The organism is Aldersonia sp. NBC_00410, from assembly GCF_026342035.1.
Classification (GTDB): domain Bacteria; phylum Actinomycetota; class Actinomycetes; order Mycobacteriales; family Mycobacteriaceae; genus Aldersonia.
In genome coordinates this window covers 1-56,838 of sequence record NZ_JAPENM010000007.1, presented here as the reverse complement: position 1 = coordinate 56,838, position 56,838 = coordinate 1, and the positions used below count along the sequence as shown (strand labels likewise).

Here is a 56,838-nt window from a genome sequence, read left to right as displayed (position 1 = left end):
CCTGCGCCGGGTGAATATGACCAGTGTCGCCGGCTATTCGAATGTGCCCGTCCGCGTGCGGCGTTGAGCCGTCCACGGCAAGTGCGCACCAGCTGATTCGTGTCCGCCCATCGAAAGGATCTCCGAATAGATGCCAGCGCAAACCATCGAACTGGCCACCGCTCGACTCGTCCGTCGTTCCGGCGCGAGCCGCTCGGCTCACCGGCTCGACGTGATCGGCCATGACGTGGCGGAGGTGATCTCGGCGGCCGGCGGGACGCTCTTCGATCGAGCGCTCGGCGGGTGGGATGTCTGCGTGTACGCCACCGACGGCGGCGACTCCCGGGCTCTGCGCATTCTGGGACTGACCGGCTTGCCGCTCGAGGAGGGCATCTCGTCTGCCAAGGCGGGTCCGCGGGCGCTCGCGGTGTCGGCCGCCGCCTTGGCGACAGACGAACGGGTGCGCGACTACCTCTCGGCCGTGCTCGAGTGCGGTGATGTCGAGGTGACGATCTTCGGCGAAGGTCTGCCCTCGATGACGACCGCATCCGGTCCGGCCCGGCGTCGAATGAGTTTGGCGGCGAGGGCATTCAAGGGTTATGCACTCGACGCGGCGGCGATTCCGCACGGCGAGATCGAGCGCGAGGAGTACTTCGGCGCGGAGTGTATCGGCTTCTAGTGGCCGGCGATCTCAGCGGACCGGGACGCCTGACTCGTCCGTGGGCACGGCGAAGTCGACCAGTCGGCGGGCGTTGGACAACGTAGTCACGACACAGCTGCCGAGCGGGCCGCGGCGGTCGTAGATGGTTGCCGTACCAACCGAGATCCCCTCGGCTGCAATGGCATTGTCCGCGCGGAGACCGATTTCATGTCCGATTGGCAACCGCGAAAGGGTGAGTGTCATATCCGTGTTGATGTAACCAGCGCCCTGGGAACCCCAGTGGCATACGTGATTGGTGGTATCGCCGACCATCGCCGCGCGCTGGAACGGAGAGAGGGGTTCGCCCTCAACTAGCGGGGGCATGCTCTGCCAGGAGCTCTTGCGGTCCGCATTCTGGTTTGCCGCGAAGTCATGCGTCCAGTCGCGGTCACCACTCTTGAACAGTGGCGGCGACCCGTCGGGTGACAGCAGACCTTCGGGCGGCATCGGCAGGTCTATGGCCGGGCTCCACAACTGCCCCGGCGGCGCGGAACCGGTCATCAGGAACGCCGCCGACGCACGGACCCGTACTTGCCCGTCCTGCACGATGGCAGCGTCCGCGACAAGGATCCGCTTGCCCTCGCGGACGACCTCGCTTCGGAGCTCGACGGGCGCGTTGAGCACCGGGCGGAACAGTTCCGCGGTCATCCGGGCGGGGACGAACCCGGGCGGGCAGTGCTCCTCGAGCTCCCTGGCCAACAGCCCGCAGACGACCGGACCGCTCAACTGTGTTGGCGCCCAATGGCTCACCGCCAGATCTTCCGCGACGAGCCGATCACCGTGCTTGGTGAGAAAGCTGACCATCTGTGTCCCACTTCCACTGGCTGTCAACGCAATCATGCGATCTACCACGCCACGGCCCTTGCCGCGATGGGCATCGCGCCGCCCCGCACGCCCCCGTGCATGGAAATGGCCGGCAACAACAGCCGATTCAGGTGTTGTTGCCGGCCTTCCCACGTGCGCCGGTGAACTACTTCAGGCAGCTACCGGCGTCGACGGGCATCGTGAGGCCGGTGATGTAGCGCGCCTCGTCCGAGGCCAGGAACAGCACGGCATTGCTGATGTCGACCGCCTCGACCCACGGGATCGGCAGAGTGTGAAACATCTGGGCGATCGGTGCCATGTCCTCGGCGGTGGGGTTCTCCAGGTCCGGGCGGAACATGTCGAAGGTGCCCTGGTTCATCACCATCGGCGTGTTGACATGAGTCGGGTGTACCGAGTTGCAGCGAATCATCTCGTTGCCCAACTCGACTGCGAAGGTGCGCATGAGTCCGACGACGCCGTGCTTCGCGGCGATGTACTGGCCGCAGTGCGGGTAGGCCTTCAGGCCGCCGACCGAGCTGGTGAGAATGATCGATCCGCCGCGTCCGCCCGCGCGGATGTGCGGAACGGCGGCCTTGACCGACTTCCACACCCCGGTCAGGTTGACGTCGATCATGATCTGGAACTCGTCTTCGGCGGTCTTGTCCAGCGGCTCGCCGCCATTGCCGATGCCCGCGTTGGCGACGACGATGTCGAGCCGGCCGAGTTGCTCGACACCCGCGTCGACCGCGGCCTTGACCGCGTCGTAGTCGCGCACGTCCGCCTCGGCGGTGTAGATCCGCCGGTCGAGCGCCTCGACGAGCGCGACGGTCTCGGCCAGATCGGCAGGAGTGGACGGCGGAATCGCGCTGTCGGTCACCGCCTTACAGACATCGATCGCAATGATGTCGGCGCCCTCCTGCGCCAGCCGAACCGCATGGCTGCGGCCCTGGCCACGCGCCGCCCCGGTGACAAAGGCGACTTTGCCTTCTACTCGTCCCGTCATCTGTTTCTCAATTCCCTTCGGAGCGCTCTGGCGAGTTTGGATTTTCGGTGAAGTCGATGTGCAGCTCGGTCAGCCCACGAAGGATGAAGGTGGGCTCGTAGGTGTACCGGCGGTCGTCGATCGGACCGTGCTTGTCCTCGTTGATGCGGATCTCGGACATCCGGTCGAGCATCCGTTCGATCGTGACGCGGCCCTCGACGCGGGCGAGCGGACCACCCGGGCAGGAATGCGCGCCGCGGGCGAATGCCATGTGCTCGCGGACGTTCTTGCGATCGAGCTTGAACGTGTGCGGATCCTCGAACCGGCGCGGATCGCGGTTGATGGCGCCGGCGGCGTACATGACGACCGAGCCGACCGGAATATCGACACCGCCGAGTGTGGTGTCCTTCTTGGCCAACCGGAACCCGCTCTTCACCGGGGCGTCCATCCGCAGCGATTCTTCGACGAAGTTCGGGATGAGGCTCCGGTCGTCGCGCAGCGCCTGCTGCACGTCGGGCCGGTCGCCGAGCACGCGGACCGACGCGGACAACAGCTTCGTCGTGGTTTCCTGCCCGGCCGCGAAGAGGAAGGTGGCGGACCGCACGACGTCGATGACCTCCGGGGTCGAGCCGTCCGGGTACTTGGCGGTGGCAAGGGCGGTCAGGATGTCGTCCTGCGGGTTCGCTCGCCGATCGGAGATGAATTGACTGAACTTCTCGTCGAGCCACTCGAGCGGGTTGAGGCCGACGGCCTCCTTCAGGAGGCTGCCCACGGTCGAACCGGGGCGAGGCGCACCGAGCGCTGCACGGAACTCGTCGTGGTACTCCTCGGGGACGCCGAGCATATCGGCAATCACCAACAGCGAGAACGGCTTGGCGTAGGCCTCGAGGAAGTTGCACTTGCCGTCGGCGATGAACTCGTCAAGCTGCTGGTCGGCGAGGCGCCACATGAACTCCTCGTTCTCCTTGAGCCGCTTCGGCGTAAGGAGCTTGAAGAGGACCGACCGCGCATTCGTGTGCTCGGGCGGATCCATGGTCACCATGTGCTCGTTCATCGGCATCAGGTGGCGGTTCTGTGCGATCAGCTCCGTGATGTCGTCACCGACCACCTCGAACGGGAGCGGCGGAAACGGGCCGGCCACCGCGACGCACGAGGAGAAGGTGTCGCTGTCCCTGAAGACCACGTTGGCCTCTTCGGCGCCGGTCACTGCGTAGACGCCGTAGTGCGGTTCCCGCGAGACCGGGCACTTGTCGCGCATGTAGTCGAACCACGGTTGCGGATCGGGTACCAGGGACGGATCGGTAAAATAATCGACCGTTTCGAAATCGGTCACGCGGGTTCTCCTAACCAGGGCCGACTGGGCGGCGGCATTGCGAGTGTCTCGTTCTTGATTTGGAAGAATAGTACTCTCGGTAGCGAAGAGGAACCCTCGGTGTCAGATCTGCTGGCGGCAGTCCTCTATTTTCGTCAAGAGCTCGGGCATTCGAACGCATCGACTCGGTGCGGGCCGGCAAGGGAAGCGCCGGCCGCACCCACTTGTCCGGGAGTCCCCGCCACTGACTCTGCTGATGTTCCGGCAGACATCGAGTCTCTCCGAGAGGCCGATAGGGATCGGTAGCCGGACACCGGTTGCTTCGGCAACGGCGGCGCATGCTCGCTACCTTGGTTACCGATTGACCGATGCTTCTCGCGCTCGCGCGCACTGTCCATTGGCGTCAGCCGTTCAACCTGGAGGTCGCCTTGCGCAATTCCCTCACTCGCGCCGCCCTATGGTCTGCGGCCGCAACCGAACGCGCCGCACTGGCCGATGACCTCGCTGGTCTTCACGAGGCGCAGTGGGCGCAGCAGTCGCTGTGCGGACGGTGGGTGGTAGAGGAGGTCGTTGCTCACCTTACGGCGGCGGCGAGTATCGGCGCGCTTCGTTGGTTTGGGAGTGTCCTGGGGGCACGGTTCGACTTTGACCTGCACAACGACCGGCGTCTGGCCGAGTACCGAGGCGCGACCCCCGCCGAGACGCTGGAGTGGTTCCAGCGGGTCGTCACCAGCACGACGTCGGCGCCGGGTCCGACCGCGGCGTGGCTTGGTGAGGTGGTGGTGCACGCGCAGGACATCCGGCGGCCGCTCGGGTTCGGGCGCACGCCCGCTGTCGAGACGGTCACCGAGGTTGCCCGCTTCTACGCCCGGCGAGACTTCACCGTGGCCGGCCGCAGCACCATCGAAGGTCTTCGTCTCGAAGCGACCGACGGGCCCTTCACGACGGGAGCCGGCCCGTTGGTCAGCGGCACGACCCTGGCGCTCACGATGGCCATGGCCGGTCGTGGTGCCTACTGTGACGACCTCGCCGGGCCGGGCGTGCCGACACTGCGGGACCGCTGCACAATCTGACTGCCTCGCTGACCAGCGGCATCGATGCGGTCGCGGTGGAGGCACGTCGACGACCGCCTCATACGGCGAGCGCGAAGGCGCCGTGCCCGCTCTGGCGCACAACTGACCGCTGGGTGTTACATGGCGGGACGGCCGCAACACCGGCGTCGGCCTGCTTGCACTGGAGGCTTCGTGGATGTGAGTGGAACCGAACGGGTGCTCGACGAACTCGGCTACTACCTGCTCGCCGGTGCCGGCGGCACGGGCCCGGCGACGTTGATGGACGAGGCGCGGCGCGGCGAGGAGCTCGGCTTCGGCAGCGCGTTCATCTCCGAACGCTGGAACGTGAAGGAGGCGTCCTCGCTGTCCGGCGCCGCCTGCGCGGTGACGAGTCGGATGCAGATTGCCACTGCTGCGACGAATCACAACACACGTCACCCGTTGATCACCGCCTCCTGGGCGACGACGATGCATCGGCTCTCCGGCGGCCGGTTCACGCTCGGGCTGGGCCGTGGCATCGCCGCTATGTACAACGCCTTCGGCGTGCCCGCGGTAACCACCGCCCAGCTCGAGGACTTCGCCGGGGTGATGCGGCGGCTGTGGCACGGCGAGGTGATCTTCAACCACGACGGACCGATCGGCAAGTATCAGGTGCTCTTCCTGGATCCCGACTTCCGCGAGGACATCCGGCTTGGTCTGGTGGCGTTCGGTCCGCAGACCCTGGCGCTGGGTGGGCGGGCATTCGATGACGTCATCCTGCACACCTACTTCACGCCGGAGACGCTGCAGCGCAGTGCGCGGATCGTGAAGGACGCGGCCGAGCAGGCCGGACGCGACCCGGACAGCGTGCGGGTGTGGTCGTGTTTCGCGACTGTCGGCGATCATCTGCCCGAGGAGGTACGGCTGAAGAAGACCGTTGCGCGGCTGGCGACCTACCTACAGGGCTACGGTGACCTGCTGGTCAAGACGAACAGCTGGGATCCGGCTGTGCTGCAACGCTTTCGCGATGACTCGGTGGTCACCTCGATTCCCGGCGGGATCGATGCGAAGGCCACGCCCGAACAGATCGAGCACATCGCGACGCTGCTGCCGGCCGAATGGCTCGAACCCGCGGCTACCGGATCGGCACAGCAGTGCGTCGACCGCATCCGCAAGGAGTTCGAGTACGGCGCCGACGCGCTGATCATGCACGGTGCCACGCCGGACGAGCTCGAGCCCATCGTGCAGGCGTACCGCGAAAGCTAGTGCTGCTAAGCCGATTCGGCCGGTCGGGCCCGGATATGCGCGCGCTCGCCCTGCTTGCCGAACAGGCTGAGGAACTCCACCGCCGCGCCGTCGGCGGCACCGAACCAATGCGGCACGTGGGTGTCGAATTCGGCCGCCTCGCCGGGCCGCATGACGATGTCGTGTTCACCGAGCACGAGACGCAGCCGGCCGTTGAGCACGTAGACCCACTCGTAGCCCTCGTGCGTTCGCAGCGTTGGTTCGCTTCGGCCGCTGTTCGCCGGAATGACGAGCTTGTAGGCCTGGATGCCGCCCGCGCGGCGGGTGAGCGGCAGGACGGTCATGCCGAACCGGGTCTCCGGCCGCAGGTGGATGCGCGGGTCGCCGGTGGGTGGCGCATCCACGAGTTCGTCCAGCGTGACGCCGTGTGCACGGGCCAGCGGGAGGAGCTGCTCGAGCGTCGGGCGACGATCGCCGGATTCGAGCCGCGACAACGTGCTGACCGATATCCCGGTCGTCGCGGACAGCTCCGCGAGCGTGGTGTCACGCTGCTTGCGTAGGGCACGCAGGCGTGGTCCCACCGCGTCCAGCGCCTCGTCGATGTCGTCCGGCATATGGGTCAGTTTGCCACATTGGCAAACAAGTTTGCACAAATCGCGGATCTGCAGACATGGTTGTCATCAGGAGGTGGTCGGAATGACCGATGAGCTGAAGAGTGAATACGACGTAGTGGTGATCGGCGGCGGCGCTGCCGGACTGAGTGGGGCATTGACGCTGGCTCGCGCGCGTCGATCCGTGGTCGTGCTCGATGCCGGCGAGCCGCGCAATGCGCCGGCCGAGGGCGTGCACGCGCTGCTCGGCCGCGAGGGGATCGCGCCCGCCGACCTGCTCGAACTGGGGAGGGTCGAGGTCCGTGGGTACGGCGGACGGGTGGTACGCGCCGAGGTGACCGGTGTGGCGCGCAACGGCGACGGATTCGCCGTGACCGTCGCCGACGGAAGTACGGTGCAGGCCCGCCGGATACTGCTCACCACGGGCTTGGTCGACGAACTACCCGACATTCCCGGGCTGCGTGAACGTTGGGGCCGGGACGTGATCCACTGCCCGTACTGCCATGGCTGGGAGGTGCGGGACAAGGCAATCGGGATCCTCGCCACCGGCGCCGAGGCAGTGCACAAGGCGCTGCTGCTTCGGCAGTGGAGCTCCGACATCACGCTCCTGTGCCACAGCACGGAGGCGCCGAGCGGTGAAGCGGCCGAACAGCTCACGGCTCGCGGAATCCGCGTAGTCACCGGTGTCGTGACCGGAATCGACACGGTCGACGATCGACTGCAGGCGCGTTTGGCGGATGGCACACTCGTTCCCCTCGAAGCGCTGGTCGTGGCGCCGCGGATGGTCGCGCGCAGCGGCCTGCTGAGCGCACTGGGCCTGCATGCGGTGGAGCATCCGTCCGGCATGGGTGAGCAGGTCCCCGCCGATCCGACCGGACGAACCGCCGCGCCCGGTGTGTGGGCGGCCGGAAACGTCACAGATATCATCGCCCAGGTCGGAACGGCCGCGGCGGCAGCCACCTTCGCGGCGGCGCAACTGAACGCCGACCTGGTTCTCGAGGACACCGACCGTGCCGTCGCCGCGCAACGCGAGCGGGTATCGGTATGAACGAAAGGACGAGGCCCGTGGCCGAGGAGTTCGACAAAGAGTTTTGGGAGCAGCGTTATACCGGCGACCAAAGCATGAACCCTGACCGGCAGCCGAACCCCTACCTGTTGAGTGCGGCACGCGATCTTGTCGTCGGCAGCGCACTGGACGCCGGTTGTGGTGAAGGCGCGGAAGCGATCTGGCTTGCCGAACACGGCTGGACGGTCACCGCGCTCGACTTGGCCGAAGGAGCGTTGCAGCGGGCGCGGCAACGAGCCGCAGCGCATGGCAGTGGGATCACGTCCCGGATCGAGTGGCGCCAAGTCGATCTCACCGGCTGGAAGCCGGCCGATGAAAGATTCGACCTGGTGTGCAGCAACTACGTACACCCGACCGGATCGCACGAGGAAATGGTGCGCCGACTCGCGGCAGCGGTTGCGCCGGGCGGCACATTGCTCGTGGTGGACCATCTGCGCACCGACGGCCACGGGCATGGGCATGGCCACGGCCATGGGACGCACACCCGGTCGGATGAGCCGATGGTGACGCGCGCCGTCGATGACCTCAGCGCAGGAATCGATACCGACGAATGGGAAATCGTTGTCGCACAAGAGCACACCCGTATCGTGGCCGCATCCGACGGCGAAGAAAAGATGCTGCACGACGCGGTTCTGGTGGCGCGCAGGCGATCCTGAGGGCCGGTCATGTGCCGGCGAGATACCCGTCCGGGGGAATAATTCCGGCGACCAGCGCATCGACGAACCCGTCGAACCGACTGATCATGTCCGCGAAAGCGGTTTGGGCCAGCACGCTGTAAAGCAGCATGCCGATGAGCGCTTCGGCGATGGCGTTTATGTCCGTGTCGGCCCGGATTTCGCCGTCGTCGGCTGCGGCGGTGAGACGTTGCACCAGCCCCTCTCGCTGCGGGCTGGCAAGCAGTGCGTAGAGCGTCTTGTCGTCGGGGTTCGCGATCGCGGTCGCGACGAGCGCGCGCACCAGCGCCGCACCTGCGGGTTCGGCAAAAAACTCACCGTGCTCGACCAGCCAGGTGCGTAGATCCGCGGCGATGTCGCCGGTGTTCGGCAACGGGAACGACTCGCCGGGTCCGTACGCGTCGAGTACGGCCTCGGCCACCATCGGCGCCTTCGACGGCCAGCGCCGATACACGGTTTGCTTGCCGACACCGGCGCCCACGGCGACCCGATCCATGGTCACGCCGGCGTATCCGTGCTGGATTAGCAGTGCGCGGGTGGCATCGAGGATCGCCCGGTGCACGTGCGCATCGCGGGGGCGTCCGCGACTGGGGGAAGACATATCCGCAGCCTAACCGCCTGCTGGATCGACAACGTGCGTCGAAAATTCGTCGGACCGGTTCCCGGATCGAGTTCTGTCGGGTACATTCGCCAATACCGAGACCACTAGTCTCGTATTTTGGCGATGATGTGCATCGCTGCCGACAAGAGGACCACCATGACGTATCCGACAACCGTCTCGGTCGTGCCGACAGACTGGGATCAGATCACCCCGGAATGGATGACGGCGGTGCTGGCTCCGCATCACCCGGGCGTCCGGGTCGCTGCGGTCGAACTGCTGACCCGCGACGACGGAACGAATCGGTGCGCCCGCCTGGGCCTGACATATTCGGAGGGTTGTGGTCCGGCAACCGTGTTCGTCAAGGCCGCCGAGCCGGACCACAAGGAGCTCATTCGTCTCACCAGCGGGATGTTCCACGAGCCGCGGCTGTTCATGTGTGGTGCCGAACTCCCACTCGAGCATCCGGATGTATACGCAGCGCTGATCGATGAGGACGACTACGACTTCCTATTGGTGATGGAGGACCTGACCGCCCGTGGCGCGGATCCGCGCGACGGACTGCGGCCGCTCACGGTGGAGCAGGCGGTGAGCGGAGTTCGCGGGCTTGCTCGATTGCACGGAAAATACTGGGGGAAAAGACTTTCCGAAGATTGCTCGCTGAATTGGGTAGAGTCGTTCGTGCCATGGAACGGAATGGAGATGGCGCCGCTGTCGAACGCGTTGGACCTACTCGGCCCCGATGCCCCGGACGAGGTGATGGAGCTGACCATCGACCTGCTCGTCGACGATATCTGGAAGCCCTATATCCGCAGCCTGGTTCGCGCACCACAGACCCTGCTGCACGGCGATCCGCATGTCGGGAATACCTACGTCCTGCCGAATGGCGAGGTGGGCTTTCTCGACTGGCAGGTGGTCCGGCGCGGCAACTGGTCGCTCGACGTGGGCTATTTCATCCAGGGCGCCTTAACGGTTCGGGATCGCCGACGGGCCGAGCGGTATCTGCTCGCCGAGTACCGCGATGCGCTCGATCTCCCGCCCGACGAGCTGCCGTCCGTGGACGAGATCTGGCTGCGGTACCGTGCCTCGGTCGCGCACGGTCTGACGATATGGCTGTGTACCGCCAGCGCGGGAGAACTGTGGCAGCACCCGTATATCGCACTCGCGCTCGCGGAACGGTATTCGACGGCGTTTGCCGATCTGCGCACTGCCGAGGCGCTGGCCCAACTCTGAGCAGGCATGATCAGGGCCGTTGCAGCGGGGTCACGGCGATCTCGACGTAATCCGCTACCGGCTCGAACCCGATCCGCTGGTAGATCGAATTCGACACCTCGTTGGCCAGGTCCGTGAAGAGCACAGCCTCGGTTGCGCCGCGGTCGAGGGCAAGTTGCGCGGCAGCCGCGGTGACCGCCGAACCGTATCCGCGGCCGCGCCTTTCGCGCGGGGTGTACACCGGCCCGATGCGGGAGACGCCGAATCGGGCACGACGCGGGACGGCGAACGCCACCGGAGTGTCGCTCACCCGCCAGAACACGAATGCGTCGCCGCCGGCCATCATTCGGTCGATGACGATGCGCAGTTTCTCGAGTCCGGACGGAGCGCGCGCGAATGCTTCGACCTGGAACTCGTCGAACCAGGCAGCGAGCAAGTCGATGTCGTCGGTCGTCGCCATCGTGGCCGTGCCCGGCACGTCGGCGGGCGGATGCAGTGTCGCGAGCCGATACAGCCGTTCGTCGACGGCGATCGCTGCCGTTGCGCCGGTGGACGCGGCCCAGGAGTGCCCGAAAGTGATTGCCGTATCGCGTAATCCATGTACAGCGGCGATTTCCGGCCCGACCGCCGTCAAGGTTTCCGCCACCTCGGGAATTGCCGTTGACGGGAGACCGGAGACGAGAAACGGATACCCCGGCGACCGAAGCGCCGCGCCGACCAGGTCAGAGCCGGTCCACACCGTCACCATCAACAGGCCGTCGGCCGCCGGCGGTGCGGCCAGCACACCCAGTTCGAATGTGTGCCGCACAGGATCACGCCGATAGACCTGTTCGGCGAGCGGACGGAACTCGTCGAGTGTGTCGTGCAGCCGGACCTCCATGTGGTCAGCATGGGCGGGCGGTGCGGGGTGTTCAAGTGGATATTCGTGGCCCGAAACGTGTCGTACCCCGTCGGTAGGCTTTCGAATATGGGTTCGACGCCGGATGCTGCGGGGGTGCTGGAGGCACTCCGTACTGCAGTGTCCGCTGTCTCGGAGCTGGACTTCGGGGCGATGTCGAGCGAGGAGCGTCTCGGGGTGCTTCGAGAACTCGAGAGTGTAGCTCGTAAGCAAGTAAGTATCGTTCATGAGGTGCTGTATTTATTCGCGGCGCAGCGAGTTCCCGGCGAGTTAGGCGGGCAGCATTTGCATCAGGTGGTCGCGGATGCGTTGCGGATCAACCGGTCTGACGCGAAGAGGCGGTTCGATACTGCCGAGGACCTCGCATCACGACGGTCGTTTACCGGCGAGCCACTCGAGCCCGAACTGCCCGCCACCGCCGCGGGAGTACGCGACGGGGTAATCGGGGATCGGCATGTGCAGGTGATCCGGTCGTTCCTGCAGCACCTCCCGGCCGCGGTCGACGCGGGAACGCGGGAGCAGGCCGAGGCGCAGCTGGCCGGGTTCGCCACGAACGTGCGCCCGGACGAATTGAAGAAGATCGCGGACCGGCTTGCGGCGTATCTGAACCCGGATGGCGAGTTCTCCGACAATGATCGCGCCCGGAAGCGTGGGATCTGGCTCGGTAGGCAGGGCCCGGATCTGATGAGCAGCATCAACGGCCTGATCGATCCGGAGCTGCGGGCGTATCTGGAGCCGATCCTGGCCTGGCTTGCCGCGCCGGGTATGTGCAATCCGGCGGACGCAACACCGACTGTTGAGGGTGGACCGAACGAGGATGAGGCCACGCGCGATACCCGCTCGATGGGGCAGCGGCAGCACGACGCGGTGAAAGCGATGTGCCGCAGCCTGCTCGCGTCCGGCGAGTTGAGGCAGCACCGCGGGCTCCCGGTGACGGTGATCGTCTCCACCACGCTGGGTGACCTCACCGAACTCGCGGGTGTCGCCACAACCGCGGGCGGGTCGCTACTCCCGATCCGCGACCTGGTTCGCCTCGCCGCCCACGCGAACCACTACCTCGCGGTCTTCGACGACATCGACAACCGCCCGCTCTACCTCGGGCGTGCCAAGCGGATCGCGAGCCCGGATCAGCGGATCGCGCTACACGCCCGAGACGTCGGCTGCAGCTTTCCCGGCTGCAACGTGCCGGGCTACCTGGCCGAGGCTCATCACGTGCAGGAGTGGGCAGACGGTGGAGCCACCGACATCGACAACTTGACCATGGTCTGCCCCGAACACCACAAACTCGCCGGTCCCGCCACCGACCAGTGGCACAGCCATCGGACCAGGCGTGGCAAGACCGCCTGGACACCGCCGTGCCACGTCGACCCCCGACAACGCCTACGTATCAACCGCTTTCATCACCCAGCCGAGGTCCTGGTGAATGGCGACACCGACCCGCCCTGAATCGGCTAGCGGATCCCGTCCCACAGCGCCCGCTCATCCCCGGCGGGATCGTCGACTTCGGTGACGGTGACGGTGTCGGTCAACAAGCCGGTCGCTCGACGCTCGGTGTCGTAGGCGGACCAGCCGGGATTGCCAGTGGTGGCGAACGAGACCCATGCGCCGTGCGCCGCAGCCGAGATCCCCGGGGACGGGTTCGCACCGACGAGCGGAAGCGCGCTATCGAACGCGTGCGTGCCGAAGACGAATGGCACTTCCGTCGCATGGCACGAGCCGAGCAGCTGATTGTCGGCGGGATCCAGAGCGTCGAAGCGGTACACCCAGGTCGGCGCGCCACCGCGTGCCTCGGCGACCCGCAGTGCCGGGATCCGGAAGAACCAGTCGGACACCACCGCGGCAAGCACATCGCCTGCGCCGGCATCGGGACGGTTTCCTTGGTAGACCGCGACCTCGTTCGCGCCCAGTCCGTACACACCGGCGGAAGCCGCGAGACCGTCGTCGTCGATGAAGTCGATGGCACCGGGTGCGACGAGGAACAAGCGCGCTTCGTCCCGCGTGCAGCCGACCAGCAGCGGCACGCCCGCCCCGGCGCCGGCCGCGAACGCGTCGAGCGGCACGGCGGGCAGCACAGTGCCGTCCACGGTCGGCGCGAACGGTAGCAGGCTCAGCGCAAGCGAACCCCACTTCACCGGATCCACACCGGTCTGTACCTCGGTCACCAGGTCCGAAGCGGTCTGCACCAGCCGGTCGAGCGGAACCTCCCGGAGCGCGTCCCGGCTCGCGGGCACGCCGAGCGCGTCGGCGAGATAGCCGCCGACCATTCGGCCCTGCTCCTCGGTCAGCGTGTTCGCGCCCGCGCCGGACTGCGTGATCGCCTGCGCGAACAGTCCGTCCGCCAGTGGCATGGCCAGCAGCGTGGTGATGCTCATCGCTCCCGCCGACTCGCCCGCGACCGTCACCCGGGTTGGATCGCCGCCGAACGCGGCGATGTTGTCCTGCACCCAGCGCAGCGCGGCGACCTGATCGAGCAGGCCGAGATTCGCGATGCCGTCGCCGAGGTACAGAAACCCCTCCGCCCCGAGGCGGTAGTTGATGGTCACGCACACGACCCCGTCGCGCGCGAACGCGCTGCCGTTGTACATGTCGACCGAGCCCGACCCGTTCATGAACGACCCGCCGTGAATCCACACCAGCACCGGCAGCCGGGCCGACCCGGTGTCGGGCGTCCAGACGTTGAGATTCAGGCAGTCCTCGCCCGGGATGGTCACTTCCGCGAACAGCGGCTGATACATGGGCGGGTAGTCGCCCTTGGGCGCGGTCGGCCCGAACTCGACGGCTTCCCGCACGCCGTCCCACGGCTGTACAGGCTGCGGTGGGCACATCCGGTTCGCCCCGAACGGTGGTGCAGCGTAGGGAATCCCGAGAAACGACGTGATGCCGTCGCTCGTGCGGCCGGCCAACTGCCCGGTCCGGGTCCGAACAATCGGTGCACGCATGGTGTCGGTCATGGGAGTCATTGTGCGTCCGCACTGCACGGCCGGTACGTGAATTGCGGATCATCGGTTACGTTGCTCGTTATGCAGGTAATGACCGCCCTGTTCGGCCCCACCGATGCCGTCGAACGCGCCACCGCGTTGCGTGAGGCGGGTGCGGCCGGGGTGTTCACCTTCGAGGGTCCGCACGACGTGTTCACCCCGCTGACCCTCGCTTCGACCGTCGGCGGCTTGGACCTGCTGACCAACGTGGCGATCGCCTTCCCGCGCAACCCGATTCACCTCGCCCACCAGGCGTTCGACCTGCAATTGCTCAGCGAGGGCAGGTTCGTCCTCGGCCTCGGCACCCAGATCCGCACGCAGATCGAAAAGCGCTTCGGAGCCGAATTCGATCACCCCGTCGAGCGCATGCGGGAGTTCATCGCCGCCCTGCGCGCCATCTTCGATGCCTGGGCCACGGGCGAACGGCTCAACTTCCGCGGCGAGTTCTACCGGCACACGCTGATGACGCCGACATTCACGCCGGGCCCGAACCCGTACGGTCCGCCGCCGATCTACGCGGGGGCGCTAGGTCCCCGGCTCACCCGTGCCACCGCCGAGGTCGCCGACGGTCTACTGGTGATGCCGTTCGGCAGCAAAAGGTTTCTGCAGGAGTCGGTGCTGCCGCAGGTTCGCACGGGGCTCGACGCTGCCGGGCGCGCGCCGGCCGACTTCGCCGTGATCCCAGAGATCATCGTCGCCACCGGCACGTCCGAACAGGAATGGGAGCGGGCGGTCGCGTCCACCAAGAAGCTCCTCGCCTTCTACGGCTCCACACCCGCCTACCGGCCGGTCCTCGCCGTGCACGGCTGGGAGGATCTACAACCCGAACTCAACGCGCTGAGCAAGCAGGGTCGCTGGGTCGAGATGGCCGGCCTCATCGACGACGACGTGCTGAACACCATCGCCGCGTGCGGAACGCCGAAGGAGGTGGCCGCGCATGTCCAGGATCGGGTCGCGGGCGTCTCGGAGCGCATCTGCCTCTACCAGCCCGGCCCCATCGGCGCCGACGCGCTCGCGGAGATCATCGACGCACTGGTCTGAGCGCGCGCAACACAAGAACGCTCGACACAGCCATTGGCTGCGCCGAGCGTTCTTTCGTTCAACTCAGAGGGAAACGATGGTCGCCGAGGCGGTACCCGGCGCGCCGTAGACCTGCGCGAGTCCGATCTTGGGCTCACCGGGAACCTGGCGGTCACCGGCCTGTCCACGCAGCTGGCGGACCAGCTCGTGCATCTGGCGCAGACCCGAGGCGCCGATAGGCTCACCGTTCGCGATCAGGCCACCGTCGGTGTTGACCGGGATCGAGCCGTTGATCTCGGTCGCGCCTTCGGCCAGCAGCTTCTCTTGGTCGCCGTCGGCACACAGACCGGTCTCGGCCATGTGGATGACCTCGGCGCCGGCGTCGGTGTCCTGCAACTGCGCGATGTCGACGTCCTCCGGGCCGATCCCGGCCACCTCGTAGGCGGCCTTGGCGGCGTACACGGTCGGCGAGACGTCCTCGTCGATCGGGGCGGAGGTGGCGTGCACCTCGTATGCGCCGAAGGTGCGGGTACGGATCTCGGTGGCGCGCACGTACACCGGCTTGTCGGTGAACCGGTGCGCGATGTCGCCGCGGCACATGACGACCGCGGCCGCGCCCTCGTCCGGAGCGCAGAACATGTACTGCGTCAGCGGATAGTTGAGCGCCGGCGAGTTCAGGATCTCTTCTTCGGAAATCGGCTTGCGGCGGAACGCATTCGGGTTCAGCTCGCCGTTGCGGAAGTTCTTGGCCGCCACCTTCGCAAGTGTCGCCTGCGAGATGTTGTGGTCGTGAATGTAGCGGTTGGCCTTCATGCCGAAGAACTTCGTGGTGACGAACTGGCCGTTCTCGGCGTACCACTGCGGCAGGGCGAGCTTGGCCGGATCGTCGGTGAACGCGCCGCGTGGGTGCTTGTCGAGCCCGATCGCGATGCCGATGTCGTACTTGCCGAGCCGGATGGTGTCCGCGGTCTGCGCAATCGCGCTCGCCGAGGTGGCGCACGCGTTGAAGACGTTGGTGAAGGTGATGCCGGTGAGCCCGACCAGGCGGGTGACGGCATCGGGGTTGGACACCTCGTAGCTGCCGCCGAAGCCGAACTGGATGTCCTTCCACTCCACGCCCGCGTCGGTCAGCGCAAGCTGAATGGCCTCCGCACCCATCTGCATCGCGGTCTTGTCGAACCGGCCGAACGGGTGCAGTCCGACTCCGATAATGGCGACGTCGTTTGTCATGGCTGAATGCCCTTTCGTCTAGACCGGCTCGAAGGCGAAGGTGATGACCTCGTTGCCGTCGGCGTCGGTCGCGAACGGGATCATGGTCAGCTCGACCTTCTGGCCGAACTTCAGCTTCTCGGGGTCGTTCTCGGTCAACCGGCCCTCGACGCGCACGACGTCCTCGAGCTGTACCAGCCCGACGCCGAACGGCACGAAATCCTTACCCGTCGGTCCGACATACGGAGCGCCGGGCGGAAAGCCCTGCGTGGTCCAGGCGATCAGGGTGCCGTGGCGCGGCAGCCGCACCTCCGCTACCTCGCCACCACTGCACTTCGGGCAACGATCCTGGACGGGGAAGGTGACCGCCCCGCACGTTCCGCACTTGCTGCCGATGAGCTGCGGGTTCTCGTCGGGCCAGGTGGAAATCTCGGGCGCCAGCGCCTTTTGCATAGCAGCGTTCCTCCGCCATCGATATGACTACTACCGGTTCTGCGTCAGCGTACAACACGTTTCCGTAAACGGAAATGGCATTCTCGCAGGACATGGATGTACCGCGATGTCCGGCGGGTGCCGACCGTCAGGGCGCCACGGTCAACCAGTCGGTGAACCCGGACGGGTCGTGCCGGCCGAGCGCGCCATGCTCGAACAGCCCCCAGCCCTGTTTCGCCGGCCCGTCGCCTTCGCGGCACTCGGCGCGCCCGACATGGTCGACCATCCCGAACATGCTGCGCCCCGACACGCTCGGATCGGTCAGGTCGTAGCTGCGCCGCTCGGTGAACTTCTCGCCCTTCCACACGCCGTGCAGCCAGTCCGAGTCGCCGCCGTAGCCACCGCCGAGATGCAGTGGCACCGCGAGCTTGGACTCGACCTCGAATACCACCGGCGTTCCGTCCCGCGTTGTCGTGGAAATGGTTGCACCATAGGGAATTCGGGTCCCGGAGGTGTAGTGGATCTGCACCAGCGGCCAGCCGAGTTGCTCCACCCGGCCGTCGCGCCAGATGCGCGTGCAGTCGTTGAGCGAACGGAACCCGCTCGGCTCCTCCTGGATGATCATCACGACGGCGTAGTCCTCGAAGGCCATCGGTACGTAGAGCCACCACATGCCCTCGAACGGCGGATGCGCGGGGCGACCGGCCGGTTCGGCCTCGCCGATCGGCCGGATCCCCCAGGACCGGTCCCGGCTGCCCAGCCACACCGACGGGTCGACCGCGATGTCCTCGCCGTCGATCGAGATGACCCCGCTCCAGCTACCGAGCTGGGCAAAACGCTGCGCGTCCAACGTGATCCGGTTACCGGTGCGCAGCACATGCCGCTGTTCGCGGACCGCGTCGAATAACCCGTTCCAGGTGAGGTCCACCGCGATGCCCTCGGTTTCCTCGAGCACCACGCGCAGTTTGTGCAGCGGCTCGGACACCTCGATGCGGTAGGAGTTGACGTGCTGATTGAACCGGTCCTCATCGATGCCGTCGGACAGGTGCACGGCGGTCTGTTCCTCGCCGCGCCGGATCAGCACGAAGGCATCCTTGACGCCGAGGTTCGGGTAGTAGCCGATCCCGGTGATCAGGAAGATGTCCCCGGAGCGGTCGTGTGCGTTGAGATAGCTGCGATCGTAGAAGTTGCGATCCGAGGACCCCGGCCACGCGATGGGCTGCGGGAGCTGGTGGATCGGGAATTCATCTGCGGGACCGAGCATTACGCGCCTCCTTCGTTGTCGAGCAGTCGGCGAAGCAGCGCGGCGTGATAAAACAGCGACTCGACGTCCTCGGGTTTCTCGGCCTCGCCGAAATGCACCCGCCGCGCCCCGGTCCGCATGAACACGATGCCCCAGATGATCCCGGAGTAGACCTGGAACCACTGCAGGTCGCCTAGTTCGACCCCCGACAGCCGGGTGTAGGCCTCGCGCACATCGTCCTCGCGCAGCACTTCCGGCAGTCCGGGCAGGCCGCCGAGGCCGCTGAGCTCCTGGAACACCTTGTGCGCAAAGATGATCCAGGCGACATCGAACTCGCGCGGGCCGAGCGCGGTCATCTCCCAGTCGAGTACGGCGACCGGCCGGAAGTCCTGATAGAGCACGTTGCCGACGCGCGCGTCGCCCCACAGCTGCACCGGCTCGGCGGCGTCCGCAGCATCCGGCCAGTGCTCCTCGAGCCAGACGAAGGCGCGTTCGAGCAGCGCGGAAGACCCGATATCGGGCACCGCGAAGTCGTACCACGACCGCACCCAGTCGACGTGATGGCGCAGTGCGGACTTCCCGCCCGACTCCTCGGCAAGGAAGCCGAACGTCGTGGTCGCATCCGGAATGGCGTGCAACTTGGCGAGGATCTCGATGGTCGCCTCCTGCAATTCGCGCTGGGCGAGCGGGGCGGCGTCGAAGAACCAGTTGTCGCCGAAGGTGTAGGGCATGACATCGGGCGGGGTGATGCCGTCGACGTGGTCCATCAGGAAGAACGGCGTGCCGAGCACGTCCCCGGTCGGTTCGAGCCAGCGCACCGCAGGCACCGGAATGTCGGTCAGCTCGCCGACCAGGCGCATCACCTCGAACTGGTGGTCCAGCCGATAGGTCGGAAACACCGGCACGTCGTCCGCGGCGGGTGCGATGCGAGCGACCCACTTCTGCGCGACCTGTTCACCCTGGACCTCCCAGGTCGCGGACAACACGATGGTCTCCGAGGACATCCCGGTGGCATCGATCCCGCTTTCCACGGTGATCGTGGGCGTGGCGCCGCCGGGCAGCACGGTCGACAGCCACCGCGACAACTGTGCGGGCAGGGCGGCGACGTCGCGGCTGGACCGCTGCAGCCGGTCGACGTCTTCGATGGTCGGATCAGGAGCCACGGCGCTACATCCTCAGCTGAATTACGGAACGTGCAGTAGCGATAAAACGTAGGTCAGCGAAGGGGCTCTTGTCAGGTGTTTGCGGGTGCAAAATTGAAACGCGTTCTTCCCCGCGTCTCGTCGCGCAGGTCCGCTCACTCGCCCGCGAGGGTGTCGACCACTTCGTGGATCAGATCGACGATCACCCATCGGTCGCGCTCGACGGCGGTGACGGCCGGGTCGACGCCCGGTGTTCCGCCCAGATCCGGGTCCGGCTCGTCGGCCACGATCATGGCATTGTCCGAGTCGGCCCAGGCGTCGAGAAACTGCTCGATCGGGACGGTCAGCTGATCCCCATTCGGATTGCCACTGTCGGAGAGCACCACCACGCCACGAGCCTCGTCGATGGCGGTGACGACGAGGACATGGTCGGCGGTGTCGTCCTCGCCGAGTTCGTCGCCACGATGCCAGATCTCGCCGGAGTCGACCATGGCGATCACGCCGTAGCCGGCATCGAGCTTGTCGGTGAGGTCGTCGAGGGTGCCGTGGCGCTCGATATGGCACGGCACGCACTGGTCGTCGAGCAGTGTCTCGACCCCGCGCAGTGTCATGCCGTGACCGGGGTCGCCGTCCGACCAGAGCCCGAGCTCGGTGACGCGATTGGCCAGGTAGTCCGGGTCCTTGATATCGAGACCGGTGTACTCGGAGAGAATCTGAGCCGCGCTCGACGGACCGCAATAGCCCTGTTTCTCCTGGTAGAACCAGTTGTCGGAATAGGCGTCGGGCGTGCCGTGCACATCGTCGGCGGCTGGTGGTGCCGGCTCGACGACGGGTGTCAAATCGGGAATTTCGTACGCTGATACCGGTTCGGGCGGAGCGAAATCCTGCTCATCGGGCAGCGGGTCGGTGAAATCCGTTGCAATGAAACCGAGTTCGCTTCCGTCGGAATCGATGTCGAGCAGGTGGGTGTAGTCGACCGGGATGTGCACGGCGGAGCCCTGGTCGTCGAGATCGTAGGAGTCCATGCGGATCTCTTTCGTCGTGCGCCGGGGGGCCGGATCGGCCACCCCGGCGATCGAAGTACCTGTCGAATCAGAGGTCGTGGGAATCGAATTCGGGCATCCGGTCGTCGGGCGCCGTGGTCCAGCCGTCGGGGGTGTTGATCGCGTGGACGTCCGCGATGCCGTCACCGTCGGTGTCGTGACCCAGGTAGTCGTAGACGCCGTCATTGTCGGTGTCGGTCAGCACGGTGTCGATCCGACCGTCGCTGTCGGTGTCGATGTCCTTCTCGTCCGCGACGCCGCTGAAGTCGGTGTCGATTTCGGCGGTGTCGACGTAGCCGTCACCATCGGTGTCGGTGTATTTCTGGTCCGGCGTGCCGTCCGCGTTGGTGTCGATCTCGACGTCGTCGAACACGCCGTTGTCCAGCGTCGAGGTCGCGAACCGGTCCGGGATGCCGTCGCCGTTCGTGTCGCTGACCACCTGATCGTCGATGCCGTCGTGGTCGAGGTCGACGTGCACCACGTCGATCCGGCCGTCGCCGTCGGAGTCGACGGGGGCGTAGTACGGATCCGTGGTCGGCGCCTCGTGGTCGCTGGTGCCGGACTGCGGGACGGCGGTCGAGTAGCCGTCGGTCGAGTACCGGTCGCCGGCGGAGTCCTCAGTGCGGGTCGCATCGGTGAACTGGGCATCCTCCGGAGCGCCGGTGACCTCCGCCGAGGTGCTGGCGCCCTCGCCGCCGGAGGTGACGGTGCTGTCCTCGAGATCGCTCAGGTCGGGGACGTTGGTGATGTTCGCGGGGTTGGTCATCGGGGTTCCTTCCGGGGTGTGTGCAAGGCGTTCTTGCTGGCTTCACAACGTCAGATGCGCTCCGGACCGGAGATGTTCCGGCGCCGGGCAAGAATTTTCGAGCGGACTTTGGCGGAGGGTTAGGAGCTCAGCCGGCGCCGGCGGTGAGGTCGGCGATCAGCGCCTCGATTTCGGCGGTTTTCGCGGCGACGATGCGCTGGTTGCCGGTGAGCTTGGTCAGCGTCTGCTCCCGCGTCGCGGCGTCGAGCCGCGCGGCCTCCTTGGCGTCCACGATCTGCTTCTGCACCGCTTCCATGCTGGTGCGCAGGTGGTCGCGGTACCGAATGACGATCTCCGGTCGCGCGGTGGACAGCGCGACTTCCAACATGCGGGCGGTGCTGCCGCGGGCGGTGCCGAGCGTTTCGCGCAGCCAGTTCAACAGGTTCTGTTTCCCGGTGCGCATCGCCTTGTAACCGAGGTTCACACCGACCCACACGACGCCGGCGATGGCGCCGATTCCGAGTAGTGCGCCGAGCATGCTGGTGCCGACCATGCCCATGGTCAGCAGGGTCGGGTCGACCAGACCCTGGCGTTTGCTGGCCACCTCGCCGGTCTGCAGTGGGTCGGTGCGCAACGAGGTGACGATCTGCTGCTCGATCTCCGCCCACACCACCGGTGAATCGAACAGCGGCCCGACGATCGTGCGCAGTTCGTCGAGGAAGTTCTGCACCGTCGCGCCCATCGCCGCGAGCAGATCTGCCTCGATCTCGGCGGTGAACACCTGCGGGCTGCGCCGCAGCACCTCCATGCCGTTCTTGTTGATCCGCGTCGTGGACTTGCTGCGCACCTCGTCGAGCCGTTCGTCGAGGAAGGTCAGCGTGGCCTGCCGGGCCAGGGTGAGGTCGCGGGACAGGTGCAGTTCCCACTGCCCGCTGTGATTCTTCAACTCCTGCAACCGGTTCTGCTCGGCGGTGAGGTCCGCGACCGCGGCTGGGCTGTCCGTGACGGCGGCGATGTCGGTCCGCAGCCGATCCGCGACCAGACGCAACCCCTCCAGCGCCGTGCGCAGCCCGTTCACCGCAGGCAGGCGTGCACCAAGATCGAGTCTTGTTGCGATCTGCGCGCGCAGTTCGGCAATCCCGGTGGACGCGAGCGCGGCGTCGCGTCGCTCGCCCGCGGGCAACTCGGCGGCGGCGAGCGCACGGATGCTGGACACCGCGACCACCGGTATGTCGCGCTGCAGACGCTCGGCGATCAACCGCCGATTCTCCGCCACGATCGGCTGGTAGCGCCGCAGGTTCTTGTCGGTCTTGGTGACCGCAACAATCACTGAGTCCACCGAAGCCGAAGCGGCGGAAAGGAATTCCATTTCCGGGGCGGTGATCGGCGTGCTCGCGTCGCACACCACCACCAGCACGCCGGCTTGCTGCGCCGACATCGAGGCCAACTCGGCGTGTGCGGGATCGAGGCCGCCGGTGCCGGGGGTGTCGACAACGACGAGGTCGTTGGCCGACAGCCAGGAGCTGTCCACCGGTATGACCGCGCGCGTTGGCAGCGAGTCGACGCCGGGGTCGCACACGTTGCGTCCACGCGCGGTCACCCAATCGGGGAGGGCGTCGGCGGGCACCCGCTCGGTGCGGCCGGGGAACAGCAGGTCCGCGGTTCCGGCCGGGTGATCCGGGGTGGCGGCGACCAGATGCAGTGTGGCCGAGGTGGTGACGTCCACGTCGACCGGTGACACGTCGCGTCGTCCGACCAATGCGTTGACCAACGCGCTCTTGCCGCGTTTCACCTCGCCGACCACCACCACGCGGCGTTGTTGCTCGGTGGTCGCGGCCTTCGCCTCGGCCAGCGCTGCGGTGTCGCCGAACTTGTAGGCGCGCAGGATCTTTCCCGCCGCGCCCAGTGCGGCGTCGATCCGCGCGGCGGTGTCGGCCGGTGCGTCAACCGCGCCGACGGCGGGCACCCCGGCCGGGGTGCCCGCCGCAGCGGTGGAACTACTGCTTGGCAGCGGCATCGAGAATCATCGACTGTGCGGTGATGCGCTGCTTGATATCGGCCTCGTCGATGCCGCCGGTCTCACCGAGGTAGTTGCCGCGCTGGACGGCGCAGTAGTAGATCTGGGTGCCCGAGATCGTGGTACTGGTCAGGCACTGGGCGTCCGCGACGCCGGCCGGGCCGTCGATCTTCGTCCAGGGGTCGTCGGTGGGATCGACCTGCGGGCCGGTGAACTGGGTCATGAACCGGTTGAACAGTTCGACGGCACCCTTCGCGTTGTCGACCAGGTAGACACTGCTGGCATCGGAGGCGATCCGGGTGGTGCCGGTGTCGGTGAAGTCCTGCAGATTCTGCAGACCGTTGGTCTGGAAATGCGCGGCACCGTGCGGGCCCCACACCGCCTGTTCGTTCGTGGTGCGCTTCCCGTCGGCGGGCGGAACCGTATACACCAGGACACCGTCGACGTCGATCGGCAGCTTCGGCAGATCGGCGACCGGCGTGGCGGGGAACTTGTCGATCAGCGGTCCCTGCAGGCTGACCGCCTTCGCGATCGTGGTGGCCTGCCAGTTCTGTTCCGACTGCAGCGACTCGGCCCAGTCGTAGAGGACGTAGTCGCCATGCGCCGTGAATGCCTCGGTGCTCACCTTTCCGTCCTCATCCGGTGTGATTCTGACCGTCACCATCGTATTGGGCAGGATGTCGATGGCGGTGGTCCGCTTCGCCAGGCTCGGCAGCACCTCACCGTTGTAGGTCGGGTTCAGCCCGGCCACCGGCATTTCCTTCGCCGCGTTCTTCGCCGATTCCGCGTCCGGGAACCGCAGCACGGCGTGCACGATCGACTTGTTCTGGGTCTGGTTGCCCGGGGTGTAGCGGGACGTGGTGAAGCCGTTGACCATGTTGTATTTCTCGGCGACCTTCGTCTCCTGCTCGCCGAGGACGTTTGCGCTCGCGCTCGCGTTCTTGATCACGTAGGTGCTCATACTGGCGAGCACGGTCAGCTCCGGATCGATCTCACCGGGGAGCGTGACGAACTCGGCCATCCGCTGACCCTCGACGATGCGGCCCATGTTCTCGTCACCGGCCTCGCCGAACGCCGGACGCGGGGTGGTGCGGTACTTGCCGGGATCGGGTTGGCCGGGCGCAGCGGCGATGCCGACCGACGCGCTCGCGCCGGCGTCCGCGTCGCCCACGGCGGTGGTGTCGTCGCTGTCGGAGCTGCAGCCGGTCAGGAACAGGCCCGCCGCCAGGCCGGCGGCGACGAGGGTGCTGGTGAATGTGCGGGCGGTGCGCATCGAAACTCCTTCGATCGGTGGTACGTAGTCGCGCAGGGTGCTCACCTACGCCGGCAGCCGCCGGGCATGTCTGTGACGTGCGGAAGCGGTTGCTGCTGATGCTTCGATGCGCCGAGTATCGGGAAAGTTCCCGTCCCCCTCGAGACCGGAGCCAAACGATAGCCGATGCCACCGGTACTGGACGCCTTGTGGCCTGCGGAATCGACTATGGTGAGCGCTCGATGCACCCGCGACCAGGCCCCCCGCCGCCGCTCGATCCGGTGCGGGCCGCAATCGATTCGGGATTGCATGCGCTCGCCGGGCTCGGCGGCGATCTCGTCGCGCATGCGAATCGGATCGGTGCGATCCTCTGGTCGCCGCCGCGAGTCGTCGTCACGGGGCGGCTGAAGGCCGGTAAATCGACGGTGGTCAACGCCCTGATCGGTGCGCCGGTCGCGGAGACGGCGGCGCTGGAAGCAACGAACGTGGTCACCGTCTTCCAGGATGGTGCGCCTTCGCGTGCGGTCGCGGTCCGCCTCGACGGGACCACCGCACCGCTCGAGCTACGCGACGGGCGCGGCGTGCTGTCCGCGCCGAGCACCGAGATCGCCTATATCGACCGGTATCTGCCGTCCGCGGCGATCCGGAACCTGACGCTGATCGACACCCCGGGGTTGTCGACGCTGACCGTGGCCAACGACGCCGCGACCCGACGCGTGCTCATCGATGGGTTCGAGCAGACCCGCACCGTGTCGGTGGACGCCGATGCCGCGGTGTTCCTGTTCGACTCGACTCCGCGCGCGGACGAGGTGGCGTTCCTGCGCAGCATCGGGTTCACCCCGCTCAACACCCTCGGCGTGCTGTCGCGCGCGGACGGGTTCGGCGAGGGCGCGCTCGGACGGCGCGATCCGATCGAACACGCGAACGCGCACGCGAACCTGATGGCGCAACGGTTGGCCGACACCGTGTTCACCGTCGTACCGGTCGCGGGTCTGCTTGCCGAGACCAGCCACACCGGCCGGCTCACCGAGGCCGACGCCCGAGCGCTGCGCTCGGTGGCCGGTTTGGACCCGTTCGCCCTGGTCGATCTGCTCGTCGCCGACGATCCCGCACCGCTGTCCGCCGTCGAGCGGGACCGGTTGCTCGACTCGATCGGCGAATACGGGGTCGTGCACGGACGCGACATCGCCGTCAACGGGGGTGGGGCACTCAACGACTGGCTTGCGCAACGCTCCGGGCTGGCGACACTGCGCCAGATCCTCGACACCCGGCTGGCCGCGTTCGCCGCCATCCACCGGGCCGATCGGATCCTGCGCGAACTGGACCGGCTCGCCTACACCCATCCGGCGCGCGACCAGATCCGGTCGATCGTGCACCAGGTGCGGTCGCGCCCCGAAATGGTCCCGGTGCTGTTGGCCGGGTCGCTGCGCGGCATGCTTGCCGCCGACCCGGAATCGCCCGTGGTCACCGAGCTGCGCACCCTGCTGGAAGCCGAAACCCCCGCGCAGCGTGTCGGTCGCCCCGCGCACGCCGGGCACGCGGAAATCCTCGCCGGCGTCAACGAGCGCCTGGCCTGGGTCCAAGGCCGGCAGCTATCGACCGCCACCGCCGCCGAGGACGCCGCACTGGCGACGCTGCTGCACACCTACACCACGATGCGCCGCGGATACGCGGCGAATGAGGGGCTCCACCGATGACCGCGCCACACCACACTGCTCCCTCGGCCGGCTGGGTTCTGGCGGTGGACTTCGGCACCTCGAACACCGCGGCCGCGGCGCGCGCGGCCGACGGGCGGGTCACCACCCTGGCGTTGTCGCACCAGTCGAACCTGATGCCCTCGGCGGTATTCGTGCAATCTCCCGAGGAGATCCTCGTCGGGCAGGTCGCGCTCAACGCCGCGGCGACGAACCCGGCCGCGTTCCTCGCCGCACCGAAACGCTCCATTCCGCACGGTGTGGTCAACGCCAACGGCTACGACGTGCCCGTGCAGCAACCGGTCGCCGCCGTGCTGCGCTCGGTGCTCGACCGTGCGGTCACCGCCCACCGCGGCCAGTCACCGGCCCGGGTCGTGCTCACCCACCCCGAGGGCTGGTCCCCGACCGAGATCAGGGTGCTCGTCGAGGCCGCCGGGCTGGCCGGGATCCCCGCGGACCGGGTGTCCACGATCTCCGAGCCCCGCGCCGCGGCCGCGCACTACTCGCGCAGCGAACCGCTGGCGGTCGGGGAGAAGATCGCGGTCTTCGACTTCGGTGGCGGCACCCTCGATGTCGCGGTCCTGCAAGCCACCGACGCCGGTGAATTCACCGTCATCGCCGCGGGCGGCGACAACCAGCTCGGCGGCAAGAACCTCGACGCCGTGATCCGCCGCTGGATCGACACGCAGCTGCGCGACGACGACCCGGACCTGCTGTCCTACCTGCAGCGCGGGGCGCCGCTCGAGACGTTGCGTGCGCTCGACGAATCGATCCGCCGCGCGAAAGAACTGCTGTCGGAAACCGCGCAGGCCACCATCACCGTGACCGATCCCCGCAGCGATGGGCGCCGCAACTACACGTTGGGGCGTACCGAGTTCGACGAACTGATCGGCGATCAGATCGAGCGCAGCCTCGCCCTGACCCGCGACACGTTCGGCCGCGCCGGGATCACCGGCCCCGGCGATCTGCGGGCCCTGTTCCTCACCGGCGGATCGTCACGAATCCCGCTGGTACACACCCGATTGCAGCAGGTCGGTCCGGTCGCGACACTCGACGACCCGAAAACCGTGGTCGCGCGCGGCGCGCTCACCGAGAAACACCGGCCCACACCCGCGGCCACCGACCGCGCCGCGCCGCCCCGCAACACCGACGGGCGCCACGCCAAATCGCAGTCCTCGGCCTCCACGGCCGAGCACCCGGACACCGGTGACACCCGCAACGCGGGCAGCGCTGAGCCGGCCGCGCCGGCGCGGCCGATGCGCGGACGCGGGCGGCTGATCGCGCTCGTGCTCGCAGTGATCGTCGTGCTCGGCGGGGTCGGCTACGGGATCAGCGTCGCGATGTCGGGTACGGGCGGCGAGGGTGCTGCGGCGTCGTCGGAGCCCCGGTCCAAGGCAGAGGACGAGGCCGCGATCCGCGCCTTCATCCCCGACTACATCGACACCCTCAACTCCCACGACAAGGACGCCATCGCCGCGATGCGATGCGAGAACTTCGTCCCGGCCGAAGGCAGTGAGGAAGTCCCCGCCGACCAGCAGATCACCCTCAACGAGATCATCTCGGTGTCGGTCAGCGGTGACACCGCCGGCGCCCGCGTCCGATTCACCGCCACGCACGGCACACAAACCAACGCCCCGGCCACCGTCGTGTTCAACCTCGTCTACGAGGACGGCTGGAAATTCTGCAGCGCAACAACCTGACCGGCATCGCCGGGAACATCGCAAGCCCGGCGCGCATCCAACACGCATCACACGAACGAGAGGACTTCACCATGACGACATCCGGTTGGGTGCTTGCCGTCGATTTCGGTACCTCGAACACCGCCGCCGCAGCGCGCGAGGCCGATGGGACGATCAACGCGATTGCGCTGTCACACCATTCGAATCTGATGCCGTCCGCGGTATTAGTGAACTCGCCCGACGACATCGCCGTCGGCGAAGTCGCGCTGAACGCCGCCGCGACGAACCCGTCGGCGTTCCTGGCCGCACCGAAACGGTCCATCCCGCACGGCACCGTGAACATCAACGGCTACGAAATGCTCGTGCAGCAGCCGGTGGGCGCGGTGCTGCGCTCAGTGCTGGAGCGGGCCCTGGCCGTGCACCGCGGCCAATGGCCCGACTATCTGGTGCTCACCCACCCCGAGGGCTGGTCCCCGGCCGAGGTGCAGGTGTTGATCGCGGCCGCCGGCCTGGCCGGGATACCCGCCGATCGGGTGTGGACGGTCAGCGAGCCCCGCGCCGCGGCGTCGCACTACTCCCACATCGAACCGCTGGCGGTCGGGGAGAAGATCGCGGTCTTCGATTTCGGCGGCGGCACACTCGATATCGCGGTGCTCGAGGTCGCGGCCTCGGGTGATTTCGGGGTGATCGCCGCAGGTGGTGACAACCAGCTCGGCGGCAAGAACCTCGACGCGGTCCTGCGCCGCTGGGTCGATACGCAACTACGTGACGCCAACCCGGGTCTTCTCGAATTCCTGCAGCGAAGCGCCCCGATGGACACGCTGCGCAATCTCGAGGACTCCATCCGCCACGCCAAAGAGCTGCTGTCGGAAGCCGCGCAGGCCACCATCACCGTCAGCGGCGCCGGGCAACGCGAAAGCTTCACCCTCGGGCGCGCCGAGTTCGACGAGTTGATCGCCGACCAGATCGACCGCGGTGTCGCCCTGACCCGGGACACGTTCACCCGCGCCGGGATCACCGGCCACACCGACCTGCGGGCCCTGTTCCTCACCGGCGGCTCGTCCCGGATCCCGCTGGTGCACAGCCGGTTGCAGCAACTCGGCCAGATCGCGACCCTCGACGATCCGAAGACCGTGGTCGCCCGCGGCGCACTGTCCACCCCGGGCGCCGCCCCCGCCGCTGCCCCAACAGTGGCGACACCGACCACTGGCTCGACCCAGACCGGTCCGTGGACCTCGGCAACTTCTGCCGGCTCCCCGGCCCCGACGCCTCCTGCAGCAGCTACAGAGGAAACGAAGCGCAAGGGCGGTGTCGCCCGCAAGGGTGTGCTCGTCGGCGCCGCGGTGGTGGTCGCCGCGGCGTTGATCGGCGGTGGTGTCGTGGCCGCGAAAAGCTTGACCGGCAACGACTCCGACACCACGACCGTCGCCGCGGCAGGCCCGACATCGAAGGCCGCCGCAGCCGACTCGGCCTCCAGCTCGACGTCGACGACCGCGGCATCGCCCTCGACGAAGAACTTCGGGACACCGCAGGTCGATGCCGACGAGGAAGCCGCGATCAAGGCCGTCATGCCCACCGGTCTCGTGGACTCGATCAAGGATGGCACCTGCCAGCCGATGACGAACCCCGGCGGTACCACCTATATGCAGCAATGCCAGATCAAACCGAGCTCCCCGGTCGGTAAAGCGATCGGGCTCGAGGGCGACGACTATCAGTCGTTCATGTCCAACGTCGACCCCGCACAGGCCAAGAGCGACGCACGCAGGATGATGAAGAACGACAACCCGAAGAACGTCCGCGTCAGCCCCGACAAAAACGTCTACGTGTCGCTGGACAGCGACACCGCCACCCCCGGCAAGAATTACCGCTCGGTTCAGGTCGTCAACCTCAAGACCGGACTGATCGTGTCGTACTACGCCAACACGGTTCAGAAGACTCCCGAAGACATGCAGAAGGAAGTCGACGCGTTCCTGCGCGAATCCGGACTGGCGCCCTAAACCCTTCACCGCCGGCACTCACCGGCACGTACATCGATCCGAGCAGTTAGGGCACCAACGCATGAGCACCGGCTGGGAACTGGCCATCGACTTCGGGACCTCGAACACCGCGGCCGCAGCGCGCGAGACCGATGGGACGATCAACGCGATTGCGCTGTCACATCATTCGAACCTGATGCCGTCGGCGGTGTTCATCCAGGCCCCCGACGAGATCCTCGTCGGCCAGGTAGCACTCAACCAGGCAGCAACCAACCCGGCCGCGTTCCTGGCCGCACCCAAACGCTCCATCCCGCACGGCATCGTGAACATCAACAGCTACGACGTGCCCGTGCAGCAACCGGTCGCCGCCGTGCTGCGCTCGGTGCTCGATCGGGCGGTCACCGCCCACCGCGGCCAGTCGCCGGCCCGGGTGGTGCTCACCCACCCCGAGGGCTGGTCCCCGCACGAGGTGCAGGTGTTGATCGCGGCCGCCACCATCGCGGGCGTGCCCGCCGACCGGGTGTCCACGATCTCCGAGCCCCGCGCCGCGGCCGCGCACTACTCGCGCAGCGAACCGCTGGCGGTCGGGGAGAAGATCGCGGTCTTCGACTTCGGTGGCGGCACCCTCGACATCGCAGTCCTGCAAGCCGATTCCACGGGCGGATTCGACGTCATCGCGGCCGGGGGTGACAACCAGCTCGGCGGCAAGAACCTCGACGCGGTCCTGCGCCACTGGGTCGATGCCCAGCTACTCGACACCGACCCCGACCGCCGTGAATTTCTGCGCAGAACAGCGCCGATGGGCACGCTACGAACCCTCGAAGACTCCATCCGCCATGCCAAAGAACTACTGTCGGAAGCCGCGCAGGCCACGATCACCGTCCCCGGTGCCACCACCGGTGACCAGCTCGGCCTCACCCTCGGCCGCAGCGAATTCGACGAGTTGATCACCACCCAGATCGACCGCAGCCTTGCCCTGACCCGCGACACGCTCACCCGCGCCGGGATCACCGGCCCCACCGACCTGCGGGCCCTGTTCCTCACCGGCGGCTCCTCACGAATCCCGCTCGTGCACAGCCGGTTGCAGACCCTCGGGCCGATCGCGACACTCGACGACCCGAAAACCGTCGTCGCGCGCGGCGCGCTGACCCGCGCAATCACCGCCGCAGCGGCGCCCGCCACCAGTGGTGTCACTGCCCGTCCTGCCCGTCAGGCTGCGCCGGCGCATCTCGCGCCCCCGCCCGAAACCCTGAACTTCCGCGCCAAGTTGGGGATGGCCACCGGCAAAGCGGCCGCGAATGTCGTCAACTTCGCAGACGCCAAACGCCGCACCACAGCGATAGCCGCCGCCGCAGTAGCCGCCGCCGTCGTAGTCGGTGGTGTCATGCTTGCCCGCTCCGGCAGCGACGGTGAAGCATCCGCAGCCGCCCTACCCACCACCACCACCGAAGCCGCGACCCCTGTGCAGCCGGTCACCGGCAACGCCGCCGTCGGGACCACCGCCGCCACCCTCGAAGCCGCATACCCCGCAGCATTGAGCGAAGGCATCAAGAAGCCCTGCACAGCAGCCGGATTCGATACCGACGGCGCGTACATGCAGGTCTGCGTCATTGACACCAAATCCGACCTCGCCAAGGCCATCGGTGTCGCCTCGGTCCCCGCCCCACCCAGCTTCACCGCCACCATCAACCACAACAGCGCCGCGTCCACCCTGGCCACCTGGCAGAAAGCCCAGAACGCGAACATCCCCGGCCAACTCACCATGAGCCCCGACGGCACCAAAGGCGTATTCGTCCTCGCCCCGGCGGGCAGCACCGCAGCAACCGCCTCGTTCGCCGACATCGCCACCGGACTCAACATGAGCTTCACCACCATGACCGGCGGCGACACCGACCAGGCAATGACGTTCTACCGCGAATCGGGCCTGATGCCCTGAGCCGGCAAACCGTTGCAACAAAGCCCGATTCAGTTGGAACCCGGTGTCCTGCTCGACGCCTTCACGCCGCAGCCGTGCGGGACACAGTTCGCGGTCTCCACCCGGATGGGGGCGACGTGGCCCCCGCCGCCCGGCGTGAACCGTGACTGCCGATGCGGCGCGCACACCGAGGGGTGTAAACCCTCGCCGTGAGATGCCCAGCGTCGAAACGTGCCCCTACTTCGAGGACCTATCGCGGAAACTGTTTCCACCGCGCCGCTATATAGACATGACATGGCGCACGGGCCGGACACCTCTAAGTGAGGGTAAGGGATCCAGGGTTGGTCGCAGCCGAACTGCGACGGCGTGGACTACGGCATCGCGAACAAGGCGGTCGAGTACGAATGCGGTGGCCAATATTAGTAGAGCGGGAGGGGGGATAAGTGAGTACTGGTCGTGACGGTGAGTCAACTCTGGAAGACACTCCGCGCGGCGGTGAAGGTGCAGCGGCGCGAGATTGGTGGCGTGGCGGCTACGTAAAGCTGCTGGTCTCACAAGGTGTTTCCGCAATCGGCGACCGCATCAGCTATGTGGTGGTCCCGTTCTCCCTGCTCATGATCGGAGTCCCGGTATCGGGATTGGCGGTCGTGCTCGCCGCGCGCGCTGTGGGATACGCGTTGGTGGTGCTGTATAGCGGAGTGCTCGCAGACAGAAGCAACCGTCGGCGACTAATGGTGATATCCGACGTTGCTCGGTTCATGACGCAGACAGCAACCGCGGCATTGGTCTTTACGGGATACGCAGGGGTGATGTCGTTTGCGATCCTGCAACTCGTATTTGGCGCGGCCGAGGCGTTGTTCAAGCCGGCCGCCGCCGGGCTCATGCCCGAACTTGTCCCCGAAGCCGCGCTGGAACGGGCCAACGGTTGGCTCGGTAGCACCGTCAATACGGGAATGGTCGCCGGTCCCATTATGGGAGGCCTGTTAGTCGGCACTGGGTTTGGAGCGCTCGGGCTTGTGATCGATGCCGCAACGTTCGCCGTCAGTGCGTTCTTTCTCGCCCGCCTGCCACGGTTACGGCGGCAACCAACCGCGCGACGTTCGGTGCTCACCGACCTGCGAGAAGGTTGGGCGAATCTGACACGACGACGTTGGCTCTTGATCTTGTTTGTTATTTCAGCACTTTTCGAATTGCTGTCACTATCTGCCGTCTTCAGCCTTGGCCCTGGCCTGGCCGAGGAGTCACTCGGAGGTGCGAAGGCGTGGGGTGTGCTCGTAACGGCGTTCGGGCTCGGCGGCATCGCTGGCGGTGTGCTCGCAACGCGTATGGCGCCACGCAGACCCGCGGTTTGGTGCGCAGTGCTGTTGGGCGCGCTCTCGGCACAGCCGCTGTTCCTGGCATCTGGGTTGCCCGTCGTCGCCATCTCCATGTTGCAGTTCTGCGCGGGCGCCTCTTTGACTGTGTACGCGGTGTTGTCCAGCACGCTGGTGCAACGGGCTGTGCCTCGCGCGGTCCTCTCCCGGATCGCATCTTTCGAGCTGTTGGCTACTACGAGCCTATTGCCAGTCGGATACCTCCTGACCGGCGGGATCGCCGCTGTTGTCGGCGTCGCGGCGGCTATGCAGATCGTCGGCGTGTTCACCGCGGTCGTCTGCCTGTTGGCACTCGCAAGTCCAGACCTCCGCAATCTGGAACTAACAAAGACGGAGGTGCCCGATGTCTCCTGAAGATCCCCGGAGCCACTTCTGTGGCGGCCTGCTGCGCGGAGAAGTTTCAGGCCATCTCGCGTGCGTCCCGCCCCGAGGAAGATGATTGCCGCCATTTGCGCCCGCCCCGGACGAGGTCGGAGACGGGCGACCCAGGGGAGCGGAGGAGCGATCAGCCGTCCTTGGGGCGGGTGATCCGCACCGTGCCCCCGGTCAGATCGACATCGTCGACGGTCGTGGATTCGGCCCGCACGATCTGCTTGTGTGCGATCTCCTCGACGACGTGCCGGTTGGACGGAGCGAACAAATTCTGCATTTCACCAAACATCCCGGCCGCCCCCGCGCCGGTGGAGGTCGTCGTCTTCCGCCAGCGGATCCACGCGTGCCGTTCGAAATGGAGCATCAGTTGATCGAGCAGCGCGCCGATACCGATCAACGCGATCACCGAGAGCAGTGCCGTCCCCATCGAGCCTTCCGATCAGATCCCCACCCGGCACCCGAACTTCGCCGGTCGAGCACCAAGTTACTCGCTGCAATCGGCGAGCGCTCCGGCGAACAGCAAGGACAGGATCCCGCCGAGCGCGCTCGCCGCGAGCACGAGCCCTATCTTGGATGCAACGTCGGGGCGTGGCACTAGGTAGAGCGCGATCGCGATCGCGAAGATCGCATCGCCGATGATGTTGACGAGCTGCCCCAGCCAGCCTCGTCGAAATGCGCTGTGCCGTAGGGGGAGAAGGATCGCCTGCACCGCCCCGCCCCTGTCTGTGTTAGTTGTGCTGCGAAATTTGCCCGGCCGCAGACCCATGCTCACACCCTCATCCCGGTCCGTGCGGTACTGCGATGCCCGACGGCGTGAGCCCCGGCAGAACGGCGACACCGTTGAGGTCCGGGGGCGATCCGCCGACTGGCGAAACTTCGCGCGAACTCTCGCTGAATCCACCACCGAGCTATCCCTTACCATTGCCGGGCCGGATCCATGAGCCGACTCCGGGCCAGAAGGAGTATCGCTTATGACCGGCGCAAAGGTTTCGCGGCCCGCGGCGCTGCTTTTCGACGTGCAGGGAACCGCGACCGATTTTCATTCGACCATCCGTGAAGCCGCACGAGATCTTGCCGGGGCTCGGTACCCGAACGAGGATTGGTCAGCGTTCGTGAACGATTGGCGAGCAGGGTATTTCGCCGAAACCTCGCAACGCCGCGATGACGGCGAGTGGCGCAGCGTGGCAGCGGTGTACCGCAGCACTCTCAACCCACTCCTCGACGCAAGGGGAATCGCACTCGACCTCGCTCAGCGTGATGAACTGGCCCGCGCATGGAGTCGGCTCCGCCCTTGGCCCGACACCGTGCCCGGGTTGCTGCGCCTACGCGAGCGATTCACCCTAGCGACCCTTTCCAACGCCGACGTCAGCGCGGTAGTCGAGATCTCCCGTGTCGGGAATCTCCCCTGGCATGCTGTCTTCGCGGCGGAGATGGCGGGTGTCTTCAAACCCGATCCGAAGATTTACCTTCTCGCGGCCAGGTATCTCGGGTTGTCGCCCGCCGACATCATGATGGTGGCCAGCCACAAATACGACATCCGTGCCGCGGCTGGTCTGGGATTCCGGACCGCGTTCGTGGCCCGACCATGGGAATACGGTGATCCGGCCGCCGCCGATGCCGAGTTCTCCGAGGAATTCGACATCAATGCCACCGATTTCGAGGATCTGGCGCGTCAGCTCGGCTGTTGAGGGGCGTGGCCGCCAGTGAGAACAACTCTGTGAGTGGGCATCCGACTACGGTTGCCGCAAAGGTATTTCCGCCCTCCGCAGCCAGCTCATCCGCGGCGGAATCCGCGCACGATGTCCTCCGGTGGTATGCCGCTTCCGACCAGCCATTGGTTCACGTCCCTTCCAGCCCGGCATCGGGCCACAGAACTCGTTCCCGGCGCCGAGCCAGCTCGAAGTCGTCGTAGGCGCGTGCGGTGCCGCCAGGTCGGGGGTGTAACTGAGCAGGCTTAGACCGGGTACTTGATGCCGGTTTGTTTGCGTGAGGCGGCGGTTTGAGCGGCCGCGCGGCGGCTCGCGCATCGCCGCTACGCTTCACCGCATGCTGCACAATGTCGATATGGGGCGACGATGCCGCACGAGATACTTGCTGCGGTTGACGGACGGGCGAGGTAGGTATCGGTGACCTCGACCGGCAATTCGCGCAACGCCGATCTTGCCCTGCCCAGTGACTACGACGCGGTCCTGGCCGAAGTCAAGCGTCGCGTGGCCGCTGCCCGCACTGCCGCGCAGCGGACAGTCAACACTCAGCTAATCGAGCTGTACTGGGACATCGGAAGGGTCATCCTCGACCGGCAACGTCACCAAGGATGGGGTTCGAAAGTCATCGCCCGACTCGCCCAGGACTTGCGGCGCGAACTCCCCACCAACCGGGGCCTGTCCGCCTCGAATCTGCAGTACATGCGCGGCTTTGCCGCCGCGTGGCCCAGCGATCGGCCAATTTCCCAACAAGCTGTTGGGAAATTGCCCTGGGGCCACATCACCCTCCTGCTCGACAAGCTCGACGACCAAGACACGCGGGATCGATACGCCCGGGCGGCGAGCGAACAAGGCTGGTCACGCAACGTCCTACGCAATCAGATTTCGAACCGGTCGCTCGAGCGCGCCGGCGCGGGCGCGTCCAACTTCGCCCAACGGCTCGACCCGGCCGACTCGGAACTTGCTCAACAGATAGCCAAAGACCCCTACGTGTTCGACTTCCTCGAACTCGGCGGTGAAGTAGCCGAGCGAGACCTCGAGAACGCGTTGATGGAGCGCATGGTCGACACTTTGCGTGAGCTCGGTACGGGGTTTGCCTTCGTGGGCAGACAGCTGCATTTCGAGGTTGACGGCGACGACTTCTACCTCGACCTGCTGTTCTTCCACGTCGAACAGCTCCGCTACATCGTCGTGGAACTGAAAGCCGGCAAGTTCCGGCCCGAAGACGCCGGACAGCTCGGCTTCTATGTGGCCCTGGTCGATGACCGGCTCCGCCGTGAGGCGCACGCCGCGACGGTCGGGATCCTCGTGTGCGCGGACCACAATGAGAAGACCGTCCGATACGCACTCGGTGGAAGCCACGCGCCGATGGCTGTCTCCACCTACACATATGACGCGCTGCCACCGGACATGCAGCGAGCACTACCGACGGCAGACGACCTCACCGCTGGCCTCGACCGTTGAGTCGGGAAGGGAGCATCATTAGCTCGCTCGGACACGCTGCCCCAGTTGGGTTCCGACGCCCTGCGCCTATCGCAGCGCAGGTCGCGCCGGCCTGTGACCAGTTCGAGGACGACGATGGAGATCGCCCGCGGGATCGTGCCACTCCGCGACCGAGGGCCGGCTGAGCAGCCAGAATTGGTGACCTCGGGTGCGGTGCGCTACTTGTGCGCAGACACTCGGTCGGCGGGGTCAGAGGTTGAGGTGTTCGATGACGCCGTGTTCGTTGTGCCAGCACGTGGAGCCATCGAATTCGCCGGTGCAGTTCTGCCAGTGCCCCTCGAACGGCTGCGCAAGTGCCGGGGTGGCCAGGACGAGACTGGTACCGGTCAGTCCTGCGGCCAGGACAACACTAGCGATGAACCTCTTCATAGATGAATCCTCCTTGGCTGTCGATGCTTTCACCTACCTTGATGCACCGGCGACGCGAAATGTTCCGTATGACTCGATGCCTGGTCATGGACGGCTACACCACAACCCATCCGGTTGAGGGGGGAGCTCTCGCTTCTCGCGCGGTGGTTTTCCGCGAAGCAGATCGAGGCACCGGCAACTCGCCGACGCTGTCTGGTCAGGCCGTGACGCCGCGATTGGGGGAGCCGGGCGGTCGTCGACCGCTCCAGGCTCCAGTACCTGATTGCCCCGACGGCCACCATTTACAGAAGCGCGGCGGCCGCCCACACCCCTCTAGTGGGCGGCCGCCGGCTGTCCCCGGGTGCAAGTGCTGGGTGGTGGTCTGGACGCGCCCCCGGCGGCGCGTCGACCCCTGCACCCGGGGCACATGACGCCGGGAAGTCTCGAGGAACGTTGAACAATTCGTGCTGCTATCGAGCGCGTCGGGCGCGCGGTGTCCTGCCCCGTTCAGCCCAGGTTGAGCGGGGCGTACGGGGTGGTGTCGACTTCGGGGGCGGTGTAATCCTCACCGCCGAGGTTGAGGTGCTGGATCGCGCCGTTGCGGATCGACCAGCAGTAGCTTGCATCGAACTCTCCGGTGCAGGCTTCCCCGTTTCCGGGCATCGAGCCGGCCGAAGCGATTCCGGTCGCGCAGAGCATCGCTGCAGCAGGCAGGGCGAGTGCGATCACGGCACCGAGTAGCGCCTTCCTAACCATCATGGTCCTCCTTTCTCCTGGTTCGACACGGGCACAGGGCTTTTGCGCTGACCGCGAGAGTTGTCCTGCATCGTTCGGGTGGTTCGGAATGTTGGATGCCGTCGCAGGGCCGATGGTTCCCGGCCACGCGCGTGGCGTGAATCACAGCCAAGGTGAGGCCTCTCGCATCCTCGGCATCCAAGGGCCAGGCCCGGCGGTATCACCTAGAGGGAGAAGCTCAACAGTCTCGAAATGCGTCGCTGGTGAAGCGCAGCGGCGATCGACTAGGGGTGGACCCGTGACGTCCTCGTTCGCCGGCGACCCGTCAAGCGTGTGGATATTCGCCATCTTCGACAGCCGCCTAGTGCGGCGCCGCGCGGGCATGGGAACTTCCCGCGCATTCAGCGCATCGAACGGTTGTCCGTATCAATCACTTTCTGATGGAGGAACTTCCGTGTTGAAACCGAAAACGATGGCCTGCACTCTTCTCGTTGCTCTCGCCGTCCCGTTGGCGGCCGGTGCTGCCGTGGCGCAAGCGGAGGCGCTCTCGCCGACACTGCGCCACACCGCCAGCGTGCTGTGCGTCGCCGTCGGTGTCTCTACGTATGCTGACGGGTCCGTGTGGGCCGTGGAGGATTGCAGCGGAATGCGCATAAGCACCCAGATCGGGTAGAACTCGTACTACGACCAGCGACATTGGAGTCAGGGATGTCAATAAAGAAGGTCCAGATCACCGCCAAGGCGGCGGCGGAGGAGGAGTTCGAGCGGTTTCTGCGCCGGCTTCCTCCCGAGGACAGACCGTCGGGCCCGCCCACCTTGAAGTATCTGCTCGATCGATACGGGGTATCACCCGACGAGCTCGAATTACTCGATGAGTTCGGTTTGCGCCATCGATTCTCGTTGGGCTCTCTCAGCGCCCTGGATCCCGATACTCCGATCCAGATCGCGTTCCGACGCGCGGATGCCGACTACGACTTCCCAGCGTTGGAGCCGGGCGTGTTACTCCTCAAGGAGTATCTCGTCTCCGAGGCACCTGAAAACACCTAAGCAGGGAGGCGGATACGCCAACATCTCGGCCCGCGCCGATCACTCGCTCGTGCCGTGAAGCAAAACTCGGGTGTGGTGGCTAGCGGGTTGACCGGGGCGGTTTCGGGTAGGGGGCATCGGCGGGCATTCGATGTACGGGAACGTGCGCATCGAAGACGTTGGTTCCGCCGATGACCCTTGTCTCACCAAGGCAAAGCGCCTGTGCCTCCAAAGTGGTGATGTCTCCGGACACGCCGGGCAACCATTACGACGGACACGCTGGACAGTCCTGCAACGGCTCGCACGAATCCTTGTGGGTCGTCCGTGGTGAGACTGATTGTCTCGATATCGCGTTTGGTCAGGCCATTTCGCGTGATCACAGCGCCCCGCTCCAGGGAAATCGCGACGTTCGCTTGGGCGGTGGTTGCCAGGTGTGATCGGTGATGCAACCCGAGGCCGATAGGTCCACGGAAACTCTCAAACATGATGAGGTGCGGACATGAGCGAACCGTCCACTCCGGAGCTGATCGACTCCGTGATCACCGCTGGCGGGTGGTACGACCTGACGATCGAAGGTGATGAACGCGCACTGTCGATCACGCAGCGGCGCGGTGCGACACTGAATCCGCCTGTCCCGCTGACGATCACACCACAGCAACAACTGTCGGACTACTACTGCCTCTGCGCGAACGACGCGCCGCCGGGCAGGTCGCCTTGGGAGGAGTGGATGCTGCTCATGTCCGTCCACCTTGAAGAGGCAGTCTAGAAACTTGACCAAATCGATGGTGCGGCCCGGATCGTCATCGACGACAACGGGTTCTGGGCCGAGGCCATCGGCTGACCTGACAGTCCGACTGGCCCCAACGGCGGCGGTCCACGGCGGGTTAGGAGGAACTGGCGACGATATTGACACGCCCGAAACGATTCACCGGCGGGGGAGATCTGGCTCGCCGACCGGCATGAGGTGGGGATTCGGGGGCCAAGGGCCCCGAGACCTCGCCACCTGCGCCGAGATTGTTTCCTGGCGTAGCGGGACACCAACCGCGGCGACGACTGAACGGGAATCACGCACGACACCGCGAGTACGTGAGTTCGCGGACGACAACGACAACATGAGGGGAAAGCTGATGAGAAGACGACCTGTCTCGGCCATCGGAGCGCTCACTGCCGCGGCCGCGAGCGCAGTACTTTTCGCTGCCCCAGCGGCCGCGGCACCGAATGCCGTGTACCACAAGACGGTTTCCCCCGATTTCGGACTGTGGGGATTTAGCGACGAGGCATCCTGCTGGCAACACCTCGCCGAAACCTTCGGGCCACACCTGTCCTCGATCGAGGACTGCCAGTGGCGCGCGAACAGTGGAATCGGCCCGGACCGCAGCGGCCGCGACCCGGGCGCGTTCTACATCTACACCAACGACCCGTCACCGGCGTAGCACCGCGACCTTGCGCGCATCAAGATGAGGGCAGGTCGGGTCCTCGTTTTCTCCGCCGTGAGCCTTGTCGTAGTCGTACCAGCGCTGCCGCTCACTGATCAATGCTGCGATCGTGTCGGCAGGCCAGTCACCGGGAGCGTCCGGGTCCGACGGTGAGCAGGCCGACGCGGCGCCGAGTGCCGCTAGCAGTATCACTGTGGTCCGAACCAGTCGCATCGTCGGCTCCTCTCGAACCCGAGTCCGTATGGCAGTCTTGCGGCGTCATCGAGACGGTGGGGTGTGGACCGGGCTCCGGCCGGGAAATAGTGCTGCGACTACTGTTTTGCTGTTTTCAGCGATTTCACCTCTGCGGTGAGGAAGTCGCGGAGGCTGGAGAACTTCCTGATGTCGCCGTCGAAGTCCCACACGGGAGCGCTGTCGCAGTCGCTGTCGTCGGCGCATCCGGTGGTGAGGATGAATTCGCTCTGATTGTCGTTGGTGCCGATAATGATGAGGTCGTCGAAGGAGTCCACGCCGAACTCGTCTATCTGCGTGTCGGAGTCGTGTGCAACCTGGAGCAATATCTCGCGCTCGCGTGAGTCCGGGGTGAGCTGCTGCGTCGAGAACAGGGCGGTGGTGCCGAAAGCGAATTCCCAGCCGTTGGCGTGTTCGAGCCAATTGCGCAACTGCCGGTCCAACCGCTTGCCGAGACGTTGTTCGGCGGCGTCGATCTGCTCCGCGGTAGCCGGCGGGTTCGGCGGCGTCACCATCCAGGTCAGGTCCACGTTTCCTCGGCCGTGGGTCATGTCGTAGTCGTACCAGCGGTGCTGTTCACTGATCAGTGCCGCGATCGTGTCGGCACACCAATCACCGGCAGCATCGGGGTCCGGTTGTGAGCAGGAGGTGCAGGCCGTCGCCTCGATCGCCAATGCTGGCCGCTGTTCTCTTGCCACTGCTACCTACTTCCTGCGCTGGTTCTGCACCGCGACACCGGAGATGACCTGCGACGACAAGTGCGTGGCGATCCCGACTGACTGACCCATGTTGCCTAACGGATTCCAGGAGAGGGCTTCTTTGAAGTTCGCGCGGCCGGGAAGTAGTGCTGCGACTACCGTTTCGCTGCTTTCAGCCCCTCGACTCTCTTGGTGAGGAAGTCGCGGAGGCCGGCGAACTTCTCGATGTCGCCGTCGAAGGCCCACACGGGTGCGCTGTCGCAGTCGCTGTCGTCGGCGCATCCGGTGGTGAGGATGAAGCGGCTCTGGTTGTCGTTGGTGCCGATAATGGTGAGGTCGTCGAAGGAGTCCACGCCGAACTCGTCTATCTGCGTGTCGGTTTCGCCGATCCCTTCGAGGAAGATGTCGCGCTCGGGTGAGTCCGGGGTGAGCTGATCTGTCGAGTACAGGGTGGTGGTGCCGAAAGCGAATTCCCAGCCGTTGGCGTGTTCGAGCCAATTGCGCAACTGCCGGTCCAACCGCTTGCCGAGACGTTGTTCGGCGGCGTCGATCTGCTCCGCGGTAGCCGGCGGGTTCGGCGGCGTCACCATCCAGGTCAGGTCCACGTTTCCTCGGCCGTGGGTCATGTCGTAGTCGTACCAGCGGTGCTGTTCACTGATCAGTGCCGCGATCGTGTCGGCACACCAGTCACGGGGAGCGTCGGGGTCCGACGGTGAACAGCCCGCCCCCGCGGCCAGTGCCGCCAGCAGTATCACTGTGGTCCGAACCAGTCGCATCGTCGGCTCCTCTCGAACCCGAGTCCGCTTCGCTGGTTTCAGCGTCGTCGAGACCCTGGGTGTGTACACCGTTTCGGCCGGGAAGTAGTGCTGGGACTACCGTTTCGCTGCTTTCAGCGATTCCACCTCTACGGTGAGGAAGTCGCGGAGGCTGGAGAACGTCCTGATGTCACCGTCGAAGGCCCACACGGGTGCGCTGTCGCAGTCGCTGTCGTCGTCGCATCCGGTGGTGAGGATGAAGTCGCTCTGGTTGTCGTTGGTGCCGATAATGATGAGGTCGTCGAAGGAGTCCACTCCGAACTCATCTGTGCGCGTGCTGGTTTCGTCGATCCCTTCGAGGAAGATCTCGCGCTCGGGTGAGTCCGGGGTGAGCTGCTGCGTCGAGAACAGGGCGGTGGTGCCGAACACGAATTCCCAGCCGTTGGCGTGTTCGAGCCAATTGCGCAACTGCCGGTCCAGCCGCTTGCCGAGACGTTGTTCGGCGGCATCGATCTGTTCCGCGGTGGCCGGCGGGTTCGGCGGCGTCACGAACCGGGACAGGTCCTCGTTTTCTGCGCCGTGGGCCTTGTCGTAGTCGTTCCAGCGCTGCCGCTCACTGATCAATGCTGCGATCGTGTCGGCACACCAATCACTAGATGCGTCGGGGCCCGGCTGTGAACAGGCCGCGGTCGCGGCGAGTGCAGCCAGCAGTATCACTGTGGTCCGAACCAGTCGCATCGTCGGCTCCTTCGTTCGGCAGGAAGGACCGCGAACCTGCCCTTCGATCTCGTCTCGATTGAATCTGCCCGATGTCTGCACGACCCACGGGTTGACATACTGGTATGCGGTTCACCCTATTTCGGCGGCTGAGCTTTGAGCTCCTCGGCCACCGAGATTAGGAAGTCTTGAAGTCCGTTGTACTTCTCGTGGCTACCCTTCAGTCCCACACCGGGGCGCTGGCACAGTTGTCGTCCGGGCAGCCGGTCGTGAGAATGAACGTATCTGAGACGTCGTTGGCGCCAATGAGGATCAGGTCGTCGAGGGATTGGACGCCGAGTTCGTCCGCAGTGACGCCGAACTCGTCCATCAGGTCGTTCATGATCGTGCGTACGGGGGAGTCGGTGGTCAGCTCGCTGGTCGAATACAGACTCGATGTTCCCGCGAAGGATTGCCAACCGTCGGCGTGTGCGAACTGCTGTCGCAGTTGCTGATCGAAGTGCGTCCCCAGCCTCTGCTCGGCAGCGCTGATCGATGCTTCAGTCGCGGGCGGGTTCGGCTTGGTGGCGATCCACTCCCGATCCAGGTTCGGGTGGCGCGCCCTGGAGTAGTCGTACAACCGCTGCTGCCCGCTGGTCAGGTTCACGATCGCTTCTTCGCACCAGTCACCGGGAGCGTCGGGGTCCGACGGTGCACAGGCCGCGCCGGCGGCCAGTGCCGCCAGCAGTATCACTGTGGTCCGAACCAGTCGCATTATCGGTTCCTTGTCCTTCGGTCCGACGAAGGGATGTATTTCGGTCGTGCCGTAATTTCCCGCCGCCGGGACCCGGTGATTGAGGGTCGCTGCTCTGTGGTTCATATCTGGTTCAGCGTGTCGATCTCCGATTGGAGGAACGTTTTGAAATCGTCGTATTTGGTGACGTCCCCGTGGCCGAACTCGTATACCGGCATGCTCGCAGTCTCGGGGTTGGGGGCGGCTTCGATGGCGATGAAGTTCGAGCCCTCCTCGGTTCCGCCGATGACGATCAGGTCGTCGAACGAGTCGACGCCGACCCTGTCGGGCGTGAGTTCCCCGCTCTCGCTGTACACCTGAAGTCCCTGTGCGGGGAGCGAGTCCCGTGCGATGCTGTCGAGGGGGAGGAGGTCGGTGGCGCCGGAGAACGACTTCCAGCCGTTCACGTGGTGGAGCCATTGCGTGTACTGCTGATCGAAGTGCACACCGAGACGTTGTTCAGCAACGTGGATCGCTTCGTCTGTTGCGGGCGGTTCGGGGCTGGTCAGCATCCACGAGCTGTCGATCCCGTCGGTCCTTTCCTTCTCGTACCAGGCTCGCTGCGCGTCCGTGAGTTCGGTGATCGCGGTCTGATACGAATCGTCGGCAGGGGTTTGCTCGTCTGGACCGGTTGAGGTGCAGGCCGTCGCCTCGATCACCAGTGCTGGTGGCTGTTCTTTTGCCACCGCTACCTACTTCCTGCGCTAGTTCTGCACCGCGACACCGGCGATGACTGCAATGACATGTGCGTTGGCGTTGGCGTTGGCGATCGCGACTGACTGATCCATGTTGTCTCCTAACCCATGGTGTTTGCTATCGGGCGAAGTGAGTGAAGGCCCTGTCCGGGTCGGGGAGTGGAGTGCCCGGGTAGCGCAGTAATGCCGGCTGGAAGGGCATGAGCCAGCCGATGATGCGGGTGACTCGTCCTGCGTGATGTTCACGGGTGGGTGTGTGGGTGAAGCCGCAGTCACGGTAGAACGCGGCGAGCGTGGGACTGGCGGCGCTGGCGACGAGCACGACCTCGCGCTCATCCGCCCAAGTGAGCAGGCTGGCACCGAGGTCGTAGGCCGCGCGTCGTGCGATGAGGCTTACGGGTCCCTCGTGTGGGAGGTAGGCCCAGTCGGTGACTTCGATGCAGCCGTGACCGCGGACGACGGTGATCGTCGCGGTCGCCGGTGCGGACCCGGGCTCGTGGGTGGCGCGGACCGCTGAAGCGGTGATCATCGTCCACCACGCCACGAAGCCGGCCACGGAGATGCCGACGAAGACGAAGCGCGAGGAGAGCGACGGCGTGGATTGGGCGAGTGCGGTGTTCAGTACCAGGAACGCGACGAATGCCACGAGCACGGCGACGATCACGCGGCCGCGGCGGCGGGTGACGGAGCTGCGCCGCCGCATGACGTGGGCCGCTCGGGTGCTGCATCGCACGGCACGCAGGCGCGTGCCGGCGCCGGTGGTGCGGTTGGCGGACGCCCATTTGCGGGCGTTTCGCCAGGTCATAGCGTCGGTGGGTGCTGGTTCTTGTGTCATGCGCGGAAAGGTAACGGCTTACCCGGACACCGAGCCGGGTCCGATGCGCAAAGCGCCCCGGCGCCACCCGTTGCCGCGTTTGCAATCCCGTTCCGGACCCCGGTCAGCCCCCTGCGCTTGATGACCGATCTCGACCCGGCCATCAAGCGCAGCCGCAGATCCTGACGACCATTCAGGCGTAGTTGGTCAGTCGAGGTAGGTGGGGATGTCGAGTTCCTCGACTTCGAGCAGGCCATCGGGGTCGAACGGGTTGTTCCACGGCGCGGCCGGCTCGCTCATGTCGTTTCCGTCGCTGTCGAAGGTGGGAATGTCCAGGTCCATGACTCTGCTCCTCGTTCGGTCTGTTCGAATTGGGTTCTACTTGTTGGATGCGCCGGGAGCAAAGAAAGTTCCCGACGCCCGCCCCGAGTTTCTGGGTGGGATGCTGCATCGCCCGGATCCACCTCGACCACACTTCAGTCGAGAAGGAGATCGGATCGCCCGAGCACGGCCCGCCAGCGGCCACACGCGCCCCTGACCCAAACTAGATCATCCGACTGTCGTGAGACGCGAAGGATCTGCCGGGCCATGGTTGGACAAAATGGTCAGTAGGAGTTCAGATCGTTGACGTCCTGGACTATCGCACCGAGGATCACGGCGTAGACGACAATGAATCCGACGGTGATCACTGCCCAGAGCAGAAGCGCAATCTTACCGAGCCTCTTCGCGCGATTGGAAGCGTTCTGCGCGCCCTGGAAGTCTCCAACAACCCACAGGGCCACCACCTTCGAGGACTGGCTGAACGCAGAGAAGGCCAAAGGCCAAAAAAAGATGACGGCCGCAGCAGCCCATCCGGCGTGCGGAGAGGGCATCGGCGCCCGGCCATAGTCGTGAGCGGGGGCGGGGTACTGGTTCGGGTACATCGAATCTCCGTCGAGTGGGGTCGGCTGCGCCGAGTGCGGCTTACTCGGCTGGTCACAGGAGTAGACGCGGCCCCCGGCGGGAAGGTTCCCGGACCCGCTGTTACCAAGATCGCATCGCGAACTCCGCCGAGCACGGCCCGAACCCCTCGCAGGATCGCCGCGCACACCGTTGCCGCGATCTTCATCCACCGCGGACACCACCGACACCCAGGGGTCGGGACCCGCCCGGTAGGCCACGCGCAGCTCGCGGTGCACACTGTCGGGAACATTCCGTGGTGCCGGCGCGTCCAACGCTCGAGCAGCCATGACGGCCAGACGAAAGGACGTGAACCACCCAAAATGACACCCGACGAAACCCCTTCCCTGTTGGACCAGATCCTGGATGTCCTCGTGCATGAGGTGGGCGAACATCTGCCCGATGATCTGTGGGAACACATGATCGGCGTCGCACTCGACCCGAATACCCCGGACGTGGACTCAGACCTCGTGCCGACGATGGACGACACCGTGAATACCCCCGCTGAGGACACCGACGTCGATCTCCACGACCTGTTGACGGGAAGCCACGGCACCGACCATCACGACACGGGTGTCGATCTCCACGATCTGCTGTCGGGCGGCGGTCATGGCACCGGCCTCGGGCACGACGACATCGAGATCGGGCACGACGACGGCACCAGTCTGGGGCATGACTCGGCTTTCGGCCACGACGACGCCGGGTTCGAGACCGACGGGTACTGATCACACCGGGATGCTCCGGTTGGATGACCATGACCGCAGCCGCGATGGAATTCATGGCGGCTGCTAGGCTCCGAAGTCTGGGCGCTGGGGAGGCGGCCCGAAACAGAACCACCGGGGGAGATCGATCCAGTGAGCGAAACCGAGCTGCTTGCGCGCTGCCGCGACGGTGACCGGGCCGCGTTCGCCGAACTCATCGCACCGCAACGACAAAGCGCCTGGAACATCTCCCTGCGGATCACCGGCAACCGTGAAGACGCCGAAGACGCACTGCAGAACGCACTCATCGCGGCCTGGCAGAATCTCGGAAAGTTCAACGGCGAAGCCCGCTTTGGCACGTGGTTCTATCGTGTTGTATCCAACGCGGCCATCGACATCCACCGCCGCCGCGCCGCCCGGATTGCCACCGACTTCGTCGACCCGACGGAACTGGTCGACCTCACCACCGCGAGCAGCGCGCCCTCGGTGGAAGACCGCGTCGTCGACGTCGACGCCGTGCGCCGTGCGCTCGCCGAACTTCCCGCCGAATTCCGCGAGGCCATCGTGCTGCGCGAGTTCACCGACCTGTCCTACGCCGAGATCGCCGAACACCAAGGCATCGGTGTGCAAACGGTGAAGAGCCGAATCAGCCGCGGCAGAACACAACTCGAAGCGTTGCTCGCCGCATGAACCCCACGAACTCGATCCTGGATTGCGCTTCGGGCCGAAGCGATGGGCCGACGCCCCGCGCCGGCCACCGAGCTAAGACGCCGCGGTGTTACCGTGTGTCGGAGCATCGCGGAGGGGAGCCGCGCGGACCGGTTGCACGGCCGATGACTCGACGTGGGGCGCACCAAGGACGAACGCACCCTTTGCTTGATCTGCCCACTGTTGCGCACGCGCCCCCAGGCGCGTAGGAGACCTGTGGCGAGACTCGGACCTCAACGGCCAACTCGCCCCAGACGTGCCCCGGCGGAAGGGAGAGCCGCCGGGGCACTTCCATTCCGTGCCCCGTTCGATCAACCACGCATGGCGCGGATCCGCCGGTCGTACTGCGCATCTGCCTGGCGATCTGGATCAGCCACTTCTCGTTCCGGCCCGATATCAAGGATCGCCGGGTCGTACAGCAAAGAGACCGAATCGACGGCGGCCCGAACACAACTCGTAGCGATGGCTCGCGGCGTGACTTAGCCCGACACGGTAGGTCAGCGCGTCGGGGGTGGTTGTGGTCAATCGGAGAGCCGGTCCGTAATTGACGACTTCGGTACGCGCTCACCTCGTAGGTACCGACCTCACGCGTGCATGGTGTCGGTCGCTGATGATGCAATGGATGCGAGGAGGGTTCCATGCTCATCGAGTGCGCTGACTGCGACGCGATGTTCGACCCGCGTCCGTCGGGGCGTGGGCCGAGCCGTCAGCGTTGCCCCGAACACGTCAAACAACGCAAGCAGGACCTCGTCCGGGCACGCGACATGGTCAACCGTGCAGCGGGATGGGGAGTGGAGACCGAACTTGTAGTTGCCCGCGAGGTGTTTGAGCGTGACGGGTGGATCTGCCACCTGTGCGGGGCACTGATCCCGGAAACTCTGCGAACAGCCCGAGTAACCGGGGGCACGCATGAACCGCTGTCCCCCGTCATCGACCATGTGATTCCGCTGTCAAAGGGCGGCCCTCACACGATGGACAACTGTCGCGCGGCTCACTGGGACTGCAATGCGCGCAAGCACAACACCGAGCCGGGTACGCGGGTCCCGATGGAGGGGGAGCCGACTCCGCCGCTAGTGAAGCGAAGCGGCGGGGTAACCGGTCGCAGATGTGATCTCGACGGGTGTGAGCGCCAGCACTTCACTGGCGGGCTGTGCCAGTCGCATGCCCGTCGATTGAGGGAGTACGGCGACCCGAACAAGGTTAGATGCGGCTGCGGCTGCGGCGAGCTGATCACCGTCGCGCCCAGCGTTGCCCGCGCGATGACGTACCTCGACGGGCATGGTCTGAGCGGCGTTGTTGCGTCGCCCGAGGTGAAGCTGAAGGAGAGTCTCGTTCCTCAGCCGGTATCGGAGCGAGGCAAGACCTTTCACGCGCTGACCGATGACTGCCAGGTTTGGACGGGCCCCAAGAACAAGCAAGGTTACGGCCGTATCTATGTGTGGGTGTCGGGTCAGAAGCGGAAGGGTCGAACATTCCTGGTTCACCGCTTGGCCTACGAGCTTGCAAACGGCGAGGGGTCAGCGCACAACCTCACAATCGACCACCTGTGTGGAGTCCCGTTGTGCTGCAATCCGAACCACCTCGAAGCAGTGACGATTGGCGAAAACCTCAGGCGCGCTGCCTTAGTCGTCCTCACCTGCCCAGGGGGCCACCCTTACGACGAGGAGAACACGCTTTACAACCTCGACGGGCACCGGAGGTGTCGCCAGTGCAACACCGACCGCAATCACGTTGAAATACACGGGCACGAGTTTGTCGCTGACACAGACAACACCAGCGCGCTGCGCCGACGATGCCTGATCTGCCGGCAACGAGCGGAATCCACGCCGCAGTTCTGTCCGCAAGGCCACGAGTACACCCCCGAGAACAAGCGGATTGACAACCAGGGCAAACGGTACTGCCAGCAGTGCATCTGGGATCGGACGCACATCCCGCAGTTCGGGCACCCGTTCGTACCCGACCCGGATGGCCCGGCCAAGAAGCGTCGGTGTCTTACCTGCCGCGAGTTGAACCCGCCGCCCGCGCACTGCATCAATGGACACGAGTTCACCGACCAGACGACTGAGTACACGGCTAAGGGGTGGCGCAACTGTGTGCTGTGCCGCCTCAACGCCGATCATGTGCCGAAGCATGGGCACGAGTATGTGATCGACACGAGCAACCCAACGACGGTACGCCGCTGCCTCGTCTGTTACGAGGCGAAAAAGGCGGTGCCGCAGTTCTGCCCGGCCGGTCATGAGTTCACGGCGGAGAATACGTTCCTGAAGAATGGGTGGCGAAACTGCCGGGCCTGCGGGCGCAATCGAGGTCACCGGAAGCATTACGGTCACGACTTCGTCCCCGACCCTGACAGCGGTAAACGGGTGAGTTGCCGGACCTGCGCTGGCGGGCGCGTGGTCACCAGCTCGGCGACGTTGGTCTACCCTCGCCCGCCACACCCGCAGGAGGCTCCACCATGACCACCGACAAGACCCCCGCCGATCGGCCCGAGCTCGACGAGTTCCTCGGCCCCAATCAATGCTTCGCGCACCTCATACCGCCGTACGACCACCAGGCCGTCGAGGACCAGGCCGCCGCGCTGCTGCCGCATGAGGGCCTCGCCGAGTTCCTCGACGTCGAGCGACCGTCTGATCCGTAGTCAGAAGATCCGTTTACGCAGCGCAGCCCCGACCAGGACGGCCGGGGCTGCGGGTGGTGGGGGATTGCTCGGTCGGAGTGTAGAGACGCGACGGGCTGCGGGGATTACGTGGAGTCGGGTCGGGGGTGGTGGGACGCGTACCCAGCGCGCCAACAACGGGCCATCAACGTTTCGCGGCTGGTGCCGCCCACGACCCGCCACGGGTTCGCGTCGAGCCGTTCTCGGCGCAGTGACGCGGCACGGCCCAGCGCGTGCGCAGCGCGGAATGCGTCGCCGCCGGCGCTCACTCGGCTACCTCGACCGCGGCGGCCGGGGCCTCAAGGTAGCGGTAGATCGTCGCCCGGGACACGCCCAGTATCCGCGCGATTTCCGGGGCGGAAAGGCCCTTCGCCTTCCATGCGCGGGCCCGCTCGGCGTCGGTGGCGTCAACCTTGCGGGGCCGGCCAACCTTGCGACCGTTCGCGGCTGCGGCGGTGAGTCCTGCGCGGGTGCGCTCGATCATCATTTCCCGTTCGGGCTGTGCGAACGCGGCCATGATCGTGAGCATCGCCCGGCCCATCGGCCCGTCGGTGGTGATGCCATCGGTCAGCGAACAGAACCCAACACGCTGCGTGTTGCGGCCGAGCCGGTCGAGCTTCCACACGACCAGGGTGTCGCGCGGGCGCCGGTAGTCGAGCACGGCGTCGAGCTGTGGACGTGACGTCTTGGAACCCGAGACACCGTGATCGGTGAACACGCGGTCGACACCAGCGGCGGCCAGTGCGTCGAGCTGCAGCTGCGGATTCTGGTCGGTGGTGGACACTCGCGCGTATCCGATCAGTGACATGCGTTCCCCTGCCTAGGGTTTCTCGTTATCCCGTCGGTTGCGCGGTTTTGACACTTCGGCTTTCGAGATGGGATTGCAAGACACCTCGGCGGCGTGTTTCCGCAGGACGACTGTCAGTTTCAGAAGTCGACTGCACGGATATCAGCAGTGGTGAGGCACAGGCTGCGGATGTGGCGGTCGCGGTAACGATCGTTCCCGGCGAGCTTGCCCGTCACCTGAGGATCACCGCGTGAACTTGATGCTGTATCCGGCCAGACCATCGATCCTCAGGCTGTACTCGACACCCTCAAGCGTTTTCATGTTCCAGCCTTCCTTGACGCTCAACGACTCGTTCACGGGCAGGCTGAGAGCTGAGGTGACCGAGCGCAAGCCGACGTCGCCGTCGCTCACTTCCCGGATGTCGCCGTATTCGCCCTGTTCGGCGTTTATCGCCTGGGTGTGGACCGTAGTCGGATTGGTTGAGTCAGGCGATATGTTCTTGATGGTGATCGGGAAGTAGACGCTCACGGGCTGCAGAGGCCGGTCATACAGGATGATCGCGTCCTCACTCGGCGTGAACTCGACCGGTGCGCCCACGGTGATCTCCAGCTTCACCTCGCCCGACCGCACCGTGTCGCTGTAGATCGCGGTCTGACCGAACTTGCATGGATCTCCAAAAATTTGTTTCGTATCGCAGATCATCGGGTCAGCCGACGAGGAGGGATCCGCTTCCCGTTCCGGAGCAGGCTGCGGGGAGGACTGCTCGGCGTTCGAGGCTGCCACGGCGTCGGTCGTGGACGCGTCGCTGTCGTCTTCCAATATCGCCCCGACGGTCATGATGCCCACCCCGACAACCGCGACGCCGCCGAGTGCAGCCCACAATCGCCAGGGGGTCTTTGGCTTTGGTCGACGGAAGGTCATGGTGGTTCGCAGGCGGCCCTTCTGTTGGGTGACCAGCTCCCAGCCTTCCTGCTGCTTGCTTGTGATCGTTTTCGCCTCGGTGCCCCGGATCGCCTTGATCTCGGTGACCTCGTACCGTATTTCCTCGCCGGTCATGTCTCTTCCGTACTTCGATAGCGGTGTTGTGGGTGAACCCGTACCCAAGGACGGGGAATCCAGGTGCACGGTGCAGTTTGCACTATCCGGTTGGCATCCCCGGAGGCCATCCAAGAAACGGTCGATATCTTTAGCCCGCGGCGGCACTGGTCCGTTGAGCTGCGCTCTTGCGTCACGGACGATGTCCACAACGGGGTGATGGCCCAGGGATTCGCTGCTGATTTCGCGGAGCCCTTTGTTATCGAGTCGATACTGTGGGATGGCGAAGTTGGATCACTCACCGTCGAGGGAAGGTTCTTCCAGTTCGAGTAGTGCGGCATCGTCCGGGTGGAGGTTCTAGTTCGGTTCCACCGAGCGGGTCAGCGAATCGTCCCGATCGAACTCGTCGGAAGTCTGGACGAACTGCAGTCCCCGTTCCAGGACTTCGATTTTCTCGCGGTTGTCGCCGGACGAATCCGCGAAGAAGGCAGCGGCAACTGCGTCACGGACCAACGCCTCCGCGAGGTCCCAGTCCTGGACGTAGTTCTCGACGGGAACCAAATGGTCACGCCGCGTCGTCGCATCGGTGGTGCACCTCTTGGAAATAGACGCCGACCAGTTCCTGGGATCGATCCCGTTGCTACTGGAGACCGGATGCGATGGCCTTACCCTCAAAGCCTCTGCGCTGGACCTACCGCTTCGTCGCCGGCCACGGCTACTACCCCCTCGCAGCGGCAGGGTGGCTCATCGCAGTCCTGGCCCTCGCGGTTGGAATTGTCGCCTCCAACTCGGGGGACTTTGTGTCGGCCAGCCAAGCCGCACCACCGAGCTTCGCGCAGGCAGGGGTGATCACCAACCAACGCCCGAGACCCCGTCGCGCGACGGTTCCAGCGTCGCTCCAAATCAGAGCTCCACGGCACTACTCGGTGTCGTGGGGGAGAGTGGCCAGCGTTGACCAGTCGGTGCCATAGGCGGCGTGTACGTCGGTGAGGAACCGGTCGATGGGATCGATCAGTGTTGTGCGCCCCCTTTCGTCCGAGGCCATCACGATCCCGACGAGTCGGTACATGTGTGGTCCGGTGGAAATGTAGGCGGGGCCACCGGAATCGCCAGGGCCCACCGGGAGCCGCGCGGTGACCATGTTCGGAGCGATGGCGGTGACGGTGCCGCACGCGAGACCCGTATGTCTACCGATGTGGCAGATCCGGTCGTCGACGTGAGCGTCGGCGAATCCTTGAAGAACCTGGCCCCAGTCACGGTCGACCGATGAGATCTGGACGCTGGGGTAGAGCTCGATGACGCCGTAACCGCGGGCATCGCCACTGCTCACAACATCGCTTCGCTCGGGCACCGCGTCGGCGAACCGGCCGATCGGGCGCCGGGCGTTGTCGGTGACCGGGACTGTGGGGTCAGCACCGAGACAATGACCCGCGGTGAAAGCGAGCTTGGTGCCGTCGTCCGCGACACCGGTGAAGCCGATGGTGCATCCATTCGAATCGTGCACGATGCCACTGCCGGGATTGATCACCACGGGCGGCGACGCCGAAGCCGGAGTACAGATGCCCCCCACGATCGTCGCCGTCACCGCGGTCGCACACGCGATTGTGAGCCTGATCGTGCCACTCGTGCGCATCATGGTGTTCCGCCTCGCATGTCCCATTGGTGGGACCAAGGGTAGCGCAGGCGGTGTGGGGTTCGCGGCACCCCGCGAGTGCCGAATCCGACAGACTCTTGCCGTGGGGCTTATCAGGTGAGATGGGTTACCTGCTTCCCAGGTCTCCTGGGAAGTGTGTTGCGTCGAATCAGCCGACCGCTTCAGCTCACCCGCTCCGGGAAAGCTCACTGAGCCAGCGAGTGATGATTCCATCGAGATAGCGCAGCAACAGTGTGGGCTGTCGAAAACACGCGACGTCGATCACGGTGGAGCCGCCCTCTGGATTCCGGGCCCGAACTGTACACGCGCGGATTGGTCACACGCAGGATCGGCCCACATCGCCAAGAGCCATCGTCACTCTGTGTGCTGCACAGTCTCTCGGCGCAGTCCCTGGCGCACTTGGCTGTGAGGGGGTCTGAACGGAGTCGCAGCAACGCGTTCAACACCATTCCTGACTGTGGGTTCGTATTGTGCGCCATAACCAATTGCAGTGCCCGGGCATCAGTGATGCCCGCAGGCCCCAGTCGGATCATGCTCTGAACCCACAATCCGTAATGCCACCCGTCCCACCAGTACGAGGGCAGGACCCCTTCAACTGTCTGCTCCGACAGCCAATCGATAACTTCTTCGACCTCGCGTTCCATGATCCCGAGACGACTCAATAGGCAAACTACGACCGCAGACACATCGGGATGAGGCACATGCCAGCCAGTCGGCGCAAACATCGGATCCGAACTTCCGCCCGAACGGTAGGTCGGATAACCAGACATCGGATATCGGGACGAAATCAACTCGGCCAGAACATGTTCAGGGACTGCGAGGTCAAACCTTCTCAGCACCATCAGCGCTTGCGCTGTGCTGTCGTTATCTATTCCGACTCGTGAGTTGTATCCCCACCCTCTTCGATCCGAGAGCGACCATCGCAAGTAGTTCGCTGCACGTTCGCACAGGTTTGTCGCGCCAGGAGTGTCCTCCAGTACCACCGCGACGTGGGCAGTGATCCAGTCTGTCGAGGCACCCGGTAGCAGCATGAACCCGCGCAGCGAACCATCCCGATGCTGACTCGCCTCCAGATACCGGATGCCGCGGGCTATGGCGCTTGCCACATCGGGCTTCCCACCGGGGGGTATCGCAACGTGCCGATTCCGGGCGCGTTCGGAGGTCTCGATCAGCCGATCAAACCCCCCCAAGAACCCCAGCCTGACAAGTTGCCGCGGATCGCTCACTGCGATCCCTGCGTGAGACCCCGAATGAGTGCACGCACCTCGCGCTCACGACCGCATTGGCGTGCGGCACGAAGCGCGTGCTGGGCGTGCAACACGAGACCTCGCTCGATCGAAGAGCGGGACCGTCGCGCGAAAGACAGGCGCATCATTCCGAGAGCGGCAGCAGAGAGTCGGGGGAACATCGGCGAGGTGTTCGAACTCCACAAGAACTCGTTGGCGTGAAAACTCATCCAGTCCCGACTGAGATCGACGTAGTCGTCCCAAGCCGCAAAGAACCGCGCCAACGCTTCGAATACGCGAGACACGTGACGATCATCGGACGTATTCGCGAGTCGGCCGATGAATATGGTGGGGAGCCTCTTCGCGATCAGTGGAGAGCCGATTCCCATCTCTGATAGATACATACGTTCCAAAAGCACGGCCAGCGCTGCACGATCGCTGGGAGCATCCGCCAGCCGAAATGCCAGGCTACCTAGGACATGGTCGAAGAGTGCGACCACCGATCGGGCACTCGTACCCGAGGTTTGGGAAGATAAGCAGCGGATGTCGCCATTCATCCGCTTCCGAAGCCGCTGGGGGTCGAGGGCTTGTGCGGCCTCAGGAAGGTGTGCGGGACGCTCATCGACCAGGGTGTCGAAAGCCGCGACTGCCAAGTTGAAGGCGGCTGCCTCGTCGAGAATTTGTGATGCCACACCGCTTTGCCTCGGAATGCCCAGCTCCGCAATATTGGCTCCCCAACGCGCAACGCCGGTGACCCGCTCAGTGGTCCAGCCAGGAAGCACGTCTGTGTGTGTCTCGGAGGGTGTGAGAGCCGAGGTGACAGGCTGCAGGCGTTCGATCACATCCTCATGCGTCGCCAGGGCCTGGACTGGACCGCCGGCGAGTTGGACCAGGTTGTGCTCGACTCGCCGACGAGCGGGGCCCGACGATCCGAAACGCACACGAATGAAATCCGAAGCGATCACCAGATACTCGTATCGGATATCCAGCTGCTGGCCATCACCCGGGCTTGAAAACCTTCACCGTTTCCAAAGTATCCGGACACCACACCCTCGACAGAATCAACTGAGAAGGTAGCCGAGCCGAAATCTCCTTGGACCGTGCCGTTATCGCTGATCGTCACTCCCACCGTGCCGACAGACCATTGTTTCAACTCGGCATGGCTTTGATTGGACCAACGGCCTTCTTGGTACGCCCGCCCACCGTTGTAGATGCATCGAATGTAAATCTCGCGCGCAGCCGCCCGATCCCAGCTGGTCCCGCCCCAGATGCTGGAGCCGCCTTTTCGGTATACCGTGACCTGCGTACCCACGGTGTTGGAGAAGAAGAAGTTGTTCTTCCACGCTTCAACGTCTGCCTTCCAGCCTCCATCGCGACTGTAGACCGTTATTTCGCTCGCCATTGCTCGCTCCTGCCTGGAATGTTGCTGCAGCGTCACTGATGGTCTTTGTGCCCCATTGTGGACAGTGCGGCGTCATCTCGCGCGAGTAGCTCGCTACTCGAATATTCGGGCCCAGGCATGGGCGAGCGGTTGATCTCCGGATGGGCGTGAAAGATCGGACACGAACGTAATCGCCCCAATGTCCGAGGACCGATGTACGCGGAAACTGCTACGTGAGTCCAACTTGGTGCATAGTATCGACGGATGCCGGGCTTCTACCGGGCCTACGGGCAGCTGCGGCGGGGCGGGGGGCCATGGCGTTCACCGTTCCTAATTCCGCTTGTCGCCAACGCCAATCCGGTTGGCTTTCCCACGGAGGATTGGCATTTCGCTATCGACGCCGGCGCCGTGGCCGCGGATGTGGACGCCTTCCTGACAGGGGACGGCAACCTGATCAAGACGCTGTATGACTACCTGTCCTCGGGGAACCTGACGTTGACATTCACCATCCGCCCCTCCACCGGTCGTGTCGTACGGGATATCACGGTCCGCATTGTGGTGTTGGTGAGTTCTGCTGATTTGACCGTGGACAGCGGCGAGTTCGATGAAGAGGGCGCCCAGTTCGCTGCCTTCGAACTGCGGGTTGGACCGGGCACATCGCTGCCTCGGATCGATCTCACCGTTGGAATCAGGGACGCACGGATCAACCCCCAGCAGGTGGATCTCGCGAACTCGTTGACGGTCGCGGCGGGCGGCGTCGCGGTCTCGTCCATCTCGCTCACCGTCGACCCGAACGTCGATATCCCTGTCGACATGGCTGGGGGGTTGGTCGACGCCGACGTCACCAGGCTCCCAGGGGTCGAAACCAGCTACGTTCCCTTGCTGAACCAGTACTCGGAGCGTTCGCGCGACGTTCGCGGCGTCGACCTGCGTTGGCTGGACGATCCCGTGGCACCGCGCCCCGCGAGCGCAACGTGGGTACGCCTGGCGGGGAATCCGATGCAGCCCGTACCGCAGCTCAGGGCAATACTGCACACACCCATCCAGCCCGATCCACCCACGAACGTGTCGCCGACTGTCGCGGCCCTCGACGGCGGGTCGATGCGTCCCGGCGTA

58 protein-coding genes (1 of these 58 only partly in view) are annotated in these 56,838 nt (G+C 65.5%); 24 read left to right on the top strand and 34 right to left on the bottom strand.

All coding sequences use genetic code 11. The annotated features are described in order from the left end of the window. Both OG921_RS17040 and OG921_RS17035 read left to right on the top strand, forming a co-directional pair. Window positions 1-67 carry the 3' end of a cytochrome P450 gene (locus OG921_RS17040; protein WP_266113678.1) on the top strand. 1,139 nt of this gene lie to the left of the window's left edge, so only the last 67 of its 1,206 coding nucleotides appear in the window; its start codon lies beyond the left edge, outside the window; it ends in the stop codon at window positions 65-67. 63 nt (window positions 68-130) lie between these two features. Further along, complete coding sequence (locus OG921_RS17035) at window positions 131-658, top strand: hypothetical protein (protein ID WP_266113676.1); 528 nt, start codon at window positions 131-133, stop codon at window positions 656-658. 12 nt (window positions 659-670) lie between these two features. On the opposite strand, the gene OG921_RS17030 is transcribed toward OG921_RS17035, so the two are convergent. From OG921_RS17030 to OG921_RS17020, 3 genes are all read right to left on the bottom strand, one after another. Beyond that, window positions 671-1,519 (bottom strand): thioesterase family protein, encoded by an 849-nt coding sequence (locus OG921_RS17030; RefSeq protein WP_266113675.1) that lies wholly within the window; start codon window positions 1,517-1,519, stop codon window positions 671-673. A gap of 130 nt (window positions 1,520-1,649) precedes the next feature. Beyond that, a complete protein-coding gene (locus tag OG921_RS17025; RefSeq protein WP_266113674.1) occupies window positions 1,650-2,486 on the bottom strand; it encodes a mycofactocin-coupled SDR family oxidoreductase in 837 nt (278 codons plus the stop codon). A 7-nt stretch (window positions 2,487-2,493) separates the two neighbouring features. Further along, a complete protein-coding gene (locus OG921_RS17020; protein WP_266113673.1) occupies window positions 2,494-3,798 on the bottom strand; it encodes a cytochrome P450 in 1,305 nt (434 codons plus the stop codon). A gap of 407 nt (window positions 3,799-4,205) precedes the next feature. On the opposite strand from OG921_RS17020, the gene OG921_RS17015 reads away from it, so the two are divergent. Further along, window positions 4,206-4,850, top strand: coding sequence for a maleylpyruvate isomerase family mycothiol-dependent enzyme (locus OG921_RS17015; RefSeq protein ID WP_266113941.1), 645 nt, complete (start codon window positions 4,206-4,208; stop codon window positions 4,848-4,850). A gap of 177 nt (window positions 4,851-5,027) precedes the next feature. Then, window positions 5,028-6,074 (top strand): TIGR03857 family LLM class F420-dependent oxidoreductase, encoded by a 1,047-nt coding sequence (locus OG921_RS17010; RefSeq protein WP_266113939.1) that lies wholly within the window; start codon window positions 5,028-5,030, stop codon window positions 6,072-6,074. Between the two features lie 5 nt (window positions 6,075-6,079). On the opposite strand, the gene OG921_RS17005 is transcribed toward OG921_RS17010, so the two are convergent. Further along, window positions 6,080-6,667 carry a helix-turn-helix domain-containing protein gene (locus OG921_RS17005; protein ID WP_266113672.1) on the bottom strand — a complete coding sequence of 196 codons (588 nt, stop codon included), beginning with the start codon at window positions 6,665-6,667 and terminating at the stop codon, window positions 6,080-6,082. 82 nt (window positions 6,668-6,749) lie between these two features. Between OG921_RS17005 and OG921_RS17000 the strand changes: the two genes are divergently transcribed. Together OG921_RS17000 and OG921_RS16995 are read left to right on the top strand one after the other, a co-directional pair. After that, window positions 6,750-7,712, top strand: coding sequence for an NAD(P)/FAD-dependent oxidoreductase (locus OG921_RS17000; protein WP_266113671.1), 963 nt, complete (start codon window positions 6,750-6,752; stop codon window positions 7,710-7,712). A 17-nt stretch (window positions 7,713-7,729) separates the two neighbouring features. Next, complete coding sequence (locus OG921_RS16995) at window positions 7,730-8,386, top strand: bifunctional 2-polyprenyl-6-hydroxyphenol methylase/3-demethylubiquinol 3-O-methyltransferase UbiG (protein ID WP_266113670.1); 657 nt, start codon at window positions 7,730-7,732, stop codon at window positions 8,384-8,386. Between the two features lie 7 nt (window positions 8,387-8,393). Here OG921_RS16995 and OG921_RS16990 read toward each other — a convergent pair whose 3' ends face one another. Further along, window positions 8,394-9,005 (bottom strand): TetR/AcrR family transcriptional regulator, encoded by a 612-nt coding sequence (locus OG921_RS16990; protein ID WP_266113669.1) that lies wholly within the window; start codon window positions 9,003-9,005, stop codon window positions 8,394-8,396. 156 nt (window positions 9,006-9,161) lie between these two features. Between OG921_RS16990 and OG921_RS16985 the strand changes: the two genes are divergently transcribed. Then, window positions 9,162-10,235, top strand: coding sequence for a phosphotransferase (locus OG921_RS16985; RefSeq protein WP_266113667.1), 1,074 nt, complete (start codon window positions 9,162-9,164; stop codon window positions 10,233-10,235). A 10-nt stretch (window positions 10,236-10,245) separates the two neighbouring features. Here the strand turns inward: OG921_RS16985 and OG921_RS16980 are convergent, their stop codons facing one another. Further along, a complete protein-coding gene (locus OG921_RS16980) occupies window positions 10,246-11,094 on the bottom strand; it encodes a GNAT family N-acetyltransferase (protein ID WP_266113666.1) in 849 nt (282 codons plus the stop codon). Window positions 11,095-11,181: 87 nt separating this feature from the next. On the opposite strand from OG921_RS16980, the gene OG921_RS16975 reads away from it, so the two are divergent. Next, on the top strand, window positions 11,182-12,558 hold the full coding sequence (locus tag OG921_RS16975) for an HNH endonuclease signature motif containing protein (RefSeq protein WP_266113665.1): 1,377 nt from the start codon (window positions 11,182-11,184) through the stop codon (window positions 12,556-12,558). A 5-nt stretch (window positions 12,559-12,563) separates the two neighbouring features. Here OG921_RS16975 and OG921_RS16970 read toward each other — a convergent pair whose 3' ends face one another. After that, window positions 12,564-14,063, bottom strand: a complete 1,500-nt coding sequence (locus tag OG921_RS16970) for a carboxylesterase/lipase family protein (RefSeq protein WP_266113664.1) — start codon at window positions 14,061-14,063, stop codon at window positions 12,564-12,566. 69 nt (window positions 14,064-14,132) lie between these two features. On the opposite strand from OG921_RS16970, the gene OG921_RS16965 reads away from it, so the two are divergent. Then, window positions 14,133-15,131 carry a TIGR03617 family F420-dependent LLM class oxidoreductase gene (locus OG921_RS16965; RefSeq protein WP_266113663.1) on the top strand — a complete coding sequence of 333 codons (999 nt, stop codon included), beginning with the start codon at window positions 14,133-14,135 and terminating at the stop codon, window positions 15,129-15,131. Window positions 15,132-15,194: 63 nt separating this feature from the next. Here OG921_RS16965 and OG921_RS16960 read toward each other — a convergent pair whose 3' ends face one another. From OG921_RS16960 to OG921_RS16925, 8 genes are all read right to left on the bottom strand, one after another. Continuing rightward, on the bottom strand, window positions 15,195-16,340 hold the full coding sequence (locus tag OG921_RS16960) for a thiolase family protein (RefSeq protein ID WP_266113662.1): 1,146 nt from the start codon (window positions 16,338-16,340) through the stop codon (window positions 15,195-15,197). An 18-nt stretch (window positions 16,341-16,358) separates the two neighbouring features. Then, the gene (locus OG921_RS16955) at window positions 16,359-16,772 is read right to left on the bottom strand and encodes a Zn-ribbon domain-containing OB-fold protein (protein WP_266113661.1); all 414 of its coding nucleotides are present in this window, start codon (window positions 16,770-16,772) and stop codon (window positions 16,359-16,361) included. Between the two features lie 127 nt (window positions 16,773-16,899). Beyond that, on the bottom strand, window positions 16,900-18,015 hold the full coding sequence (locus OG921_RS16950) for a hypothetical protein (protein WP_266113660.1): 1,116 nt from the start codon (window positions 18,013-18,015) through the stop codon (window positions 16,900-16,902). After that, window positions 18,015-19,157, bottom strand: a complete 1,143-nt coding sequence (locus OG921_RS16945; protein ID WP_266113659.1) for a phosphotransferase family protein — start codon at window positions 19,155-19,157, stop codon at window positions 18,015-18,017. The genes OG921_RS16950 and OG921_RS16945 overlap by 1 nt, the downstream gene beginning before the upstream one ends. A gap of 134 nt (window positions 19,158-19,291) precedes the next feature. Continuing rightward, complete coding sequence (locus OG921_RS16940) at window positions 19,292-20,161, bottom strand: C39 family peptidase (RefSeq protein WP_266113658.1); 870 nt, start codon at window positions 20,159-20,161, stop codon at window positions 19,292-19,294. Between the two features lie 67 nt (window positions 20,162-20,228). Continuing rightward, entirely contained in the window at window positions 20,229-20,945 is a 717-nt protein-coding gene (locus OG921_RS16935) for a hypothetical protein (RefSeq protein ID WP_266113657.1), read from the bottom strand. A 127-nt stretch (window positions 20,946-21,072) separates the two neighbouring features. After that, window positions 21,073-22,941 (bottom strand): dynamin family protein, encoded by a 1,869-nt coding sequence (locus OG921_RS16930; RefSeq protein WP_266113656.1) that lies wholly within the window; start codon window positions 22,939-22,941, stop codon window positions 21,073-21,075. After that, window positions 22,922-24,214, bottom strand: coding sequence for a hypothetical protein (locus OG921_RS16925; protein ID WP_266113655.1), 1,293 nt, complete (start codon window positions 24,212-24,214; stop codon window positions 22,922-22,924). Before OG921_RS16925 ends, OG921_RS16930 begins: the two co-directional genes overlap by 20 nt. Window positions 24,215-24,435: 221 nt before the next feature. Between OG921_RS16925 and OG921_RS16920 the strand changes: the two genes are divergently transcribed. The 5 genes from OG921_RS16920 to OG921_RS16900 all read left to right on the top strand — a co-directional run bounded on the left by OG921_RS16920 (window position 24,436) and on the right by OG921_RS16900 (window position 33,184). After that, window positions 24,436-25,890: a dynamin family protein gene (locus OG921_RS16920; RefSeq protein WP_266113654.1), complete on the top strand. Its 1,455-nt coding sequence runs from the start codon at window positions 24,436-24,438 to the stop codon at window positions 25,888-25,890. Further along, the gene (locus tag OG921_RS16915) at window positions 25,887-27,587 is read left to right on the top strand and encodes an Hsp70 family protein (protein WP_266113653.1); all 1,701 of its coding nucleotides are present in this window, start codon (window positions 25,887-25,889) and stop codon (window positions 27,585-27,587) included. The genes OG921_RS16920 and OG921_RS16915 overlap by 4 nt, the downstream gene beginning before the upstream one ends. Before the next feature lie 71 nt (window positions 27,588-27,658). Further along, a complete protein-coding gene (locus OG921_RS16910; RefSeq protein WP_266113652.1) occupies window positions 27,659-29,563 on the top strand; it encodes an Hsp70 family protein in 1,905 nt (634 codons plus the stop codon). Window positions 29,564-29,624: 61 nt separating this feature from the next. Continuing rightward, window positions 29,625-31,478 carry an Hsp70 family protein gene (locus tag OG921_RS16905; RefSeq protein WP_266113651.1) on the top strand — a complete coding sequence of 618 codons (1,854 nt, stop codon included), beginning with the start codon at window positions 29,625-29,627 and terminating at the stop codon, window positions 31,476-31,478. A gap of 422 nt (window positions 31,479-31,900) precedes the next feature. Further along, a complete protein-coding gene (locus OG921_RS16900; RefSeq protein ID WP_266113650.1) occupies window positions 31,901-33,184 on the top strand; it encodes an MFS transporter in 1,284 nt (427 codons plus the stop codon). Window positions 33,185-33,335: 151 nt separating this feature from the next. Here OG921_RS16900 and OG921_RS16895 read toward each other — a convergent pair whose 3' ends face one another. Beyond that, on the bottom strand, window positions 33,336-33,629 hold the full coding sequence (locus OG921_RS16895; protein ID WP_266113649.1) for a hypothetical protein: 294 nt from the start codon (window positions 33,627-33,629) through the stop codon (window positions 33,336-33,338). A gap of 57 nt (window positions 33,630-33,686) precedes the next feature. After that, window positions 33,687-33,911: an MFS transporter gene (locus OG921_RS16890; RefSeq protein WP_266113648.1), complete on the bottom strand. Its 225-nt coding sequence runs from the start codon at window positions 33,909-33,911 to the stop codon at window positions 33,687-33,689. A 262-nt stretch (window positions 33,912-34,173) separates the two neighbouring features. On the opposite strand from OG921_RS16890, the gene OG921_RS16885 reads away from it, so the two are divergent. After that, complete coding sequence (locus OG921_RS16885; protein WP_266113647.1) at window positions 34,174-34,890, top strand: haloacid dehalogenase type II; 717 nt, start codon at window positions 34,174-34,176, stop codon at window positions 34,888-34,890. Between the two features lie 438 nt (window positions 34,891-35,328). Further along, window positions 35,329-36,369, top strand: a complete 1,041-nt coding sequence (locus tag OG921_RS16880) for a YhcG family protein (protein WP_266113646.1) — start codon at window positions 35,329-35,331, stop codon at window positions 36,367-36,369. Between the two features lie 228 nt (window positions 36,370-36,597). Here the strand turns inward: OG921_RS16880 and OG921_RS16875 are convergent, their stop codons facing one another. Continuing rightward, entirely contained in the window at window positions 36,598-36,777 is a 180-nt protein-coding gene (locus OG921_RS16875) for a hypothetical protein (protein ID WP_266113645.1), read from the bottom strand. 486 nt (window positions 36,778-37,263) lie between these two features. After that, window positions 37,264-37,515: a hypothetical protein gene (locus OG921_RS16870; protein WP_266113644.1), complete on the bottom strand. Its 252-nt coding sequence runs from the start codon at window positions 37,513-37,515 to the stop codon at window positions 37,264-37,266. Between the two features lie 684 nt (window positions 37,516-38,199). Here OG921_RS16870 and OG921_RS16865 point away from each other — a divergent pair. The 3 genes from OG921_RS16865 to OG921_RS16855 all read left to right on the top strand — a co-directional run bounded on the left by OG921_RS16865 (window position 38,200) and on the right by OG921_RS16855 (window position 39,950). Beyond that, the gene (locus OG921_RS16865; RefSeq protein WP_266113643.1) at window positions 38,200-38,538 is read left to right on the top strand and encodes a hypothetical protein; all 339 of its coding nucleotides are present in this window, start codon (window positions 38,200-38,202) and stop codon (window positions 38,536-38,538) included. A gap of 478 nt (window positions 38,539-39,016) precedes the next feature. Further along, window positions 39,017-39,283 carry a hypothetical protein gene (locus tag OG921_RS16860; RefSeq protein WP_266113642.1) on the top strand — a complete coding sequence of 89 codons (267 nt, stop codon included), beginning with the start codon at window positions 39,017-39,019 and terminating at the stop codon, window positions 39,281-39,283. 361 nt (window positions 39,284-39,644) lie between these two features. Then, on the top strand, window positions 39,645-39,950 hold the full coding sequence (locus OG921_RS16855) for a hypothetical protein (protein WP_266113641.1): 306 nt from the start codon (window positions 39,645-39,647) through the stop codon (window positions 39,948-39,950). Here OG921_RS16855 and OG921_RS16850 read toward each other — a convergent pair. The 9 genes from OG921_RS16850 to OG921_RS16810 form a co-directional block, all read right to left on the bottom strand. Further along, on the bottom strand, window positions 39,939-40,166 hold the full coding sequence (locus tag OG921_RS16850) for a hypothetical protein (protein ID WP_266113640.1): 228 nt from the start codon (window positions 40,164-40,166) through the stop codon (window positions 39,939-39,941). The two genes, OG921_RS16855 and OG921_RS16850, sit on opposite strands and share 12 nt — an antisense overlap. A 98-nt stretch (window positions 40,167-40,264) precedes the next feature. Then, window positions 40,265-40,882, bottom strand: coding sequence for an SMI1/KNR4 family protein (locus tag OG921_RS16845; RefSeq protein WP_266113639.1), 618 nt, complete (start codon window positions 40,880-40,882; stop codon window positions 40,265-40,267). Between the two features lie 155 nt (window positions 40,883-41,037). Further along, the gene (locus OG921_RS16840) at window positions 41,038-41,658 is read right to left on the bottom strand and encodes an SMI1/KNR4 family protein (RefSeq protein WP_266113638.1); all 621 of its coding nucleotides are present in this window, start codon (window positions 41,656-41,658) and stop codon (window positions 41,038-41,040) included. 96 nt (window positions 41,659-41,754) lie between these two features. Further along, window positions 41,755-42,375: an SMI1/KNR4 family protein gene (locus OG921_RS16835; protein ID WP_266113637.1), complete on the bottom strand. Its 621-nt coding sequence runs from the start codon at window positions 42,373-42,375 to the stop codon at window positions 41,755-41,757. Between the two features lie 199 nt (window positions 42,376-42,574). Beyond that, a complete protein-coding gene (locus OG921_RS16830) occupies window positions 42,575-43,108 on the bottom strand; it encodes an SMI1/KNR4 family protein (RefSeq protein WP_266113636.1) in 534 nt (177 codons plus the stop codon). A gap of 101 nt (window positions 43,109-43,209) precedes the next feature. After that, entirely contained in the window at window positions 43,210-43,812 is a 603-nt protein-coding gene (locus OG921_RS16825; protein WP_266113635.1) for an SMI1/KNR4 family protein, read from the bottom strand. 127 nt (window positions 43,813-43,939) lie between these two features. Beyond that, complete coding sequence (locus tag OG921_RS16820; protein WP_266113634.1) at window positions 43,940-44,656, bottom strand: hypothetical protein; 717 nt, start codon at window positions 44,654-44,656, stop codon at window positions 43,940-43,942. A gap of 186 nt (window positions 44,657-44,842) precedes the next feature. Then, window positions 44,843-44,977, bottom strand: a complete 135-nt coding sequence (locus OG921_RS16815; RefSeq protein ID WP_266113633.1) for a hypothetical protein — start codon at window positions 44,975-44,977, stop codon at window positions 44,843-44,845. A 263-nt stretch (window positions 44,978-45,240) separates the two neighbouring features. Beyond that, window positions 45,241-45,558, bottom strand: coding sequence for a CD225/dispanin family protein (locus tag OG921_RS16810; protein ID WP_266113632.1), 318 nt, complete (start codon window positions 45,556-45,558; stop codon window positions 45,241-45,243). A gap of 339 nt (window positions 45,559-45,897) precedes the next feature. Between OG921_RS16810 and OG921_RS16805 the strand changes: the two genes are divergently transcribed. The 4 genes from OG921_RS16805 (at window position 45,898) to OG921_RS16790 (ending at window position 49,621) form a co-directional block, all read left to right on the top strand. Next, on the top strand, window positions 45,898-46,299 hold the full coding sequence (locus OG921_RS16805) for a hypothetical protein (RefSeq protein ID WP_266113631.1): 402 nt from the start codon (window positions 45,898-45,900) through the stop codon (window positions 46,297-46,299). Window positions 46,300-46,428: 129 nt separating this feature from the next. Then, complete coding sequence (locus tag OG921_RS16800) at window positions 46,429-46,965, top strand: RNA polymerase sigma factor (protein ID WP_266113630.1); 537 nt, start codon at window positions 46,429-46,431, stop codon at window positions 46,963-46,965. A 656-nt stretch (window positions 46,966-47,621) separates the two neighbouring features. Continuing rightward, window positions 47,622-49,442, top strand: a complete 1,821-nt coding sequence (locus OG921_RS16795; protein WP_266113629.1) for an HNH endonuclease — start codon at window positions 47,622-47,624, stop codon at window positions 49,440-49,442. After that, window positions 49,439-49,621 (top strand): hypothetical protein, encoded by a 183-nt coding sequence (locus OG921_RS16790; protein ID WP_266113628.1) that lies wholly within the window; start codon window positions 49,439-49,441, stop codon window positions 49,619-49,621. Before OG921_RS16795 ends, OG921_RS16790 begins: the two co-directional genes overlap by 4 nt. Before the next feature lie 283 nt (window positions 49,622-49,904). Here OG921_RS16790 and OG921_RS16785 read toward each other — a convergent pair whose 3' ends face one another. The 6 genes from OG921_RS16785 to OG921_RS16760 all read right to left on the bottom strand — a co-directional run bounded on the left by OG921_RS16785 (window position 49,905) and on the right by OG921_RS16760 (window position 55,743). Further along, window positions 49,905-50,447: a recombinase family protein gene (locus OG921_RS16785; RefSeq protein WP_266113627.1), complete on the bottom strand. Its 543-nt coding sequence runs from the start codon at window positions 50,445-50,447 to the stop codon at window positions 49,905-49,907. Between the two features lie 222 nt (window positions 50,448-50,669). After that, window positions 50,670-51,482: a hypothetical protein gene (locus OG921_RS16780; protein WP_266113626.1), complete on the bottom strand. Its 813-nt coding sequence runs from the start codon at window positions 51,480-51,482 to the stop codon at window positions 50,670-50,672. A gap of 336 nt (window positions 51,483-51,818) precedes the next feature. Further along, the gene (locus OG921_RS16775; RefSeq protein ID WP_266113625.1) at window positions 51,819-52,022 is read right to left on the bottom strand and encodes a hypothetical protein; all 204 of its coding nucleotides are present in this window, start codon (window positions 52,020-52,022) and stop codon (window positions 51,819-51,821) included. Window positions 52,023-52,380: 358 nt separating this feature from the next. Further along, a complete protein-coding gene (locus OG921_RS16770) occupies window positions 52,381-53,097 on the bottom strand; it encodes a hypothetical protein (protein WP_266113624.1) in 717 nt (238 codons plus the stop codon). A 1,240-nt stretch (window positions 53,098-54,337) separates the two neighbouring features. Then, complete coding sequence (locus OG921_RS16765; protein WP_266113623.1) at window positions 54,338-55,306, bottom strand: hypothetical protein; 969 nt, start codon at window positions 55,304-55,306, stop codon at window positions 54,338-54,340. Next, window positions 55,303-55,743 (bottom strand): hypothetical protein, encoded by a 441-nt coding sequence (locus tag OG921_RS16760; protein WP_266113622.1) that lies wholly within the window; start codon window positions 55,741-55,743, stop codon window positions 55,303-55,305. The genes OG921_RS16765 and OG921_RS16760 overlap by 4 nt, the downstream gene beginning before the upstream one ends. Before the next feature lie 243 nt (window positions 55,744-55,986). On the opposite strand from OG921_RS16760, the gene OG921_RS16755 reads away from it, so the two are divergent. Further along, window positions 55,987-56,838, top strand: an 852-nt coding sequence (locus OG921_RS16755) for a hypothetical protein (RefSeq protein ID WP_266113621.1), incomplete at its 3' end; no start/stop codon positions are given.

Coding starts and splice junctions, on each gene's coding strand:
- OG921_RS17035 (WP_266113676.1), top strand. CDS start 131: ATGCCAGCGCAAACCATCGAACTGGCCACCGCTCGACTCGTCCGTCGT.
- OG921_RS17030 (WP_266113675.1), bottom strand. CDS start 1,519: ATGATTGCGTTGACAGCCAGTGGAAGTGGGACACAGATGGTCAGCTTT.
- OG921_RS17025 (WP_266113674.1), bottom strand. CDS start 2,486: ATGACGGGACGAGTAGAAGGCAAAGTCGCCTTTGTCACCGGGGCGGCG.
- OG921_RS17005 (WP_266113672.1), bottom strand. CDS start 6,667: ATGCCGGACGACATCGACGAGGCGCTGGACGCGGTGGGACCACGCCTG.
- OG921_RS17000 (WP_266113671.1), top strand. CDS start 6,750: ATGACCGATGAGCTGAAGAGTGAATACGACGTAGTGGTGATCGGCGGC.
- OG921_RS16990 (WP_266113669.1), bottom strand. CDS start 9,005: ATGTCTTCCCCCAGTCGCGGACGCCCCCGCGATGCGCACGTGCACCGG.
- OG921_RS16985 (WP_266113667.1), top strand. CDS start 9,162: ATGACGTATCCGACAACCGTCTCGGTCGTGCCGACAGACTGGGATCAG.
- OG921_RS16980 (WP_266113666.1), bottom strand. CDS start 11,094: ATGGAGGTCCGGCTGCACGACACACTCGACGAGTTCCGTCCGCTCGCC.
- OG921_RS16975 (WP_266113665.1), top strand. CDS start 11,182: ATGGGTTCGACGCCGGATGCTGCGGGGGTGCTGGAGGCACTCCGTACT.
- OG921_RS16970 (WP_266113664.1), bottom strand. CDS start 14,063: ATGACCGACACCATGCGTGCACCGATTGTTCGGACCCGGACCGGGCAG.
- OG921_RS16965 (WP_266113663.1), top strand. CDS start 14,133: ATGCAGGTAATGACCGCCCTGTTCGGCCCCACCGATGCCGTCGAACGC.
- OG921_RS16960 (WP_266113662.1), bottom strand. CDS start 16,340: ATGACAAACGACGTCGCCATTATCGGAGTCGGACTGCACCCGTTCGGC.
- OG921_RS16955 (WP_266113661.1), bottom strand. CDS start 16,772: ATGCAAAAGGCGCTGGCGCCCGAGATTTCCACCTGGCCCGACGAGAAC.
- OG921_RS16950 (WP_266113660.1), bottom strand. CDS start 18,015: ATGCTCGGTCCCGCAGATGAATTCCCGATCCACCAGCTCCCGCAGCCC.
- OG921_RS16940 (WP_266113658.1), bottom strand. CDS start 20,161: ATGGACTCCTACGATCTCGACGACCAGGGCTCCGCCGTGCACATCCCG.
- OG921_RS16935 (WP_266113657.1), bottom strand. CDS start 20,945: ATGACCAACCCCGCGAACATCACCAACGTCCCCGACCTGAGCGATCTC.
- OG921_RS16930 (WP_266113656.1), bottom strand. CDS start 22,941: ATGCCGCTGCCAAGCAGTAGTTCCACCGCTGCGGCGGGCACCCCGGCC.
- OG921_RS16925 (WP_266113655.1), bottom strand. CDS start 24,214: ATGCGCACCGCCCGCACATTCACCAGCACCCTCGTCGCCGCCGGCCTG.
- OG921_RS16920 (WP_266113654.1), top strand. CDS start 24,436: ATGCACCCGCGACCAGGCCCCCCGCCGCCGCTCGATCCGGTGCGGGCC.
- OG921_RS16915 (WP_266113653.1), top strand. CDS start 25,887: ATGACCGCGCCACACCACACTGCTCCCTCGGCCGGCTGGGTTCTGGCG.
- OG921_RS16910 (WP_266113652.1), top strand. CDS start 27,659: ATGACGACATCCGGTTGGGTGCTTGCCGTCGATTTCGGTACCTCGAAC.
- OG921_RS16905 (WP_266113651.1), top strand. CDS start 29,625: ATGAGCACCGGCTGGGAACTGGCCATCGACTTCGGGACCTCGAACACC.
- OG921_RS16895 (WP_266113649.1), bottom strand. CDS start 33,629: ATGGGGACGGCACTGCTCTCGGTGATCGCGTTGATCGGTATCGGCGCG.
- OG921_RS16885 (WP_266113647.1), top strand. CDS start 34,174: ATGACCGGCGCAAAGGTTTCGCGGCCCGCGGCGCTGCTTTTCGACGTG.
- OG921_RS16875 (WP_266113645.1), bottom strand. CDS start 36,777: ATGAAGAGGTTCATCGCTAGTGTTGTCCTGGCCGCAGGACTGACCGGT.
- OG921_RS16870 (WP_266113644.1), bottom strand. CDS start 37,515: ATGATGGTTAGGAAGGCGCTACTCGGTGCCGTGATCGCACTCGCCCTG.
- OG921_RS16865 (WP_266113643.1), top strand. CDS start 38,200: ATGTCAATAAAGAAGGTCCAGATCACCGCCAAGGCGGCGGCGGAGGAG.
- OG921_RS16860 (WP_266113642.1), top strand. CDS start 39,017: ATGAGCGAACCGTCCACTCCGGAGCTGATCGACTCCGTGATCACCGCT.
- OG921_RS16855 (WP_266113641.1), top strand. CDS start 39,645: ATGAGAAGACGACCTGTCTCGGCCATCGGAGCGCTCACTGCCGCGGCC.
- OG921_RS16850 (WP_266113640.1), bottom strand. CDS start 40,166: ATGCGACTGGTTCGGACCACAGTGATACTGCTAGCGGCACTCGGCGCC.
- OG921_RS16840 (WP_266113638.1), bottom strand. CDS start 41,658: ATGCGACTGGTTCGGACCACAGTGATACTGCTGGCGGCACTGGCCGCG.
- OG921_RS16835 (WP_266113637.1), bottom strand. CDS start 42,375: ATGCGACTGGTTCGGACCACAGTGATACTGCTGGCTGCACTCGCCGCG.
- OG921_RS16830 (WP_266113636.1), bottom strand. CDS start 43,108: ATGCGACTGGTTCGGACCACAGTGATACTGCTGGCGGCACTGGCCGCC.
- OG921_RS16820 (WP_266113634.1), bottom strand. CDS start 44,656: ATGACACAAGAACCAGCACCCACCGACGCTATGACCTGGCGAAACGCC.
- OG921_RS16815 (WP_266113633.1), bottom strand. CDS start 44,977: ATGGACCTGGACATTCCCACCTTCGACAGCGACGGAAACGACATGAGC.
- OG921_RS16810 (WP_266113632.1), bottom strand. CDS start 45,558: ATGTACCCGAACCAGTACCCCGCCCCCGCTCACGACTATGGCCGGGCG.
- OG921_RS16805 (WP_266113631.1), top strand. CDS start 45,898: ATGACACCCGACGAAACCCCTTCCCTGTTGGACCAGATCCTGGATGTC.
- OG921_RS16795 (WP_266113629.1), top strand. CDS start 47,622: ATGCTCATCGAGTGCGCTGACTGCGACGCGATGTTCGACCCGCGTCCG.
- OG921_RS16790 (WP_266113628.1), top strand. CDS start 49,439: ATGACCACCGACAAGACCCCCGCCGATCGGCCCGAGCTCGACGAGTTC.
- OG921_RS16785 (WP_266113627.1), bottom strand. CDS start 50,447: ATGTCACTGATCGGATACGCGCGAGTGTCCACCACCGACCAGAATCCG.
- OG921_RS16780 (WP_266113626.1), bottom strand. CDS start 51,482: ATGACCGGCGAGGAAATACGGTACGAGGTCACCGAGATCAAGGCGATC.
- OG921_RS16770 (WP_266113624.1), bottom strand. CDS start 53,097: ATGATGCGCACGAGTGGCACGATCAGGCTCACAATCGCGTGTGCGACC.
- OG921_RS16760 (WP_266113622.1), bottom strand. CDS start 55,743: ATGGCGAGCGAAATAACGGTCTACAGTCGCGATGGAGGCTGGAAGGCA.